General features: G+C 57.0%; 54 protein-coding genes and 3 tRNA genes (1 of these 57 running past the window's edge). 13 read left to right on the top strand and 44 right to left on the bottom strand.

Going from position 1 to position 57,057, the window contains the following annotated elements; translation table 11 throughout:
- From AC13D2_RS09905 to AC13D2_RS09920, 4 genes are all read right to left on the bottom strand, one after another.
- Window positions 1–1,248, bottom strand: the 5' portion of a protein-coding gene (locus AC13D2_RS09905; protein ID WP_482938553.1) for an ATP-binding cassette domain-containing protein. The gene continues 681 nt to the left of window position 1, outside the view; only the first 1,248 of its 1,929 coding nucleotides appear in the window; it begins with the start codon at window positions 1,246–1,248; its stop codon lies beyond the left edge, outside the window.
- 1 nt (window position 1,249) lies between these two features.
- Window positions 1,250–2,059, bottom strand: coding sequence for an MOSC domain-containing protein (locus tag AC13D2_RS09910; RefSeq protein ID WP_292050365.1), 810 nt, complete (start codon window positions 2,057–2,059; stop codon window positions 1,250–1,252).
- 140 nt (window positions 2,060–2,199) lie between these two features.
- Window positions 2,200–2,275, bottom strand: a tRNA-Gly gene (locus tag AC13D2_RS09915).
- A 145-nt stretch (window positions 2,276–2,420) separates the two neighbouring features.
- On the bottom strand, window positions 2,421–3,023 hold the full coding sequence (locus tag AC13D2_RS09920; RefSeq protein ID WP_482938554.1) for a DUF924 family protein: 603 nt from the start codon (window positions 3,021–3,023) through the stop codon (window positions 2,421–2,423).
- A gap of 96 nt (window positions 3,024–3,119) precedes the next feature.
- On the opposite strand from AC13D2_RS09920, the gene AC13D2_RS09925 reads away from it, so the two are divergent.
- From AC13D2_RS09925 to AC13D2_RS09940, 4 genes are all read left to right on the top strand, one after another.
- Entirely contained in the window at window positions 3,120–3,506 is a 387-nt protein-coding gene (locus tag AC13D2_RS09925) for a sirohydrochlorin chelatase (protein ID WP_292050363.1), read from the top strand.
- A gap of 44 nt (window positions 3,507–3,550) precedes the next feature.
- Window positions 3,551–4,456: a TIGR01777 family oxidoreductase gene (locus AC13D2_RS09930; protein ID WP_292050362.1), complete on the top strand. Its 906-nt coding sequence runs from the start codon at window positions 3,551–3,553 to the stop codon at window positions 4,454–4,456.
- A gap of 148 nt (window positions 4,457–4,604) precedes the next feature.
- Window positions 4,605–4,680, top strand: a tRNA-Glu gene (locus AC13D2_RS09935).
- A gap of 221 nt (window positions 4,681–4,901) precedes the next feature.
- Entirely contained in the window at window positions 4,902–7,331 is a 2,430-nt protein-coding gene (locus tag AC13D2_RS09940) for a bifunctional diguanylate cyclase/phosphodiesterase (protein ID WP_292050361.1), read from the top strand.
- A gap of 23 nt (window positions 7,332–7,354) precedes the next feature.
- Here the strand turns inward: AC13D2_RS09940 and der are convergent, their stop codons facing one another.
- The 13 genes from der to trmJ all read right to left on the bottom strand — a co-directional run bounded on the left by der (window position 7,355) and on the right by trmJ (window position 20,144).
- Window positions 7,355–8,779: a ribosome biogenesis GTPase Der gene (gene der, locus AC13D2_RS09945; protein ID WP_292050360.1), complete on the bottom strand. Its 1,425-nt coding sequence runs from the start codon at window positions 8,777–8,779 to the stop codon at window positions 7,355–7,357.
- A gap of 62 nt (window positions 8,780–8,841) precedes the next feature.
- On the bottom strand, window positions 8,842–10,014 hold the full coding sequence (gene bamB, locus AC13D2_RS09950; RefSeq protein WP_292050359.1) for an outer membrane protein assembly factor BamB: 1,173 nt from the start codon (window positions 10,012–10,014) through the stop codon (window positions 8,842–8,844).
- Window positions 10,014–10,670 carry a YfgM family protein gene (locus AC13D2_RS09955; RefSeq protein WP_292050358.1) on the bottom strand — a complete coding sequence of 219 codons (657 nt, stop codon included), beginning with the start codon at window positions 10,668–10,670 and terminating at the stop codon, window positions 10,014–10,016. Before AC13D2_RS09955 ends, bamB begins: the two co-directional genes overlap by 1 nt.
- A 50-nt stretch (window positions 10,671–10,720) precedes the next feature.
- Entirely contained in the window at window positions 10,721–12,001 is a 1,281-nt protein-coding gene (gene hisS, locus AC13D2_RS09960) for a histidine--tRNA ligase (RefSeq protein ID WP_292050357.1), read from the bottom strand.
- Between the two features lie 40 nt (window positions 12,002–12,041).
- On the bottom strand, window positions 12,042–13,160 hold the full coding sequence (ispG, locus tag AC13D2_RS09965; RefSeq protein ID WP_292050356.1) for a flavodoxin-dependent (E)-4-hydroxy-3-methylbut-2-enyl-diphosphate synthase: 1,119 nt from the start codon (window positions 13,158–13,160) through the stop codon (window positions 12,042–12,044).
- 35 nt (window positions 13,161–13,195) lie between these two features.
- Window positions 13,196–14,254 (bottom strand): RodZ domain-containing protein, encoded by a 1,059-nt coding sequence (locus AC13D2_RS09970; protein WP_292050355.1) that lies wholly within the window; start codon window positions 14,252–14,254, stop codon window positions 13,196–13,198.
- The gene (gene pilW / locus AC13D2_RS09975) at window positions 14,244–15,026 is read right to left on the bottom strand and encodes a type IV pilus biogenesis/stability protein PilW (protein WP_286811989.1); all 783 of its coding nucleotides are present in this window, start codon (window positions 15,024–15,026) and stop codon (window positions 14,244–14,246) included. Before pilW ends, AC13D2_RS09970 begins: the two co-directional genes overlap by 11 nt.
- Window positions 15,027–15,096: 70 nt before the next feature.
- Window positions 15,097–16,209 (bottom strand): dual-specificity RNA methyltransferase RlmN, encoded by a 1,113-nt coding sequence (gene rlmN / locus AC13D2_RS09980; protein ID WP_007152368.1) that lies wholly within the window; start codon window positions 16,207–16,209, stop codon window positions 15,097–15,099.
- A 62-nt stretch (window positions 16,210–16,271) separates the two neighbouring features.
- A complete protein-coding gene (gene ndk, locus AC13D2_RS09985; protein ID WP_286811978.1) occupies window positions 16,272–16,700 on the bottom strand; it encodes a nucleoside-diphosphate kinase in 429 nt (142 codons plus the stop codon).
- A 67-nt stretch (window positions 16,701–16,767) separates the two neighbouring features.
- Complete coding sequence (locus AC13D2_RS09990) at window positions 16,768–17,916, bottom strand: IscS subfamily cysteine desulfurase (protein WP_286811979.1); 1,149 nt, start codon at window positions 17,914–17,916, stop codon at window positions 16,768–16,770.
- A 20-nt stretch (window positions 17,917–17,936) separates the two neighbouring features.
- Window positions 17,937–18,434, bottom strand: a complete 498-nt coding sequence (iscR, locus tag AC13D2_RS09995; protein WP_286811980.1) for a Fe-S cluster assembly transcriptional regulator IscR — start codon at window positions 18,432–18,434, stop codon at window positions 17,937–17,939.
- Window positions 18,435–18,511: 77 nt separating this feature from the next.
- On the bottom strand, window positions 18,512–19,285 hold the full coding sequence (gene cysE / locus AC13D2_RS10000; RefSeq protein WP_267285172.1) for a serine O-acetyltransferase: 774 nt from the start codon (window positions 19,283–19,285) through the stop codon (window positions 18,512–18,514).
- Between the two features lie 4 nt (window positions 19,286–19,289).
- Window positions 19,290–20,144, bottom strand: a complete 855-nt coding sequence (gene trmJ / locus AC13D2_RS10005) for a tRNA (cytosine(32)/uridine(32)-2'-O)-methyltransferase TrmJ (protein WP_286811982.1) — start codon at window positions 20,142–20,144, stop codon at window positions 19,290–19,292.
- A 184-nt stretch (window positions 20,145–20,328) separates the two neighbouring features.
- Here trmJ and AC13D2_RS10010 point away from each other — a divergent pair, with 184 nt between their 5' ends.
- Window positions 20,329–21,126 carry an inositol monophosphatase family protein gene (locus AC13D2_RS10010; protein ID WP_127401116.1) on the top strand — a complete coding sequence of 266 codons (798 nt, stop codon included), beginning with the start codon at window positions 20,329–20,331 and terminating at the stop codon, window positions 21,124–21,126.
- A gap of 79 nt (window positions 21,127–21,205) precedes the next feature.
- Here the strand turns inward: AC13D2_RS10010 and secF are convergent, their stop codons facing one another.
- The 18 genes from secF to AC13D2_RS10100 form a co-directional block, all read right to left on the bottom strand.
- Window positions 21,206–22,162 carry a protein translocase subunit SecF gene (gene secF / locus AC13D2_RS10015; protein ID WP_127401114.1) on the bottom strand — a complete coding sequence of 319 codons (957 nt, stop codon included), beginning with the start codon at window positions 22,160–22,162 and terminating at the stop codon, window positions 21,206–21,208.
- Complete coding sequence (gene secD / locus AC13D2_RS10020) at window positions 22,155–24,029, bottom strand: protein translocase subunit SecD (RefSeq protein WP_482938555.1); 1,875 nt, start codon at window positions 24,027–24,029, stop codon at window positions 22,155–22,157. The genes secF and secD overlap by 8 nt, the downstream gene beginning before the upstream one ends.
- 80 nt (window positions 24,030–24,109) lie before the next feature.
- Window positions 24,110–24,472 carry a preprotein translocase subunit YajC gene (gene yajC / locus AC13D2_RS10025; RefSeq protein ID WP_127401110.1) on the bottom strand — a complete coding sequence of 121 codons (363 nt, stop codon included), beginning with the start codon at window positions 24,470–24,472 and terminating at the stop codon, window positions 24,110–24,112.
- Window positions 24,473–24,532: 60 nt separating this feature from the next.
- Window positions 24,533–25,651 carry a tRNA guanosine(34) transglycosylase Tgt gene (gene tgt, locus AC13D2_RS10030; RefSeq protein ID WP_127402378.1) on the bottom strand — a complete coding sequence of 373 codons (1,119 nt, stop codon included), beginning with the start codon at window positions 25,649–25,651 and terminating at the stop codon, window positions 24,533–24,535.
- 10 nt (window positions 25,652–25,661) lie between these two features.
- Window positions 25,662–26,756: a tRNA preQ1(34) S-adenosylmethionine ribosyltransferase-isomerase QueA gene (gene queA / locus AC13D2_RS10035; protein ID WP_482938556.1), complete on the bottom strand. Its 1,095-nt coding sequence runs from the start codon at window positions 26,754–26,756 to the stop codon at window positions 25,662–25,664.
- A gap of 38 nt (window positions 26,757–26,794) precedes the next feature.
- A tRNA-Leu gene (locus AC13D2_RS10040) sits at window positions 26,795–26,881 on the bottom strand.
- 81 nt (window positions 26,882–26,962) lie between these two features.
- Window positions 26,963–28,174 (bottom strand): flagellar hook-associated protein FlgL, encoded by a 1,212-nt coding sequence (gene flgL, locus AC13D2_RS10045; RefSeq protein ID WP_127401106.1) that lies wholly within the window; start codon window positions 28,172–28,174, stop codon window positions 26,963–26,965.
- Window positions 28,175–28,193: 19 nt separating this feature from the next.
- Window positions 28,194–30,242 carry a flagellar hook-associated protein FlgK gene (gene flgK / locus AC13D2_RS10050; RefSeq protein ID WP_300498057.1) on the bottom strand — a complete coding sequence of 683 codons (2,049 nt, stop codon included), beginning with the start codon at window positions 30,240–30,242 and terminating at the stop codon, window positions 28,194–28,196.
- Between the two features lie 5 nt (window positions 30,243–30,247).
- Window positions 30,248–31,240, bottom strand: coding sequence for a flagellar assembly peptidoglycan hydrolase FlgJ (gene flgJ, locus AC13D2_RS10055; RefSeq protein ID WP_127401103.1), 993 nt, complete (start codon window positions 31,238–31,240; stop codon window positions 30,248–30,250).
- Window positions 31,241–31,251: 11 nt separating this feature from the next.
- Window positions 31,252–32,349: a flagellar basal body P-ring protein FlgI gene (locus AC13D2_RS10060; RefSeq protein WP_127401101.1), complete on the bottom strand. Its 1,098-nt coding sequence runs from the start codon at window positions 32,347–32,349 to the stop codon at window positions 31,252–31,254.
- Window positions 32,346–32,996, bottom strand: a complete 651-nt coding sequence (flgH, locus tag AC13D2_RS10065) for a flagellar basal body L-ring protein FlgH (protein ID WP_412535616.1) — start codon at window positions 32,994–32,996, stop codon at window positions 32,346–32,348. The genes AC13D2_RS10060 and flgH overlap by 4 nt, the downstream gene beginning before the upstream one ends.
- A gap of 81 nt (window positions 32,997–33,077) precedes the next feature.
- Complete coding sequence (gene flgG, locus AC13D2_RS10070; RefSeq protein WP_127401099.1) at window positions 33,078–33,866, bottom strand: flagellar basal-body rod protein FlgG; 789 nt, start codon at window positions 33,864–33,866, stop codon at window positions 33,078–33,080.
- Window positions 33,867–33,951: 85 nt separating this feature from the next.
- A complete protein-coding gene (locus AC13D2_RS10075; protein ID WP_127401097.1) occupies window positions 33,952–34,704 on the bottom strand; it encodes a flagellar basal body rod protein FlgF in 753 nt (250 codons plus the stop codon).
- Window positions 34,705–34,786: 82 nt separating this feature from the next.
- Window positions 34,787–36,685 carry a flagellar hook protein FlgE gene (locus AC13D2_RS10080; RefSeq protein WP_300498062.1) on the bottom strand — a complete coding sequence of 633 codons (1,899 nt, stop codon included), beginning with the start codon at window positions 36,683–36,685 and terminating at the stop codon, window positions 34,787–34,789.
- Between the two features lie 27 nt (window positions 36,686–36,712).
- The gene (locus AC13D2_RS10085) at window positions 36,713–37,390 is read right to left on the bottom strand and encodes a flagellar hook assembly protein FlgD (protein WP_292050044.1); all 678 of its coding nucleotides are present in this window, start codon (window positions 37,388–37,390) and stop codon (window positions 36,713–36,715) included.
- Between the two features lie 18 nt (window positions 37,391–37,408).
- Window positions 37,409–37,858 (bottom strand): flagellar basal body rod protein FlgC, encoded by a 450-nt coding sequence (flgC, locus tag AC13D2_RS10090; protein WP_292050043.1) that lies wholly within the window; start codon window positions 37,856–37,858, stop codon window positions 37,409–37,411.
- 34 nt (window positions 37,859–37,892) lie between these two features.
- Window positions 37,893–38,291 carry a flagellar basal body rod protein FlgB gene (flgB, locus tag AC13D2_RS10095; protein ID WP_292050042.1) on the bottom strand — a complete coding sequence of 133 codons (399 nt, stop codon included), beginning with the start codon at window positions 38,289–38,291 and terminating at the stop codon, window positions 37,893–37,895.
- 203 nt (window positions 38,292–38,494) lie between these two features.
- Window positions 38,495–39,052: a nitroreductase family protein gene (locus AC13D2_RS10100; protein WP_292050041.1), complete on the bottom strand. Its 558-nt coding sequence runs from the start codon at window positions 39,050–39,052 to the stop codon at window positions 38,495–38,497.
- Window positions 39,053–39,213: 161 nt separating this feature from the next.
- On the opposite strand from AC13D2_RS10100, the gene AC13D2_RS10105 reads away from it, so the two are divergent.
- Window positions 39,214–39,525, top strand: coding sequence for an Mpo1-like protein (locus tag AC13D2_RS10105; protein WP_292050040.1), 312 nt, complete (start codon window positions 39,214–39,216; stop codon window positions 39,523–39,525).
- Window positions 39,526–40,962 (top strand): adenylate/guanylate cyclase domain-containing protein, encoded by a 1,437-nt coding sequence (locus tag AC13D2_RS10110; RefSeq protein WP_292050039.1) that lies wholly within the window; start codon window positions 39,526–39,528, stop codon window positions 40,960–40,962.
- A 17-nt stretch (window positions 40,963–40,979) separates the two neighbouring features.
- On the opposite strand, the gene queF is transcribed toward AC13D2_RS10110, so the two are convergent.
- Genes queF through AC13D2_RS10125 form a run of 3 tightly spaced genes read right to left on the bottom strand, consistent with a single transcriptional unit; the run spans window position 40,980 to window position 43,538 of the window.
- Entirely contained in the window at window positions 40,980–41,798 is an 819-nt protein-coding gene (queF, locus tag AC13D2_RS10115; RefSeq protein WP_292050038.1) for an NADPH-dependent 7-cyano-7-deazaguanine reductase QueF, read from the bottom strand.
- Window positions 41,799–41,820: 22 nt separating this feature from the next.
- Window positions 41,821–42,594: an ABC transporter permease gene (locus tag AC13D2_RS10120; protein ID WP_292050037.1), complete on the bottom strand. Its 774-nt coding sequence runs from the start codon at window positions 42,592–42,594 to the stop codon at window positions 41,821–41,823.
- Window positions 42,591–43,538 carry an ABC transporter ATP-binding protein gene (locus AC13D2_RS10125; protein WP_292050036.1) on the bottom strand — a complete coding sequence of 316 codons (948 nt, stop codon included), beginning with the start codon at window positions 43,536–43,538 and terminating at the stop codon, window positions 42,591–42,593. Before AC13D2_RS10125 ends, AC13D2_RS10120 begins: the two co-directional genes overlap by 4 nt.
- Before the next feature lie 255 nt (window positions 43,539–43,793).
- On the opposite strand from AC13D2_RS10125, the gene AC13D2_RS10130 reads away from it, so the two are divergent.
- On the top strand, window positions 43,794–44,930 hold the full coding sequence (locus AC13D2_RS10130; protein ID WP_482938557.1) for an organic solvent ABC transporter permease: 1,137 nt from the start codon (window positions 43,794–43,796) through the stop codon (window positions 44,928–44,930).
- A gap of 22 nt (window positions 44,931–44,952) precedes the next feature.
- Here the strand turns inward: AC13D2_RS10130 and AC13D2_RS10135 are convergent, their stop codons facing one another.
- From AC13D2_RS10135 to AC13D2_RS10145, 3 genes are all read right to left on the bottom strand, one after another.
- Entirely contained in the window at window positions 44,953–46,260 is a 1,308-nt protein-coding gene (locus tag AC13D2_RS10135; RefSeq protein WP_420391055.1) for an HD-GYP domain-containing protein, read from the bottom strand.
- Window positions 46,261–46,440: 180 nt separating this feature from the next.
- Window positions 46,441–47,040 (bottom strand): hypothetical protein, encoded by a 600-nt coding sequence (locus AC13D2_RS10140; protein WP_482938558.1) that lies wholly within the window; start codon window positions 47,038–47,040, stop codon window positions 46,441–46,443.
- 15 nt (window positions 47,041–47,055) lie between these two features.
- The gene (locus AC13D2_RS10145; RefSeq protein ID WP_292050032.1) at window positions 47,056–47,328 is read right to left on the bottom strand and encodes a PilZ domain-containing protein; all 273 of its coding nucleotides are present in this window, start codon (window positions 47,326–47,328) and stop codon (window positions 47,056–47,058) included.
- A gap of 196 nt (window positions 47,329–47,524) precedes the next feature.
- Between AC13D2_RS10145 and AC13D2_RS10150 the strand changes: the two genes are divergently transcribed.
- On the top strand, window positions 47,525–48,538 hold the full coding sequence (locus AC13D2_RS10150) for a Fe(3+) ABC transporter substrate-binding protein (RefSeq protein ID WP_482938559.1): 1,014 nt from the start codon (window positions 47,525–47,527) through the stop codon (window positions 48,536–48,538).
- Window positions 48,539–48,626: 88 nt separating this feature from the next.
- Entirely contained in the window at window positions 48,627–50,309 is a 1,683-nt protein-coding gene (locus AC13D2_RS10155; protein WP_482938560.1) for an ABC transporter permease, read from the top strand.
- Between the two features lie 37 nt (window positions 50,310–50,346).
- Here the strand turns inward: AC13D2_RS10155 and AC13D2_RS10160 are convergent, their stop codons facing one another.
- The gene (locus tag AC13D2_RS10160; protein ID WP_482938561.1) at window positions 50,347–50,832 is read right to left on the bottom strand and encodes a thioesterase domain-containing protein; all 486 of its coding nucleotides are present in this window, start codon (window positions 50,830–50,832) and stop codon (window positions 50,347–50,349) included.
- A gap of 72 nt (window positions 50,833–50,904) precedes the next feature.
- Window positions 50,905–52,572: an AMP-binding protein gene (locus AC13D2_RS10165; RefSeq protein ID WP_482938562.1), complete on the bottom strand. Its 1,668-nt coding sequence runs from the start codon at window positions 52,570–52,572 to the stop codon at window positions 50,905–50,907.
- A 299-nt stretch (window positions 52,573–52,871) separates the two neighbouring features.
- Between AC13D2_RS10165 and AC13D2_RS10170 the strand changes: the two genes are divergently transcribed.
- The 3 genes from AC13D2_RS10170 to AC13D2_RS10180 all read left to right on the top strand — a co-directional run bounded on the left by AC13D2_RS10170 (window position 52,872) and on the right by AC13D2_RS10180 (window position 55,626).
- On the top strand, window positions 52,872–53,858 hold the full coding sequence (locus AC13D2_RS10170) for an ABC transporter substrate-binding protein (RefSeq protein WP_421910677.1): 987 nt from the start codon (window positions 52,872–52,874) through the stop codon (window positions 53,856–53,858).
- Window positions 53,859–53,919: 61 nt separating this feature from the next.
- Complete coding sequence (locus AC13D2_RS10175; RefSeq protein ID WP_300498082.1) at window positions 53,920–54,822, top strand: ABC transporter permease; 903 nt, start codon at window positions 53,920–53,922, stop codon at window positions 54,820–54,822.
- Between the two features lie 9 nt (window positions 54,823–54,831).
- A complete protein-coding gene (locus tag AC13D2_RS10180; protein ID WP_482938563.1) occupies window positions 54,832–55,626 on the top strand; it encodes an ABC transporter ATP-binding protein in 795 nt (264 codons plus the stop codon).
- A 61-nt stretch (window positions 55,627–55,687) separates the two neighbouring features.
- Here AC13D2_RS10180 and AC13D2_RS10185 read toward each other — a convergent pair whose 3' ends face one another.
- A complete protein-coding gene (locus tag AC13D2_RS10185; RefSeq protein ID WP_292050024.1) occupies window positions 55,688–56,497 on the bottom strand; it encodes a DUF6160 family protein in 810 nt (269 codons plus the stop codon).
- Between the last annotated feature and the right edge of the window lie 560 nt (window positions 56,498–57,057).

Genomic DNA, 57,057 nt, shown 5'->3' on the forward strand with positions numbered 1-57,057 from the left:
ATGCTTGCTCTGGCCATTGATTTCGATGAACTCCCGCCCCTCGGACAGGTTATCCAGCGCATTGCGTTCAAGGTCGAGCTCACCGCGAAGCTGGTCGAAATAAGCAATCTGCAAATTGGTGCCGAGGCGAATCCTGCCGTCCGTGGGTTTCAGGTCTCCCAGCATTAGACGGACCAGGGTGGTCTTCCCGGTGCCGTTCTCACCAACGAGACCAATTTTGTCGCCCCTGAGGACGGTCATATTCATGTCGCGAATAACCGCAGTACCATCAGGATAGGCAAAGCCGGCATCACTGGCTTCCACCACCAGTTTCCCGGAACGGGCAGCGTCTTCCACCGAAAAGCTCGCGGTTCCGCCTCGTTCGCGACGTTGCTGGCGCTCTTCACGCATAGCCTTTAGCGCCCTCACCCGGCCCATATTGCGCGTCCTACGGGCCTTGATCCCCTGGCGTATCCACGCTTCTTCCTGTTTTAGCCGCTTGTCGAACAACGCATTCTGGCGATTCTCCTCCTCCAGGGCCTTTTCCTTGAGGTCCAGATAACGGTCGTATGTGGCAGCGAAACTCACCAGATGCCCGCGGTCCAGTTCCACGATCCGCGTGGCCATACGGCGTATGAACGCACGGTCGTGACTGACGAACAGAATCGCGCCACGGAACTGACCAAGGGCCTCTTCCAGCCAGGCAATAGCGGGCACATCCAGGTGGTTGGTAGGCTCATCAAGCAACAGGATATCCGGCTCGGTTACCAGGGCGCGCGCCAACAGGACACGTCGCTGCCAACCCCCGGATAGCGTGTTCAGACACTGCTCCGGGTCGATGCCATATTGCTCGAGGATGGCGCCGACTTTTTGGTCCAGGCGCCAGCCATCCAAAGCCTCAAGGCGCTCCTGCACTTTCATCAGCCGGTCCAGACTGGCTTCATCCGCAGTCTGGGACAGCCGATGAAACTCCGCGAGCAATTCCCCGGTTTCCGGGAAGGCACCGGAAACCGCCTCATAGGCGGTCCGAGTATCATTGACGGGTAGATTCTGGGGCAACACCGACAGGATCGCGCCGTCGTCCAGCCGGACAACGCCGCCGTCCGCCGTCACCTCACCGCTGACGATCTTCAGTAATGTGGATTTTCCCTCGCCATTCCTGCCAAGAAGACACACACGTTCACCCGCCTCGATGGTCATAGAGGCTTGGTCGAGCAATGGCTGCATGCCAAAAGCAAGGGATACGGCATCCAGCGTTAACAATGGCACGTTACTGATTCTCCGTTGTGGCAGTCGTTTCCAGGGTAATCGGATCGCCGACGTGGATGGCCCCATCCGATTCATGAATGGCGTTCATTCCGAAAATGACGCCGTCGGAGGTCCGCCTATAGGTTCCTAGCGTTCTTAAAGGCTGCAGATCTCCTGACTTTACGCCTCGATCCGGGTCCACGGTGGTCACAACGCACCGGGAACAGGGCTTTACCAACGTGAATGCCGTGTCTCCGATGCGTGCAGATGTCCAGCCGTCCTCATCCCAGGCGTTCGCGCCCTCAACGACAATGTTCGGTCGGAACCGTCGCATATCGATGGCCGAATCGAGGCGTGAATTCAACTCTTCAAGGGACGCAAGATTGACGATCAGGAATGGAAAACCATCGGCAAAGCTGACCCGACGATACTCGGTAACCCGGCCGGTATCAACGCGGCGGAAGGTTTCCTCGGGCATAAAAACAAAGCGAAATGCCTGGCCGCAGTATCGGGACAGTGCAGCGGATGCCCCTCCCCCTTCGTAGACAGCTTTCGCCCAGTCCCGCCAGACCCTGACACGGCACTCCTCGGTATCCGGCAACAACGGAAACTCACCCTCCCCCGGTATATCGACAATGACCTGCCCCGATTCCAGCCGGGTTTTTATCATCGCGAGTTCCGGATTGCTTCGCTGGGTGACGAACTCGCGCTCGGAATCAACGATCATCCAGCGGCGGTCATCGGCCGGGCCGAACTCGTCCAGATCGAACGAGGAAACCTGTATTCCGGCCAAGGATTTGACCGGATAGACATACAAAGAATGTACCTGCATGGGCGCTCCCGAAACACTGACAACAAGGCATCCAATATGACCTGGCAGTATAACCGAGAACGAGGTATGAAGACTGTGGCTTGCTGGCTAAAAATGAAAAACCCGGTCTTTTCTTTCGAAAAGACCGGGTTTCCGGAATCTGGAGCGGGAAACGAGATTCGAACTCGCGACCCCAACCTTGGCAAGGTTGTGCTCTACCAACTGAGCTATTCCCGCTTGATCAACGGACGCGTATTCTACGGATTCATCCTGGTTCGTCAACTACTTTTTCGGTGCCTTTTTTATCCGGATATTCATGACCGCACGAACTCCTGGTGCCTGCACTTGGCCGTAGCGACCAGTTGAAGGGATTTGAAGACGTTTACTGGCCGAAGCGCTTACCGTTAGTCAGATAGATTTGCTCTTCCGGGCTCGAGGAACGTTTCAAAGCCTGGTTACGGTGTGGAAAACGGCCGAACCGGTGGATGATATCCCGATGGTCACGCGCGGATTGCAGGAAACTGTCCATGAAATCTCCGGCAATACCATCGGTGGCGGTGGCTAATTGTGAATAGCACTCCACGGACAGCTCCTGGTCCTCACGGTTCTCTGAATGTTGTAGCGGCATATAGAGAAAGCCTCGCTTTACCGGGGGCAACTCCATATCCCGACCATCTCGCATGGCTGCCTTGCAGAGCTTTACCGACAAACGGTCATTGGAAAACGCCAATGCACCGCCCCGATGAATATTTCGGGTGAACTGATCCAGCAGGATGATCTCTGCAAGCGCCCCACCGGCTTTCTTGCGCCAGTGCCGCAACCCGTCCTCTGAAGCGAAAAGTACCATTGAGAGGAAACGTCGCCGGATTTCCTGGTCGAAAGCGCGGGTGGAACGGAACCAACGATTCCTGTGAAAACTGTCCGGCAGGCCGTGCTCATCAAGTTCACCGAACCAGAAATCCAGAATCTCTTTCCAATCGAACATATACACATCCTATCGTCATTAAGCAGCACTGTGGCAGGCCCGCGGCTGCTACACTTTACATCAATATCCCTGCTTTTATTCATACCAGGAGACACTATGAGCGGAGAAGCGCCCCGAATAATCCTACTTGCCCACGGAAGCAGCGATGAGCGCTGGTGCCGGACATTCGAAGCATTGGCCACCCCCACGCTGGAGTCTGTGCCGGGTGCCCGCATTGCCTATATGGAATTGGCTGAGCCCTCCCTCGATACCGTTATCAGCGAGGGATCGAGTGAAGGCATTCGACGGTATACAGTCGTGCCGCTGTTCCTGGCGGCGGGCCGTCATCTCAGAAAAGACGTTCCCGCAATGATTGAAGACCTACAAACCCGGCACGGAGTCAGCATTACGCTTGCACCACCAATTGGGGAAAACCCGGAACTGGGAAAGGCTATTCGTGACGTTGTGATCCATGAACTCGACAGCCACAAGCAACCGGCATAGCCACCTCCGACGGATATCAGTCACTGACATAGGAGTGAGCGGCAATGGATAATCGGATTTTGATCACTGGTGGCACCGGTTTCATCGGTCAACCACTGTGCCAACAACTGATCCACAAGGGCTACGCACTTACCGTCTTCAGCAGACAGTCCACGGCAAACGTTCAGGCGCTCTGCGGACGTGTGGAGGTAGCGGGAGATCTTGAGCTGCTGCGAGATCACCCGGGGTTCGACGCCGTCATCAACCTGGCTGGCGAAGGCATAGCGGACAAACGTTGGTCCGATAGCCGTAAACACAAACTGCGGGACAGCCGTATCCGCCTGACTAATCTGCTGGCAAGCGTCGTAAGAAGCTGGGAATCACTTCCGCGCGTGTTGGTGTCCGGCTCCGCAGTGGGCTTCTACGGCGACCAAGGTCGTGAACGCGTGACTGAGCAGACTCAACCCCATGACGAATTCACCCATCGCATGTGCCGTGACTGGGAACAGGAGGCTCTGAGCCTGGAGGCTGACGGCGTTCGCGTTTGCCTGTCCCGGACGGGTATTGTTGCTGGCCCGGGTGGCGGCTTCCTGCAGCGTATGCTTCTACCGTTCCGCCTGGGTCTCGGTGGGCGGCTTGGCGATGGCGAACAGTTCATGCCCTGGGTTCATCGGGACGACGTGGTTGCTGCGCTTATCTGGATGATCGAATCCGAGACGGCCAAAGGCCCCTACAACGTCGTGAGCCCCAATCCGGTCACCAATCGCCAGTTTACAAAGTGCTTTGCCGGCGTTTTGGGGCGGCCGGCCGTTTTCCCGGCACCGAGCCCCATCCTTAAGTTGGCGCTGGGGGAAATGTCCCGCTTGTTACTGACCGGGCAAATGGCCATACCTGAGAGACTCGAAACCGAAGGGTTTCATTTCCAGTATCCGGACTTGAGCCCAGCCCTGGCGAATTCGGTCAAATATTGAGGCATTCCGGGCACGGTACCGGACAATCTCCTCGATGGCCCTACTTTGTTCGTGGAGACTTTGATTTTTTTAAAAAACTGTTTGACAGCAAGTATCGCCTTACTTAATATACGCGCCACCTCGACGAGGCAAGGTTTTGAAGCGATGCGTCCCCTTCGTCTAGTGGCCTAGGACTCCGCCCTTTCACGGCGGCAACAGGGGTTCGAACCCCCTAGGGGACGCCAATTTCACAGCTTCTTTTTAATGACTCCTCCCTCATACGCAGGTGTCCCGTAACCCCCGCACGTTGACCAGTCTCAAGACATTAACAAATCCTGAACAGCGACACATTTCTCCCGGTTTTTCCTGCATTTGCGAGGCGTTTGCAAGAAACTGCTGCTATAGTCCTGAGAACACCGTCTGACCATTCTCTCTGAAACCTCCCAGGGTGGCTGAAGTATAGGACATGCAAAAACTGTTGACTCGCCTGCAACGATTTCGAACCGGGTCTCCCCTGTCCTTCAGGCTACTCGCGTACATTCTGTTGTTCAGCTCCGCGTTCACGCTGATAGCTTCAGCGATTCAGATATACTCGGATTACCGAAAAGACCTGTCACAGATTGACAATCGCATGATGGTGGTTGAAACCGGGTACACCTCGAGTCTGGCCCGCAGCCTCTGGGCGCTGGACCAAAAGCTCCTCCAAACGCAACTGGAAGGCATACTCAGCCTGCCGGACATTGTTCATCTCAGGCTCAAGATCGAACCGGACTCCGAACTGATCATGGGGGAAATTCCCCGCGACGCAAAAACCACAAGCCATACCTTCAACCTCAACCACCAGGGTGATGAAATGTTCAGCCTTGGCCAGTTGACCATTACGGCAGACCTCAGACGCGTCTTCTCTGATATGCGCCAGAAGGTTGTGCTTGTACTGACCACCCAGTTCCTGAAAACGTTCTTCGTATCGATACTGATCATCTGGATTTTCCAACACTTCGTGGCGCGGCATCTGACCACAATGGCCAACTACGCCCGCAATTTTTCCCTTAGCAACCTGTCAAACCCACTTGAGCTTGATCGACCAAACACCCCCTTGAACCGCAGTGACGAACTGGCCCAGGTCACCGTTGCCATCAACCAGATGCGCGAACGGCTGAATGACGACCTGGACCGACAGGAACGTGATGCTCAGGAAATCCGAAAATTCTCCAAGGCGATTGAGCAAAGCCCCTCCTCGGTACTGATCTGCGATCGCCAATGGCGTATCGAATACGCTAACCAGAAGTTCAGCCAACTCACCGGCTATGCCGCTGCCGCCATCACCGGAAAACACCCGGGCGTGCTTTCAGAGGACGTCCAGGCTCACAGAGAAAACCGCCAACTGTGGAAATCCATCCGGCTTCAGGTTCAACGCGTGGGTGTTTGGCAGGGCGAAATTAACAGTGTCCGCAGGAACGGTGAGCGCTTCTGGGAACAACTGATCGTAACCCCCATCAAGAATTCGAAGGGCGAGGCCACGGGTTACCTGATTCTTGGCGAGGACATCAGCATCCGCAAACGCTACGAGCAACAACTGCTCAGACAGGCCAACTACGACATCCTGACGGGGCTTCCCAACCGAATGCTCGCTCTGGACCGCCTGAAACTGGCTCTTGCACAGGCGAGGCGCGAAAGTTCCCTGGTCGGTGTGATGTTTCTCGACCTGGACAACTTCAAGCACATTAACGACACCCTCGGGCATGACGCTGGCGACAATCTTCTGATTGAAGCTGCACGACGTATTTCCAGCTGTCTGCGGGGCACCAGCACTGTCGCCAGGCTCGGCGGTGACGAATTTCTAGTGATACTTCCCGGCCTGACCGGGCCCGAGGCGACTTCCCAGGTGGCCGAGCGTATCCTGAAAACCTTTGCCCCTCCTTATCTGCTCAACGGCCAGGAAGTGTTCGTTACCACCAGTATCGGCATCTCCATCTTCCCGACTGATTCCGACAACAGCGGTAGCCTACTTCAACACGCCGATGCCGCCATGTATCAGGCCAAACGCAAGGGCAAAAGTGCCTATGCACACTTTGCCCCGGAAATGACGGAAGTCTCCCACGAACGGCTGCAGATGGAATCGTTGATGCGGCGGGCCCTGGAGCAAAAGGAGTTTGAACTCTACTACCAGCCCATTGTTCACACCGATTCCGGCCAACTCTGTTCTGCCGAAGCTCTGCTGCGCTGGAACAACCCCGGTTTGGGTATGGTCATGCCCGATCGGTTTATACCGCTGGCGGAAGAAACGGGCCTGATAACACCGATCGGCGAATGGGTGTTGCAGGAAGCCTGTATGGCGGCCATACGCTGGAAAGAATCCACGGGCACTGACATTGGCATTTCAGTCAACGTGTCTCCCAGGCAGTTCAGGGACCCGGGGTTTATCGACACAGTCATGAATGCCCTCGCAGCCAGTGGGCTGCCTCCCCAGCAACTGGAACTGGAAATCACTGAGCGGCTGATCCTTGATAACACCATAGAAACCGCCGACATCTTACGACAACTGGATCAATCCGGCATTCGCCTGTCGGTCGACGATTTCGGGACCGGATACTCGGCGCTCAGCTACCTCAAGAGCTACCCCTTTGATACCCTGAAAATCGACAAATCCTTTGTTCAGGATGTGATGAAGGAGCAGGAGGACGCCTCACTGGTGAAGGCAATCATCAATATGGCCCACAGTCTTGGCTTGCGTGTGATTGCCGAAGGCGTGGAAGAAGAAGCTCAGACCCACTTCCTGCAACACGAAGGCTGTGACTACTCTCAAGGCTATTTCTACAGCAGGCCCATACCCGAAAATGAGTTTCAGGACTGGCTGAAGACCAATCAGCGCGCCGTCCGATCCAGCACCAACTGAAGCTACTCTGGCGATGGATCAGCTCAGCGCTTCTTGCTCTTCATTCGCGCTTTCTTGCGCACCGGCCGCCCTTTCTTCAGGTCATTGTCCTGTTTGACCTTCTGGCGCGGCGTCAGCCGGCTGACCTTGTTAGCAAACGGGTTTTCACTGGAGCGGAATTCGAAGCGAATGGGCGAACCGTTGACCTTCAGCACTTTACGGAAGGTATTTTCCAGATAACGCTTGTAAGCTCCTGGCAACGCGTCGGTCTGGTTCCCATGCACCACGATCACCGGAGGGTTGGACCCGCCCTGGTGGGCGTATCGCAGTTTTATTCGGCGCCCTTGTACCAGTGGCGGCTGATGTTGTGCGGTCGCATCCTGAAGGATGGCTGTCAGGCGATTGGTGGGCCACTTGGCCATCGCTGACTCATAGCAATCGTGAACCGAATCGTACATGACGCCCACACCGGAACCGTGAAGGGCAGATATGTAGTGCTTGTCGGCATAGTCAAGAAAATCCAGGCGGCGCTGAACCTGCTCCTTTACCTTGGCCCGATCGTCCGGGTCCATGCCATCCCATTTGTTGACCGCAATCACCAGGGAACGGCCTGCATCCAGAACAAAACCAATCAGATGCAGGTCCTGATCCACCAGCCCTTCCCTGGCGTCGATAACCAGGATGACCACATGGGCATCGTCGATGGCCTGAAGGGTTTTAATGATGGAGAACTTCTCCACCACTTCACTGACGTTTTTGCGCCGGCGCACACCCGCTGTATCGATCAGCGTGTACTGGTTATCCATGCGTTCGAACGGGATATAAACGCTGTCTCGGGTGGTACCGGGCATGTCATAGACAATCACCCGGTCTTCCCCGAGCATACGATTAACCAGTGTAGACTTGCCCACGTTCGGCCGCCCGACGATACCGATGCGTATGCCTGGATAGCGATCAGCACGATCTTGCGCTTCCCGCTCCTCCTCGGACGGCAGCAGCTCTTCCAGCATGGAGCGAATGCCCCGGTTATGGGAAGCCGCTATCAGATAGGTGGACTCGAAACCCAGACCGTAGAAATCGGACGCGGCAATATCGGGGTCCTGGCCATCGGTTTTATTGACCACCAGGTGTGCCCGCTTGCCAGTCTTGCGCAGATGGGCAGCGATCAATTCATCGCCGCCATTGAGCCCGGCCTTGCCATCTACCAGAAACAGCACGATGTCTGCTTCCTCGACAGCCTGCATGGACTGGCGCGCCATTTCGGCGTCCAGGCCTTTTTCGTCCCCGGTCAGGCCACCGGTATCAATCACGATAAAGCGCTGCCCTTCGTAATTGCCCTCACCGTATTTACGATCGCGCGTCAAACCGGGAAAGTCCGCTACAAGCGCATCCCGGGACCGCGTCATCTGGTTAAACAGTGTCGATTTTCCCACGTTGGGGCGCCCGACAAGAGCAATTACAGGGGTCATAGTCTTTCGCTACATATTAAACAGGGCCCGCGCTTCACAGCGATAGGGCCGGAAAGGAGCACTCAGTCGAGCGTCCGGAGTTTCAATACCGACAGTTTACCGCTATTGCCATATACAAGAAGGTTACCGTTCTGGAGCCGCTGAAAGGGAACCCGCAGGCCCTCGTCGTCGAACTCAAGCTGGCCCACCAGGCTGCCGTCTTCCAACGACAGCATATGAATGTACCCTTCGAAATCACCAATCAACAGGTAATCCTCAAAAACAACCGGCTGCGTTGGCTGACGCCAGGACAAACGGTCCTGAACCCACAACTCGCGACGGTCGGAACCTCGGTAAGCCGTGATATCACCGTTGGCACCTGCGACAAAAATATTACCGTTGCCGATCATCGGTGACTGCAGGCTGGAGGCAGGACGACTCCAGATTTCCTGGCCGGTTTGAAGGTCGATCAGCGCAAGCTTGCCCTGATAACCCACAATCATCGCTGCACTTTCCAGAATCAACGGCTCACCGGCCACGTCAACAAGCCGTTCAAGTTCGGTACGACCCTGCGGCTGGCCGACTTCATACTGCCAAATGGGCTGACCGGTCTCAGTGGAGATCGCCATTAGCTTGCCGTTGGCCAGTGCGGCCAGCACAAGGTCTGCTCCTACAAGAGGCGACGCCGCTGCGCGTATTGACAGGACCGGGACATCACTATCATATTGCCATGCCTGCTCCCCGGTGGCGGCATCAAATGCCAGCACCTTGCCATCAATTGTCTGGGCCACCACCAGGCGTCCGTTGGACTGGGGAGATGCCAACACCTCGTTAGGCAAAGGCTGCTCCCAGAGCGCGGAGCCATCCTCGCGCGACAGGGCCATCAGCTCAGCATCACGAGATACCACATACAGGTTTCCCTGATCGCCACCAACGCCAGCACTGATTTGCTCGTCAAGATCCCGGGACCAGAAAACTTCGCCGTTCTCCGAACCAACGGCATAAACCTCACCATCGGCCGACGCAGCGTACAATCGGTCGCCGGTATTTAGAGGGGCAAGGTACAGGAACTTGTCATCATGCCCGTCCCCAACGTCCATGGTCCAGACAGACTCAAGTCCGACGCTGGACGAAATTTCCGGAACCGGTGCAGGTTGCTCGAAGGTATCACTGGTGCTACATCCCGCCAGGACAGCCAGTGTCAGTATACCCGCAAGCGAACGGAGCCTTGTGTGCCCGCTAACCAACCAGGGCATCAGACTCCCTCCTCAACACCAAGATCGGATAACTTGAGCTCAAGAATGCCGCTACGGCCCTGCTGGTTCATTTCACGGGCGGCCAGATACGCTTCACGAGCCCCCTCGCGATTACCCTGGGCTAGTAGAATATCGCCTTTAAGCTCGGTAAAAATAGCGCCGAAACTGCCGGTATTGCCCGTACCCTCGATGGTCGCCAAAGCATCTTCGTACTGTTCCGCCGCGAACTGAGCGCGGGCCAGGCGGTTTCGTATAACCAGCGCCAACGCTCCGCTTTCGCCGGCCTTTTCCCGTGCCCAGGTCAGCGATTCGATCGCACCTTCCGGGTCGCCCTGGTCCATAACCTGCTGGCGAGCAAGCATCAACATGCCATAGATAGCGAAGGCGCTGTCGCTGTATTCTTCCCGCAGGCTCTCAGCCACGTAGGCAACGGTATCAGCGCGATTTTCATCGGTCTCATCGCTATAGGCATTGATCAGCTCTGCGAATTGGGAGGCCGCTTCAGTACGCTGCTGCATTTGATGGTTCTGCCAGGCTTGCCATCCGAACACAATTGCCAAAGCCGCACCGACACCGATCAGAAGTGAGCTGCCGTTCTTTTTCCACCAGTCCTTGATTGCCTGGACCGTTTCTTCCTCAGTACGCATTTCAGCCATGATGACTCCTGCAATAGATGTTTATTATGCTGTAGCTCGTCGGCGCGCCATCAGCGGCCAAGCAATTCTTTCAGTGCCACTGCCAGGTCGCCCTGGGCAACGTCTTGCTGCGCCTCATCCGAACGTAACGGCTTGAGGCCGGCCGTCCCGTTGGCAATCTCATTCTCACCCAGAATGACTGCGTAACGGGCGCCACTGCGATCAGCCTTCTTCATCTGACTCTTAAAACTGCCGCCACCGCAGTGGCCCATAACCGTCACGCCCGGCAAGGCATCGCGAAGGGATTCACCCAGCGCCAATGCGGGTGCCACGGTGGATTCGCCCATAGCCGCAACATACACATCGGCATTGCCATTGGCACTGTCTGGCACAAGGTTAAGCGTTTCCAGCAGCAGAATCAGCCGTTCGAGCCCCATGGCGAAACCGACCGCAACCGTTGGCTTGCCTCCCAGTTGCTCCACCAGACCATCGTAGCGACCACCGGCGCATATCGTGCCCTGAGCACCAAGACTGTCGGTAATCCACTCGAACACGGTTTTGCCGTAATAGTCGAGCCCGCGAACCAGCTTTGAATTCACCGTATACTCGATGCCAGCTGCGTCCAGCAACGAGCGCAATTGCCGAAAATGCTCCCGAGACTCATCGTCGAGGTAGTCGTCCAGGCGAGGCGCGTCCACCAGAAGCCTCTGAGTCTCCGGGTTCTTGCTGTCCAGAATGCGCAGCGGGTTAGAGCCCAACCGCCGCTGGCTGTCATCGTCCAACTGGTCCCGGTAATCCGAGAGGTAGGCCACCAGGGCTTCCCGGTATTCCTTTCGGGCGGCCGACGTCCCAATGGAATTGATTTCCAGGCGGGTATGCTCAGAGAGCCCAAGTGCGCGCCATAGCCTGGCGGTCAGTACCAGGAGTTCGGCATCAATATCGGGGCCGGCCATACCAAAGCATTCCACACCAATCTGGTGGAACTGCCGATAACGGCCTTTCTGGGGACGCTCATGACGGAACATGGGGCCGGTGTACCACAGACGACGGGTCTGGTTGAAAAGCAGACCATGCTCCTCCGCGGCACGAACACAGCCGGCCGTACCTTCAGGGCGCAGGGTCAGGCTGTCGCCATTGCGATCCTCGAAGGTGTACATTTCTTTCTCGACGATATCCGTCACTTCGCCAATGGAACGCTTGAACAGGTCCGTCTGCTCAACCACAGGCATGCGGATTTCCTGATAACCGTACTGAGACAGCACTTTCCGAACCGTGTCTTCCACAAACTGCCACACCGGCGTCTGCTCTGGCAGGATATCGTTCATCCCGCGGATTGCCTGGATCTTAGCCAAGTTACTACCTTATCTGTGTCAGTGATTTGACGATCTGCTCTCAGTCGGCCGAGCGGGTAATGATCGTTTCTTCCTTTTCCTTGCGACGGGCCAATTCCTCGCGGATCAGCCGTTCCAGGTCGTCGGTCAGATTGGCATTGTCGAGTTTCTGATTGGGCTTGCCCGCCGCGTAGAACAGGTTCTTGGGGCTGCCGCCGGTCAAGCCCAGGTCAGCAACCTTGGCCTCGCCCGGCCCGTTTACAATACAGCCGATGATGGCAACATCCAGCGACTCGTTGACGTCCTCCAGGCGAGCTTCAAGATCATTCATGGTCTGGATGACATCGAAATTCTGGCGCGAGCAGCTGGGGCACGCGACGAAGTTGATACCCCGACTGCGCAGGCGCAAACTTTTGAGAATATCGAAGCCGACCTTGATTTCCTGCACCGGGTCTGCCGCGAGCGACACTCTGATGGTGTCTCCAATGCCGTCCATCAGCAGCATACCCAGGCCAACAGAGGACTTCACGGTCCCGGAGCGGAAGCCACCAGCCTCGGTAATACCCAGATGCAGCGGCTGTTCGATCTGTGCGGCGATCTGACGATAGGCCGCCACCGTCATGAAGACTTCCGAGGCCTTGAGGCTCACCTTGAAATCCTGAAAATCGTGCTTGTCCAGAATATCGATATGGCGCATGGCGGATTCCACCAACGCCTCCGGTGTGGGTTCGCCATACTTGCGTTGCAGTGCCTTTTCCAGGGAGCCCGCGTTGACGCCAATACGAATCGGGATATTGCGATCGCGTGCGGCGCTGATCACGGCGCTGACACGGTCATCCCGACCGATATTACCCGGGTTGATACGAAGGCAATCAACACCCAATTCAGCCACCCGCAGAGCAATCCGGTGATCAAAGTGGATGTCGGCCACCAATGGTAAAGACACCATTGAGCGAATCTTACCGAAGGCTTCCGCAGCATCCATCGTAGGCACGGAAACCCGCACAATGTCCGCTCCCGCCTCCTGCAGGGCACGGATCTGGCCAACGGTTGCATTCACGTCGCAGGTGTCGGTGTTGGTCATGCTCTGGACAGCAATGGGCGCATCCCCGCCCACGGGAACATCGCCTACCATTATCTGGCGTGATTTGCGTCTTTTGATCGGAGATTCGTGGTTCATATAGCCTGCTAACCGCAAAAGAGGGTTCGAAACGTTCAGATATCCAGTGTGAATTCTGCTCGGTTGTTGACGACCCGATAACCGGAAAGGTCAATCGCCTGACCATCAAATCTTATGGACTCGATGGCATCGACTGCGCCGACAACAACGTCGATAGGCAGTCTGCCTGATACATTAACCCGGTCGCCATCCCGTTGCAGGGAGCCCACCAGGCGATTGCCAGCCGAATCGGTTACCTGAACCCAGCATTCATCGCTGAACGTTATTTCCAGGCGACCACTGCCGACGGCGGCCATTGGCTGGGCGCTCTCCTGAAACGCTGGCTCCGGCTCACTGGTCACCACCGGCACCCGGCTTTCATCAACCGCCTCCACAGCCGACTGCTCAGCAGGTGCGGAATCGTTCTCGATCGTCTGGGTCGCGGAATCAGAGGCCTGTTCGTTCACCTGGGATTCTTCCGGCAGCGCCGTCAATTCGTCATTGTCCTCAACGGCCGGCGCTTCAGCAACCGGCTCGGAAAGACGAACGGTCGCCTCGTCGGTTTCGGGCTCTGGTGACTCGGTACTAACTGTTTCGCTCATCGATGCCACCTGATCGGACGGTTCATTCTGCGTGGCAACGTCCGGTTCCTGAGAACCAGTCGGTTCCTCCGTACCGCCCGCTATACCACCCAGTTCGCCCATAAAACGCAACGCGAGGAATGCGATCACCGCGATGACCAACAGGAGAAGCAGCAACTTCGCAACGCGGCGTTTCCGCCGTCTGCGACGTTCGATATCAATCAACGGATTGGCTTCTTCTGCCTGCACTTTTCGCTGCCGCAGTGGCTCCAGCTCCTCATCCAGCGTCGCAATCACCGCATCCGGATCAAGGTCAACCTGTCGCGCGTAAGTTCTGACATAGCCTTTGAGGAACAGTTCACTGTCGATCTGTTCATACTTCCCGTCCTCTATCGCCTGTATCACCGCCGGACGAAGATGTTGGGCATCGGCCACGGCTGAAACACTGAGCCCCTTCTGCTCACGCGCACGTTTGAGCAAATGGCCCGTTGGCTCATTCAGGCTCGACGGTTGTTGTGCATCATCACTGTCCATTGGATGTCATCACCCTGTATTGTTGGTATTCGACAGAGTTTGGAAAATTGTTTTTCAGCAGAAGTCCGAGGCTTGATTCCCGGTTCCTGTCGCCCAGATGCCGGGCGATGCGAATACCTGTGTAGAGGCTTTCCGGAGAATGGCGGAGATTCTGATTCCGTTGCATCAGCGTCATCAGGCGGCTGTAGTAGCGAGACGCGGCCTGATGTTCTCCGGATTCGACCAATGTCCGTGACAGTGCAAGCAATGATTTTGCGTCACCACGGGATAATTCAACAGCGCGCCGGTACGCCGTCTTGGCGCCCTCAAGGTTGCCAATTCTTTCTTCGGTCAATCCGAGATTGAAGAACACGGAGGCCCTGTCGTTGTATGACGTATCCCTGGAGGCCGCGAGGAACTGTTCGCGGGAATCCTCAAACCGGCCAGCGCCGTACAGGAATGCCCCGTAATAAACGCGCCCACGGGTATACCCCTGATCACTGTCGAGTGACTCCTTGAAGGATCGCTCAGCCAGCTCCGGCTCACCCTCGGCATTGTAGATCAGCCCCATGGCCGCCAATGCCCCGGGGTCATCAGAGTCCAATTCAAGCGCCCGTTCGAGGTGGTGTCGGGCTCTTTCCAGATTATTCTGGCCAATATAGGCGGTCCCCAACTGGACATAATTCCTGATGGCCTTGTCGCGATCTGCCTCGCGGGCAAAACGGCTATCGGTATTGGTCACGCACCCCGCGACAAACGTCGCCAACAACACCACTACAAGCGCGGCCTGCATCCTTTTCACCGAATTAAATGTCACAGTCGGTAATTCCTCTTGAATTGGAAGGTGCATATCAGCACTGGGTTTACGGACTGACCTGCTGCACCTGGATATAACGCTGACTACGCTTGGTGCGGTCTTCCACCATCCCTACCAGTTGGCCACAGGCAGCGTCGATATCGTCACCGCGGGTGGTTCTCACCGTGGCGATGTACCCTGCCTCATTCAGAACTGACTGGAAACGGCGGGTGGCGTTCATACTTGGACGCCGGAAATCGCTCTCCGGGAACGGATTGAACGGAATCAGGTTGATCTTGCACGGAAGACCGCGAAGTACCACTGCCAATTCCCTTGCGTGCTCAGGCTGGTCGTTAACGCCCTCGATTACAGTGTATTCGATGGTTGCCTTTCGCTTGTCCGGCAGACGTGCCAGGTAACGACGCGTTGCTGCAAGCAATTCCGCAATCGGGTACTTTTTATTCAACGGCACCAATTGGTTACGCAACTCATCATTGGGGGCATGGAGCGAAATGGCCAGTGAAACATCGGTAACTTCACCCAATTTATCCAGTGCCGGAACCACACCAGAGGTACTGACGGTGACACGTCGCTTGGAAATGCCGTAGGCCAGGTCCTCCATCATCAGGTTCATGGCATCGACAACGTTGTCGAAGTTCAGCAGCGGCTCGCCCATTCCCATCATCACCACGTTGGTAATCGGGCGATCCGGACCGGGCTCAAAGGGCATGAACGCCTTACGCGCAACCCAGACCTGCCCAATGATCTCAGCAGCGGTAAGGTTGCGGTTAAATCCACGCTTGCCCGTCGAACAAAACGTGCAATCGAGGCTGCAGCCAATCTGCGACGACACGCACAACGTTCCGCGCTCACCGTCAGGTATGAGCACGGTTTCAACACTGTTGCCGTTGTCCATGCGCATGACCCATTTGCGGGTACCGTCTTTGGAGGACTCGTCGTACACCACCTCTGGCCCACGAATTTCCGCAACGGCCTTCAGCTTTTCCCGCAGCACCTTACTCATATTGGTCATTTGGTCGAAGTCATCGGCCCCGCGCTGGTGAATCCATTGCAGCACCTGTGTTGCGCGGAAACGTTTCTCCCCCAGGGACTCAAAAAAGGCCTCCATTTTGGCCTTGGGCATTCCCAAAAGGTTGGTTTTCTCAGCAACAGCTGTCATTTCATAACCTCAATCAAATAACCAATACGGGCCGGACGTATGCCCGGCCCGGTACAGCCTGATCAGCCGCGCGGGCAGATCTCACTGTCATTGAAAAAATACGCAATTTCGCGCTCAGCTGACGCAGCAGAATCTGAACCATGAACAGCGTTGGCATCAATTGAAGATGCAAAGTCGGCACGGATGGTGCCCGCTTCCGCTTCCTTGGGATTGGTTGCTCCCATCAGGTCACGATTCTTCAGGATAGCACCGTTGCCTTCCAGAACCTGAACAACAACTGGGCCAGAGGTCATGAACGCAACCAGATCATTGAAAAACGGGCGCTCCTTGTGCTCGGCGTAAAACCCTTCTGCCTGCTCCTGGGTCAGGTGCATCATCTTCGCGGCGACAATGGTCAGGTCCGCTTTTTCGAAGCGTGAGTAGATTTCGCCGATCACATTTTTTGCGACTGCATCGGGCTTGATAATCGAGAGCGTGCGCTCGTTTGCCATGATCTATCTCCATTAAGGTTCAGAAAAATTTCAGGGTTGGGATTATACGCAGTCCGGAGGCAACTGCCTACCGCACTGAACGGAGACGGGTAACAACGTCAACGATTTGCGCCGCTGCGAAGTCAATTTCCTCTTCCGTTGAAAAGCGTCCAAAGGAAAACCGGAGCGCCCGATGCGCCTGCTCATCATCCAGACCAATACCCTTGAGCACAAACGAAGGCTCAATGGTGGCCGACGAGCAGGCTGAACCGGACGAAACCGCCAGTTCCCGCAAGCCCAGCATCAGGGATTCGGCATCGACACCTGCAAATGAGAGGTTGATGATACCCGGGACCCGATGCTCGGCACTGCCGTTGAGCGTCACACCTTCAAGCCCTTCAAGGCCTGACAGGAAGCGCTTGCGCAGCAATTCCAGTCGCGCCTTCTCCTGCTCCAGTTTTTCACCGGCCAGATCAAAGGCTTTGCCCATGCCGACTATCTGATGCGTGGGCAGTGTCCCGGAACGCATACCCCGTTCATGGCCACCCCCATGAATCTGGGATTCAATTCGCACGTCCGGCGAACGCCGCACATAGAGGGCTCCAATACCCTTGGGCCCATAAACCTTGTGCCCGGACAGTGATAACAGGTCCACCGGCATGCCCCCCACATTCACCTCTGTCTTCCCAGCCGCCTGAGCTGCGTCCACATGAAACAACACACCGCGTTCGCGAAGCATGGCACCGATGGCAGCGATATCTGTCTGGCTACCCAGTTCATTGTTGACCATCATCAGGCTGACCAAAGCAGTATTATTCCGAAGCGCACCTTCGACCTGCTGGCAGGACACACGTCCGTCAGCTCCAGGTTTCAGCCAGGTCACCTCAACCCCCTGCCCTTCAAGCCACTTGCAGGTATCAAGCACCGCCTTGTGTTCAATCATCGACGTCACAACGTGCGGGTTGCTCTTACCTGCGACCGCACCCTTGATGGCAAGGTTGTCGGATTCGGTAGCACCGGACGTCCACACGATCTCACGAGGGTCCGCATGAAGCAGATTCGCCACCTGCCGGCGAGCGCCTTCAACCGCAGCTTCAGCCTGCCAGCCAAAGCCATGGGAGCGGGATGCAGGGTTGCCAAACACGCCATCGGGTGTCAGGTATTTGAGCATTTCTTCAGCAACGGCAGGGTCTACGGGCGTGGTGGCCGCATAATCCAGATAGACGGGCTTTTTCATAGAAGTTTCAGGATAGTCGTTCAGGCCGGCGCCTGATCCGTGAGGCGCTCGGTGTTAATCGTCTGTGAGTCGCCGTCGGAATGGCGCCTGTTCTGCCGGCTGGCAACCACCTGAATCTCCCGCTTTCGCATCAGGTCCCCAAGACTGATATCGCTGAGGAACTGATGGATCTGATCGCTGAGATCAGACCACAGGTGGTGGGTCAGGCATTTTTCGCCATTCTGGCAATCACCCTTGTTGCCGCAACGGGTGGTATCCAGGGATTCACTGACCGCATCGACGACTTCCGCGATAAAGACGGCGTCTGCCTCACGGGTCAGGCGATAACCACCGCCGGGCCCCCGGATACTGGTCACCAGCTTGTGACGGCGAAGGCGGGAAAACAACTGCTCGAGATACGAGAGGGAAATCTCCTGCCGGGCAGATATGTCAGCCAGACTCACCGGCCCCTGATCCCCATGAAGGGCGAGATCCAGCATTGCCGTCACCGCATAGCGGCCTTTGGTGGTCAGTCTCATAACGTCAGCCCCGGTCAGGGATTGATTCGGCTTTAACAACGCCGAGTATGAATTGACCAACCAAAACAGTCAAGTATTCACCGTTGCGACGGCTCGTCGTCCCGCACACAGTCGAAATCCTCTTCCTGCAGCGGCGGCAACTCGCCATTCTGGTACTCACTGTTCACTTTGCGAAGCGCTTTGCACATGTTCTCAATGCGATCATCCACAACGTGCATATGATCCAGCAGGCTGCGCATCGCCCGGGCTACCGGGTCCGGCATCTCCTCGGTCACGCCATAGGCATCAAAGCCCATGCGCTCTTCCATTTCCTTACGCCGGGCGTCATCTTCCCCTTTGCGCTTCACCACCACCCGGCCAGGAATACCGACAACCGTCGCACCCGGCGGAACCTCTTTGGTCACCACGGAGTTGGAGCCAATCTTGGCGCCTTCGCCTACCGTAAACGGCCCGAGGATCTTGGCACCGGCACCCACCACAACACCGTCACCCAGCGTCGGATGGCGCTTACCCTTGTTCCAACTGGTACCACCCAGGGTAACGCCCTGATATAAAGTGACATCGTCACCGATCACCGTGGTCTCACCAATCACGACACCCATGCCGTGATCGATAAAGAAACGCCGCCCGATCGTGGCGCCGGGATGAATTTCAATGCCGGTCAGCCAGCGGGCAATCGAGGAAAACGTTCGTGCTACCCACATCAGACCGAGGCCCCAAAGCCAATGCGAGAACCGGTGGCACATCAGTGCGTGCAAACCCGGGTAATTGGTCAGCACTTCGAAAGTATTGCGAGCGGCGGGATCACGATGAAACACACTGTTCACATCTTCCCTAAGACGTTCAAACATAACCCTATTCCTGTTCACCGGCCGTTGAACCAGCCTTTGACGTATTTTTTGCAGTTTCCGCAGTACCTGCCGACTTCTGCACGGCGGTCAGTATCCCCCGCAGGATGTTGATTTCCATCTGATCCAGTCCAGCACGCTGGAACAGCCGCCGCAACCGCGTCATCAACTGGCGGGGGTTGTCCCGGCGGTGAAAGTCCACATCCACAAGCACCTGCTCCAGATGACTGAAAAAACCCTCTACATCGCGGACGGGCGCGGGCGGCACATCCCAGCCTTCATCCCCAGGCGCCATCATAGGCCTGAGATATGGGCTGCTGCCTCCACCTTCAAGGCCTCTTAGATAATGCATGCGCAATTCATAGCACATTACCTGAACCGCCATGGCCAGATTCAAGGAGCTGTAATCCGGATTTGAGGGAATATGAATGTGGAAATGACAGCGCTGCAACTCGTCATTGCTCAGCCCATGGTTCTCACGCCCGAAGACCAATGCCACCTGCCCCGCTTCCGACTGTTGGGAGGCCTTGGCCGCCGCGTCTGGTGGAGCAATGACCGGCCACGGGACCTTTCGCCCCCTGGCGCTGGTACCCATGACGCACACACAATCGGCAATGGCGTCATCCAGAGTAGAGACAACCGTGGCTTTGTCGAGTATATCGGAGGCGCCCGCCGCACGGGCGTAGGAGGCCTCATCGGGAAAGGACACAGGGTTCACCAGCCACAAATTTCCCATACCCATGTTTTTCATGGCCCTGGCGACCGCACCGATGTTGCCGGAATGGGAGGTCTCAACCAGGACAATCCTGATCTGGTCGTTGTAGGTGTCAGGACCCTCCAGGGGCTTAGCTGGCTTGTGCATGGCGGTAGAATCTCTGTAAAAACTGGAAAGGTACGCATGATAACAGATCCACCCCCTTCCCCGCCTCTCCGGATATGCTCTGATACAGCGCCATCCGTGACATTGCGGATTGGAAAAACATACAAGGCGGGTCAGTTTTTGATATGCTATGCGGCCTTCACACACCCGGATAATGAACACTCAGATGCAACCAGCAATCAAAATGGCCCTGCGCGTCGCGCGTCAGGGGTCCGACTATCTGAAAGCACACTTCGAACGCCAGGAACCCAACGGCGACAGCGAAGACCGCCGCAAGCAACTGGAGCGGGTCGAACAGTCCATTTACGACAATTTTTCCGAACAGCTCGATAAAGCATACAAGGACCACGCCATCGCTCCTTTGAACGAGGCGGACGCCGACGGCAATGACAAGAGCTGGCATATTTTCCCGGTACTCGGGCGTGAGAATTTTTTGCGCGGCATTCCTGACTTCGCCGTTGCGTTGCTGCAAAAGAAGAACAACCGCACCGAGAACCTGCTGCTGATCAACCCGGTTACCGGTGAAGAATACTCCGCCAGCCGTGGCCATGGGGCCGCGCTCAACAGCCGGCGAGTGCGTACCAGCGACGTCAAGCATGCCGACCGAGCAGCCGTGGTCAGCAACCTTCTCGACCAGACCCGCTCTTCTGACGACCCACTGATGTGGGGCGAGATGGCATCCTTGCTTGCACGTGACAGCAGCCTGTTTCGAACCGCTGGTTGTGTAGCCCTTGATATCGCCCGGGTGGCATCCGGCCATCTGGACGCCGCAGTCATTTTCCGCCCTGAGCCGGCTGACCTGGCCATCGGCGTCACGTTGGCACTGGAGTCCGGCGCCCTGACCGGCGACTTCTCCGGAAATCCTTCGACGGAAAAAGCAAAGCAGTTGATCGTCGCAAACCCCAAGCTGTTCCGGGAAGTGCTCAAAACACTTCACCCGTTCCGGGGCCGACTGCCTCGCTAGGCATAAAGGCCAAAAGCCGGGCACAAAAAAGCCGCAACACCCAATGGGGGTTGCGGCTTTTTTATGGCTGACCGACGGCTTACATCCGATTCAGCCACTCGGGCGGCTGCTCTTCTTCCTCTTCCTGCCCCGCAAGACCTTCCTTCGGCGGAACGATCAGGTCTTCCCGTGCAACACCCAGGGCAACCAGCAGGTTTGCTGACACATAGATGGATGAGTAGGTACCCACCACCACACCGATGATCAGAGCAAGCGCAAAGTTGTTGATCGCTTCACCACCCAGGAAATACAAGGCGAACAGAACCACCAATGTCGTACCTGAAGTGTTGATGGTCCGGCTGATGGTTTGATGAATGGACTCGTTGATGATGTGCTCGGAGCCCCCTTCACGCATCTTGCGAAAGTTCTCGCGAATCCGGTCTGCCACCACGATGGTGTCGTTGAGGGAATAACCGATAACCGCCAGCAACGCCGCCAGGACACTGAGGTCAAACGTCCACTGGAACAGCGCAAACACACCCAACACGATGATGACGTCGTGGGCCAGGGGCACAACAGAGGCAATGCCAAATTTGAACTGGAACCGCATGCCAACGTAAATCAGCACAACTGCCAGCGCGATGAGCATACCCAGGCCACTGTCTTCCTTCAGCTCGTCGCCAACCTGGGAGCCGACAAATTCGGAGCTCACCAGTTCAAGCTCGTTACCACCAGCCGACAGCGCGGCCGTGACTTCAGCGGCCAACTGGTCGTTCTCGGACTCTGCCATTCGCACCAGCACCGTGGTATCCGAACCGAAGTTCTGGACCACGAACTGCTCGTATCCCGCGCTCTCCAGGGTTTGGCGAACATTGTCCAAGGCGGGTGCCTGCTGGTATTCCAGCTCAACGGAGGTACCACCGGTAAAATCCAGCCCGAGGTTCAGGCCGCGCACTGCCAGCAACGCAATGGCCGCAACAACCAGCGCAATGGACACAACGGAAGCTATCTTCCGAAAGCCCATAAAATCGATAGGTTTCTTCTCTACTTCAGACATTGGCCAGCTTCCCCCCAATCGACAGCTTTTCAACCTGTCGACCGCCGTATACAAGATTTACGATGCTGCGACTGACCATCAGCCCGGAGAACATCGACGTAAGAATACCGATCGACAGTGTCACCGCGAACCCTTTCACGGGGCCGGACCCCATGGCGAACAGGATCACCGCCACCAACAGGGTGGTGATGTTGGCATCGAAAATCGAAACGAAGGCCCGGGAGTAACCGGAGTTTATCGCCGACTGCGGCGGTATGCCCGATTTCAACTCTTCCTTTATGCGCTCGAAAATAAGCACATTGGCGTCAACCGCCATACCCACTGTCAGCACGATACCGGCAATACCCGGCAACGTCAGGGTTGCGGAGAGAATCGACATACAGGCGATCAGCAGCATCAGGTTAAGCGTCAGCGCAACGTTGGCGATAACGCCAAAGCCACGGTAGTACACCACCATGTAGCAGAGGACCAACACAAAGCCGAGCAGGACCGACATCATGCCGGCATCAATGTTCTTCTGCCCAAGGCTGGGACCAATCGTCCGCTCCTGGACAAAGTACATTGGCGCGGCCAACGAACCGGCCCGCAGCAGCAAGGCCAACTCCGCTGCTTCAGGGATGGAATCCAGTCCGGTAATCCGGAAACTGCTTCCCAGCGCAGACTGGATCGTCGCCAGGCTGATGATACCCTTCTCGACAACGCGGTTGTCGACCGTGCGGGTTTCACCATCCACAACCACTTCTTCCGTTTCTGTCCGGTATTCGATAAAGAGGACCGCCATGCGACGCCCAATGGCGTTGCGGGTTGAGCGGTTCATCAAGTCGCCGCCCACCGAGTCCATGGTGATGTTGACCTGTGGCTGGCCGTTCTCGTCGAACGCCTGCTGTGCGTTAGAGACATTGTCACCGGTGACGATCACCTCCCGCTCGAGACGGGCTTCACGGTTGGGGTTGTCACGGAACGGGAACGTCTCGATATCGGCGGATGAGGCATCCTGACGGGCCTCAAGACGGAATTCCAGGTTGGCCGTAGCACCCAGTACACGCTTGGCCGCAGCGGTATCCTGCACACCGGGCAATTCCACAATAATGCGGTCCGCTCCCTGGCGCTGCACCAAAGGCTCCGCCACACCAAGCTCGTTCACCCGGTTGCGGATGGTGGTCAGGTTTTGCTCCAGCGCGTAGTCCTGTATGGACTTCACCTCGGCTTCCGACATCGACAGAACCAGAAGATACTCACCTTCCTCAGTCCGCTCGTCTAACAGGAACTGGTTGTACTGGTCGCGGATCAGGTCAAACGCTTCGCTGCGGGAACTTTCGTCGCGGAAACTCAGAACAATGGAACGGTTGCCTTCCACATCGCCACCACGGTAGCGAACACGCTCTTCACGTAACTCACGCTTGATCTGACCAGACATGGCCTCAAGGCGCTGGTCGACGGCTGTTTCCATATCCACTTCCAGCAGGAAATGAACACCACCCCGAAGGTCAAGGCCAAGCTTCATCGGGCCGGCACCAACGCTTTCCAGCCATTCCGGCGTGGAAGGGGCCATATTCAGCGCCACCAGATAGTCCCTGCCAAGCGCCTCTTGCACAATCGGCCGAGCTCTCAGTTGGGATTCGGCATCGTTCAGGCGGATCAGTGCGTCGCGCTCCTGCAACTCGGATTCCTTAACCTGGATTCCGTCAGCTTCGAGCGCATCAACAGCCCTGTCGAGAATCCGCTGATCGACTTCGGTACTGCTCCGGGCACCAGTGATCTGTACGGCGAAATCGTCGGGAAAGACGTTAGGCAAGGCATAGACGAACCCGATCACCAGCGCGATCACGATAACCAGGTTTTTCCAGAGCGGATACTTGTTCAGCATGAGGTCCCTTTAAGCCGGCCAATGGACCGGCGGTGATGTTTCAGCGTGGCAAATTCAGACCTGAGTCGAAAACCGGTCGATCAGATGTCCTTCAGAGTTCCTTTCGGAAGTGCCGCTGCAACAGCAACTTTCTGAACCTTGACTTCAACGTTGTCGGCGATTTCAACCACGATAAAGTCATCGGCAACCTTGGTGATCTTGCCAGCTACGCCGCCAGAGGTAACCACTTCATCGCCTTTGTCCAGGCCGGCCATCAGCGCCTTGTGCTCCTTTGCTCGCTTGGACTGAGGGCGCCAGATCAGGAAATAGAAAATCAGGATAAAGCCGGCAAAGAAGATCACCTGCCCCATCACTCCCATGCCCTGGGCACCCGCGTCCTGTGCCATGGCCAGTGCCGGCATCGCAGCAAAGAGTGCAGCAACAAGTAACTTGATCGATTTCATTGATTATCTCCGTTTTTAAGAAAAGTTCAGGTAGCGGTTCAGAATCGGCTTATCCCGCAGTCACTGCGCCATTGGCGGCACGGTTTCACCCCGGCGGGCATAGAAGTCGCTAATAAAGTCCGACAATGTACCTGCTTCAATTGCGCCACGCAATCCAGCCATCACGTTCTGGTAGTAACGCAGATTGTGGATCGTATTGAGTTGCGAGCCGAGCATTTCTCCACATTTATCGAGATGATGCAGGTAACTTCTCGAAAAATTCTCACAGGTGTAGCAGTCACACTGGTCGTCCAGCGGCGCGGTATCGTGCCGATGCCTGGCATTGCGGATCTTGATGATGCCGGTGGAGGTAAACAGGTAACCGTTGCGGGCGTTTCTCGTGGGCATTACGCAGTCAAACATGTCTACGCCACGGCGCACAGCTTCCACAAGATCCTCGGGCCGGCCTACGCCCATCAGGTAGCGCGGGCGGTCTTCCGGCATTCTTGGTGGCAGGTAGTCGAGGATACGGATCATATCCTCTTTGGGTTCGCCCACCGACAATCCGCCAATGGCGTAGCCGTCAAATCCAATCTCCGTTAACCCTTCCAGTGATCGGTCCCGCAGCGATTCGTACATCCCACCCTGAACGATGCCGAACAGCGCGGCCGGGTTATCAGCATGTGCCTGCTTGCTCCGCGCCGCCCAACGCAGCGACAGCTCCATGGACTCACTCGCCTGCTTCTCGGTGGCCGGGTACGGCGTACACTCATCAAAAATCATCACGATGTCCGACCCGAGATCCCGCTGCACCTGCATGGCAATCTCCGGTGACAGCTCTACCGGAGAGCCGTCTATTGGCGACCGGAACGTCACGCCCGCTTCGGTGATCTTTCGCATCTCACCAAGGCTGAAGACCTGAAAGCCACCGGAGTCGGTGAGGATCGGGCCTTGCCACTGGGTAAAGTCATGCAAATCGCCGTGGGCCTTCACCACTTCCGTACCCGGCCGCAGCATCAGGTGGAAGGTGTTGCCAAGAATGATCTCGGCCCCGATATCCTTGATGTCCCTCGGCAGCATACCCTTGACGGTGCCGTAGGTGCCCACAGGCATGAAAGCCGGGGTTTCCACCGTGCCCCGGGGAAACGTCAGGCGTCCGCGTCGCGCACGGCCATCGTCCCCGAGTTTTTCAAAGGACATATAACACTGGTCACTCATCATTGTTCTCCGGATTCCGGCTGCCCTTGCCTGAACAGGATGAAAGGGCGCCCAGGCTTGGCTCCTGCGCGGTGATAAACATCGCATCACCGTAACTGAAAAAGCGATAACGCTCGGCGACAGCCGCTTGATAGGCCGACATCACGTTCTGATAGCCGGCAAAGGCGCTGACCAACATGATCAACGTCGACTCCGGCAGGTGAAAGTTCGTCACCATGGCGTCCACGGCCTGGAAACGGTAGCCGGGGTAAATAAAAATGTCGGTTTCGCCCCGAAAAGGTCGAACCACCCCGCCACGACTGGCCGATTCCAGGGATCGCACCGAGGTAGTACCAACGGCAATGACACGACCGCCCCGGGCACGAGCCGCATTCACCGCATCAACCGTGGCTTGCGGTACATGGGCCACTTCGCTGTGCATGACATGGTCTTCAATACCTTCCACCCGCACCGGCTGAAATGTACCAGCGCCTACGTGCAAGGTCACAAACGCGGTTTCAACGCCCAGTGCTTCAAGCTCAGTCAGAATCCGGTCATCAAAATGCAGACCTGCGGTCGGAGCCGCCACAGCACCCGCTTCCCGGGCGTACACCGTCTGGTAGCGTTCGCGGTCCGAGGATTCATCCGGGCGGTCAACATAAGGAGGCAGCGGCATGTGGCCAATGCGCTCAAGAACATCAAGGACCGGCTCGTTGCTGTCACAGTGCAGATGAAACAACGCATCATCCCGACCGCTCATGCGTAACGACGTGCCATCTTCAAGCAGCACTTTCTGGCCTTCTTTTAGAGCTTTGGAGGCCCGTACGTGAGCGAGAATATCCTGCTCTCCAAGGACACGCTCAACCAGAACTTCCACCTGGCCACCGGTTTCCTTGCGGCCAAAAAGGCGAGCGGGAATCACCCGTGTGTCGTTGAAGACCAGTAGGTCGCCCGGCTGAAGCAGGCCTGGAAGATCGGTAAACCGTAAGTGCCTGATGTCACCGGACAGCCCATCGAGACTGAGCAAACGGGACGCACTGCGCTCTTTGAGGGGATACCGGGCAATAAGTTCATCCGGTAGATCAAAGTGAAAATCAGAGACGTTCATTGGATGGACTGTTTACACCGCGTTGAGCGGATCTTAAATGGTAGCGGCGGGCGGACTCGAACCGCCACGGGTTTTACCCCAACGGATTTTGAATCCGTCGTGTCTACCAATTTCACCACGCCGCCATCGGAGAGTGCTGGGGATTATACTGAGGTTGAATCTGAAAGCAATAACAAGTGCCGGACTTCCTTGTTCCGGCAGGCTTTTTACAGGCGATCGAACAACGACAACTGGGAAACCTGGGCAAACGACTGCTGCGCAGCCTGCAGCACAAAGCTCTGGAAGCTCAGATTGCTGATAGCCTCGGCGTAGTCCACGTCACGCAGTTGCGAACGGATGTCCTCACTGTACACAGACGAGTCTTCCAGGAACGATTTAGTGGAGTCCACCGCGTTCAGACGTCCGCCAAGCTCGGTTTGCTTCTGGACAATGCTTTCCTGCGCACTGTCCAGGTTCTGCAGAGAGGCCGCGATCAGGTCGTCATAGGCGGCCTGCCCTGCCGGTGAACTCTTGTCGATGTTGTCGAGGCCGTCAATCAGGTTCTCGATGGTAGCGAATACCGACTGTTTTTCACCAGCGCGAAGAGTGAATTCATCACCATTGCCCGCGTCAGTGATTGTCGCCTGTACCCCGGCAACTTCAAATGGCTCACCACTGGTGTACGCTGCTGGTGTAACCGTCAGCGACGCCCCCGTGCGGCTATTTACCGCGCTGACCGTTCCGGTCCCGGTGTCTACGGTAATGGTAATATCATCAGGCGAGACAGTGGAAAGCCCCCCTTCGTCAACCACCTCGATGCCGTCTATTCGCGCCGCTGCCGCGTTACCGGGGTCACTCTCTGCAAACACCGCCGCGGGAATGGATGAATAGATGCCTTTACCATGGTCGCTGATAGGCACCGTGACGCCGTCATCAATCTCCAGCACGCGCTGGCCCTCATCACCCTGATACACCCAACTACCGGACGCATCTTTCCCAAAGGCGGCCGTGGAACCCTGGAAGCCACTGAAAATGTATTCGCCGGACGCATCACGGGTATTGGCGATGTTGGCCAACTGCCCGATGCGCTCTTTCATTTCCGAGGAGATGGATTTGCGATCATTCGGTGACAGCGAGCCGTTACCAGCCTGGACGGTCAGCTCCCGGATCCGCTGGATAACATCCACCGAACTGGCCAGAGCGCTCTCCTCCTGCTGCAACCGGTTTTCTGCGAGCCCTGCGTTGCGCTGGTAGGTCTCGATCCGGGACAGCTCCTGATCAAGCTTCAGGATACGCGCCGCCGCAACCGGGTCGTCCGACGGCTTATTGACCCGCTTGCCGGTCGAAATCTGCTCCTGGGTCTGGTTCAGGCTGCTATTCAGCTCCTGCAGCCGGTTTATACCGCCGGAGAATATCTGTTGTGATGAAATTCTGATCATGTCACATCACCTCGCACTGCTACCGGAAACTCTGTAACAGGGTATTGAACAAATCCTGGGCCACGCTCACCACCTGGGCGGACGCGTTGTAGGCCGCCTGATACTGGATCAGTTTGCCGGCCTCTTCGTCCAGGTTGACGCCTGAGACGGATTCCCGCTGATTGGTCGACTGCTCCAGCAGCGTGCTGCCAGCGTCTTTATCCAGCTGGCTCTGCCGGGTTTTCACACCAATATCTTCCACCAACCCTGCGTAGCCCTCGGCGAAACTCTGGCTGCCGTTGTTAAGGGTATTCTCGGTTCCCAACGCCGCCAGGAACTCAGCATTGCGGTTGTCCGACACACCGTTGGTGTTGTAATCGATGCTGAACGAATCCCCGGGCCTTGGGTTGCCGGAGATCTCGAACTGAAAGCCCAGATAATCCGGCGAGCGCGGATCCTCAGTGAACAGCTTATTGGACTGGCCGGCCTGGAACACATTGACCGGAGGCACTGCCGCGGCATCACCGGCCTGCAGCACTGTGTTCGTGTTGGCATCGACAATGTCATAGACCAGCTGGCCGCCATCGTCACGGAACTGGATGTCCAGCGGCGGGTCCAGTTGCCCGTCCTGCCGGAAATTGCTCAGCAACGAATTGGTAAACGGGTCTCTGACATCCAGCATCTTGCCCTGGTTGATAGTGGCATCACCGGTATTATTGGCGGAACCTTCCGCCCTTACCGGGCTCGCAAATGCCAGATCCTCTTCACGATTGACTTCCAGTCCGATACTGGCGGCCGCGTTTCGGGTCGGCTCGATCAGGAAACTGTCACCGGCATTGAAGGTGCCCCCTTCAATACGAATATTGAACCCCGGCATGGATATTTCGGACTGAACCGGGTCCGGCAGGCGACCTTGGTTAACCACCTCACCCGTGGCACGATCCACCAACTCGAAATTCCGACCGTCGCCGCCAAACCGCAACGACCAACTGCCCGCAGGCAACTGGGAGCTGTCGATAATCTCGACCGCAAGTTGCGCGTCCCGCGGCGCTCCGTTATTGGTATTGGCGATTACCCGGCCACGCTGGGCTGCCTGGGAATTGATGTCGCTGAAAAACAGACCACCCAGGTCGCCCTCAAGGTCCATGCCAATTTCATGCTGCTGGTTGAGGGTTTCGGACAAGGCAATTGCAACCCTGCCAAGTTCGGCGAAGGCCGGCTGCAGAGCCTCTGACTCAAAGCGTTGCAAGCCGCCGAGTTTGCCGCCGTTGACCTGGCTGTCCACATTCAGGGTCCGGCCACCCGTCGTCAGGATGAACTCCAATCTGGTCGGGTCTTCCGCGTTGTCGCGGGTTCCAAGCTGTGCAGCTTTGTCACCAACAACCAGGGCCTGACCATTGCGCAGCGACACATTGACCTGGCTGCCTTCCGCCTGCACCACACTGATGTTGACCAGTTCAGACAACTCACGCAGCTTTTCGTCGCGCTTGTCCAGCAGCTCATTGGGTTCACGGCCCTGGGCCAAACCGGGCGATTCGGAGATCGCCAGATTCAGTTCAGCAATGCTTTTCAAAAGCGTATTGGCATCCTTGACGCCCTGCTCCATTTGCGTCTTCACGGATTCCCGCTGTTGAATGAATTCCTGATTCAGGGCTTCAAACCGGTTCACCACCTGCTGCGCTTCGCTCAACACCAATTGCCGCTGGGGCAACGATGCCGGATCTTCAGCAGCATTCTGCAGGCTGGCAAAGAAATTGTTCAGCGCATTGCTCAGGCCGGTGGATTCGCCACCAAGCAGGTTGTCCAGGCGCGACAATTCCGAGTTCAGTGCTTCCTGCTCACCAAACAGCGAGCTGTCTTCACGCACCTGTTGCGTCAGGTATTCGTTCGCCAGGCGACGGATGTCGGTGATGCTGACACCGGTACCGATAGAGCCCGCGCCGGTGCGTTGCGCCGACTGGGTTTCAAACTGCACTTCCTGCCGGCTGTAGCCAGGCGTGTTGGCATTGGTGATGTTGTTACCGGTGGTGTTCAAAGCCGCCTGGTTTCCGAGGATGCCGGTCAGACCAATATTGATAAGCCCTGCCATAATGCTTACTCCTCAGCCCCACGCGTACCCATGGACAAGGTTGTCATGGAGTCATTGTTCATAATACGGCGAATCTTCGCACCGTAGTTCGGATCGGTGGCGTACCCCGCTTCCTGAAGCCGGTTTGCAAACAACTCTGGATCATCCGCCGCCGCCAGTACATCCCGATAGCGAGGATTGGATTCGAGGAATGAAACATAATCCCGGAAGCTGGATTCATAGTCCGGGTAGGCCCGGAATGCGGCCCGTTCGTTCATCGGCACACCTTCGCGGAATTCTGTGGTGGCAATGTTCACCGACTCACCCTGCCAGCGGGTGTCTGCCTTGATGCCGAACAGGTTAAAGCTGGGCGAGCCACCATCACCTTCAATCATGTGCCTGCCCCAACCGGTTTCCAGTGCCGCCTGTGCAATCATTACTCGTGGGTTGATACCGCTTTGCGCCGCTACCTTTTCCGCGACGGGCAAGAGTTCACGGACAAACTGTTCCGGCGAGTCGAACCGGCTTGGCATGACGGTATTGGCTTCCGGCGCCGGCTCTCGGCTGGCGGTGACATCAGCCACCTGATTTACCTTGTCCATCTGCTCAGGCAGGCGCGGCGACAGTACCGGCACACTACGGTCATAATCCGCCAGCGCGGTCTTATGGGCCGCCATCGGTTCACCCTTCTCATCCATGCCAGGAATCTGCCGGCTTAGCTGGCGCACCAGGGCATCGGAAATCCCCGTACCCTGCTTTTGCGACAGCGTCAGGCTCAACTGGCTATCGAACATTTCGCGATAGAACTCCGACTGCTGGCTGTTGAGATAGTTACCCTCCGCAAATACATCACCGGCCTTACGCATAGCCTTGACCATTTCCGACAGGAACAGGCCCTCAAACTGCTTGGCCACTTCCTCAAGCGCCGCTTCTTTGTCGGTCCTGGCCTGGGCCTTCAACGCGTTCAGACCGCCAAAATCGGTATAAACCTGAGCTTTCTGGAGACTGGAATCCTGCATCACGCCCCCCCCTAAATCACAATCAGCTCGGCGCGCAAGGCGCCAGCCTGTTTGAGGGCTTCCAGCACCGCCATCACGTCACCGGGCGCGGCACCTACCTGGTTCACAGCCTGGACAATTTCGTTCAGGGTGACCGCCGGGCCAAACTGGAACATCCGGGCCGGGTCTTCGGTGATGGCTATCTGGGAATTGGGTTCTATAACCGTTTCACCATCGGTGAACGGGTTTGGCTGATTGGCTTCGGGGTTCTCTTCGATGGTGACGGTCAGGTTGCCGTGGGTCACCGCCGCCGGGCTGACCTTGACGTTCTGCCCGACCACAATGGTGCCGGTGCGGCTGTTAATCACCACCTTGGCGGCATCTTCAGCCGGGTTAACCTCAATGTTTTCCAGAATCGACAGGAAGCTCACCCGCTGGGATGGATCCCGTGGCGCCTTGACGGAGACCGAGGTGGCATCGTGGGCGTACGCCATGTCCGGGCCCAATTGACCATTAATCGCCTCCACAACCCGGCGAGCCGTTGTGAAATCAGCCCGCAACAGGTTGAACGTAATGGTATCGCCACGGGTAAAGGGCGACATCACTTCCCGCTCAATGGTGGCACCATTGGGAATCCGGCCAACACTGGGAACGTTTACGGTAATCCGCGAACCGTCGGCGCCCTGGGCACCGAAGCCACCCACCACCAGGCTACCCTGGGCCATGGCATAAACCTGGTCGTCGGCCCCCTTTAACGGCGACATCAACAGGGTACCGCCACGCAGGCTGTCGGCGTTGCCGATGGACGATACCGTAATGTCCAGCTCCTGACCCGGCTTGGCGAAGGGCGGCAGAGTCGCAGTAATGGTCACCGCAGCTACGTTGGCAAGCTTGGGATTTACGCCCGGCGGCAGGGTAATGCCGAACTGGGTCATCATGTTACGAAAGGTCTGGTTGGTAAACGGCGCTTTATCACCAGTACCATCCAGGCCAACCACCAGTCCGTAACCGACCAGCTGGTTGTTACGCACGCCCTTGATGCGCGCCAGGTCCTTCAGGCGGTCCGCCAGCACAGGCGCTGCGATCACGGAGAGCGCAATCATCAGTATCCCAAACCTCAGCATTTTCATAGCGGGAACCACTCACTGTTGAAGAACCTCGCCAGCCAGCCCATCTGGTTGGCCTGGTCGAAATCACCGGTACCGCCGTAGGCGATACGGGCATCAGCAATACGATTGGACGCCACGGTGTTGTCCGGCGAGATGTCCTCTGGACGAACAAGACCGGTCAGGCGTATATACTCGTCACCATTGGTCAGCGACAGCCACTTCTCGCCTCTTACTCTCAGCACGCCGTTAGGCAGCACCTCAGTCACCGAGACTGTAATGCTGCCAGCAAGACTGTTGCTCTGATCAGCATCGGCTCTGGTTTTAAAATCACGCTCTTTGTTAAGTGAAGTACCGATCCCGAAGTTATTCTTGCCCAGAATGTTTGGCTCGGGCAATGTGATTTCATTGTCTTTGATAATACGGGTGTCGGCATTCTTGCTAGCGCGGGTAGACTCCTCCAGATTAACTGTGAGCACATCACCAATGTTCAGAGCCACAGTATCTCCGTAAAGACTGTAGTTGCGGGCCGACTGATAGATGGCGCCAGAGTTGGGGTCACGCTGCATCATTTTATCCGCTCGAACCGGTGTATAGGCGGGGTCGTCCGGCACAGGACGTTCTCGGCTCAGCGCCGTACATCCCTGAAGTATCACCAGTCCAGCGACCATCAATACCGAGCTGATCTGGCTCAATCTGCTGTTTTCATGACGTGCACGCATCATAACTCTTCTCCCAGCGCCCTCTCATGGTTAGCCTATATTATTCGTAATAAACTGGAGCATCTGGTCAGTCGCGGAGACCACTTTTGAGTTCATCTCATAAGCTCTTTGGGTGGTAATCATGTTAACCAATTCTTCCACAACTTCCACATTGGAGGACTCCACCATGCCCTGCTCCAGAGACCCTAGGCCTAAGAGACCTGGCACACCTTCCGCCGGATCACCACTGGCGTTGGTCGCTTTGAAAAGGTTATGACCAATTGCCTGCAAGCCCTGGGGGTTAATGAAATCCACCAGGGTAATTTCGCCCAGGTTCACCGGAGCCGCCTGGTCATCGGTAACAGCCGTTACTGTGCCGTCCTTGCCAATGGTGATGTTAGTGGCGTTTTCAGGAACGTTGATGTTCGGCTCCAGGGTGTAGCCATCGGGGTTGACGATGTCGCCGTTGGAGTTCAACTGGAACTGGCCATCGCGGGTATAGGCAATCTGCCCGTCCGGGAGCAGGATCTGCATGAATCCGCGGCCGTTCACTGCCATGTCCAGGGGCTGCTCGGTGACTTCCAGGTTGCCCTGGGAAAACTGCTTGGCCGTGCCGACGATGCGAACACCGGTACCCAGTTGGAGACCGGACGGCAGCTCCGAGTTCTGGGTATTCAGACCACCGGGTTGCCGGTCAATCTGGTACAGCAGATCCTGGAACACTGCGCGGTCGCGTTTGAAACCGGTGGTGTTCACGTTAGCCAGGTTGTTGGAGATCGTGGACATATTGGTGTCCTGCGCGCTCAACCCGGTTTTGCTGACCCAAAGTGCTGGATGCATGTCGTCTACTCCTTGCCGGGGGCGTTTTCAATGCGGTCGATTTTTGCCGCTTCTGCGCTCACCCGGTCGATGTTCATAGGGTTTATCAGAGGTTCTGCAACAGTCGTGCCGACGCTTCGGCATTCTCGTTGGCGGTGGTCATTATCTTCACCTGCATTTCGTACTGACGGGACAATTGCAGATTGGAGATCATCTCTTCCACCGCGTTCACGTTGGAGCTTTCCAGAAACCCCGACGCAACGCGCATAGTGGCATCGGGCGGCTCAGGGCCATTCAGCGCCTGATCTGCCTTGCGACGAATAAAGCCATCTACGCCTTTTTCCAGCGCGTCCCGTGGTGGGTTCACCAGCTTCAGTCGATCCACCTCAACCAGCTGATCCGGCGGGCCGCCGACGGGTACCACGGAAATGGTTCCGTCCGCGCCAATCTGCACGTTATCGAATGGCGGCAGCGCTACCGGCCCGCCATTGCCCATCACCATCTCTCCGCTGGAGAGACGCATCAGGCCGTTGACGTCGATCTGCATGCCGCCGGACCGGGTGAACACTTCCTCGCCCTGCTGATTCTGCACGGCCAGCCAACCATCGCCCTCAACGGCGACGTCCAGTTTGCGGCCAGTGTCCATCAACGCACCGGCGGAAAGGTCTGTTCCAGGCCTCTCGGCCATGGCATAGGCACGTGTGGGATGGTGCTCACCAAACACCGGCATGCTGCGGGCCTGGGCGAAATCCGCCTTGAAACCGGTGGTACTGACGTTTGCCAGGTTATTGGCGTGGGCGCGCTGGGAAAGCATGTTCTGCTTGGCGCCGGACATTCCTAGATAGAGGGCTTTGTCCATGGGAAAACTCCTGCCGGAATATTGACTGTTTCCAGTCTTTCCTATGTTCAAGCAGGAGTTGTGCCATGTTCACATTTTAGAACTAGCGGAGGTTGATGATGGTCTGGGTAACCGCATCGGAAGTCTCAATCGTCTTGGCGTTGGCCTGGTAGTTCCGCTGGGCAATGATCAGGTTTACCAGTTCCGCCGACAGGTCCACGTTGGACTCCTCAATGGAGCTGGCCTTGATCGCCCCCAGGGTTCCGGTATCAGGCGCACCAATAATCGGCTGGCCGGACTCGAAGGTTTCAACCCAAGAGGTTTCGCCCACCGGCGACAGACCGTTGGTATTGTTGAACGAAGCCAACGCGACCTGGCCCAGGGACTGGGATTGACCATTGGTGTACCGGGCAAACAGAACACCCTGGTCCGACACATCCAGACCCGACAGCCTACCGGTGGCATAGCCGTTCTGACGCTGGTCGTTTACCCCAAAGTTGCTGCCGTACTGGGTGGTATTGCCAAGGTCCAGCACAAAGGCCGAGGTGGTCGGAGGCTCTGGAATGGGCGTGGTGATATTTTCACCCGGCCCCGGAGGGCCATCTGCGCCGTTCGGAGTGCCGTCGGCATCCTTCGGCGTCCAGTCGCTGATCAGAATCTCGCCATTGGGGTCACCGTTCACCGATTGCAACTCCCCGTCCTGGTCAAAACGAGCCTGGTAGGGGTTCTGATCGGTTCCGGCCACGAATTCACCGTCGATCTGCAGGTATACGGACCATTCACTCACACCCACACCATTACCTGGGGCCGGTTGCTTCACGTAGAACTGGGTCATCTCGTGAGAGTTACCCAGGCTGTCGTAAACGGTGGTCGATGTTGCGTGGTTGTAAGTACGCTGATCCAGTGGATTGAACTGGTTGGTAATCTCGATGTTACGCGCGTTCCACGAGTCCGTGAGGTTCGTGGCACCGCTGGTTGATGCAATATCGGTAATCTCACGATCGGCCTGCGGCCTCACCGTGCCAACGGTTGTCTCCGGTGCCTGGTTCGGGCCATCGCTGGTAAAACCGGCGGTGACGTTGTTGCCGCGATTGTCGATCAACCTCAGGTTGCCGCCCGTGAGTGATGCCGAGATCGTCGGCGCCTGGGCGTTGTTGATGGCACTGACCAGGGAAGCTGCATCGGTCACACCCGTCGTGTCCACGGGAACAGTGACCCCGCCTACCGCAAGGTCAAAGCTGAAGTTGCCAGCCGCAATGGCGGCGTTCAAATCCGCTTCAGACATCCCCTCATAGGTAGTGGTCGCGGAGGCAGAGAGACCGTCCTGCCCATTGAGCACATCGACGACGTCAGCCGCTGAGAAATCAGTCGATCCCGCTGCGTTGATGGGTACGCTCACCACACTGCCATCTGCGTAGGTGATTTCGAAGGTTTCAGAGGGAAAACCGGTGGCTCCGGCTGGGGCCGTATAGTCGCCCATATCAGCAACCCGACGCTCCAACACGGTTTCCCGGGAATCCAGATTCAGGTCCGAGCGCAGATTGGTGGTGCGGCGAGGCGCCAGATTATCGGTTTCAACCTGCAGATCACCACGAATACCGGAAAGGTTACCGTCGTCATCAGCAACGAAACCCTGAACCCGCATGTTCTGGTTGTTGGTGACAAAGCCGTCTTTGTCGATACCGAACTGGCCAGCACGGGAGTACCGCACTTCACCGCCGTTATTCAGCACAAAGAAACCGTCGCCGTTGATGGCAAGGTCCAGGCCGTTGTCGGTAAAGCTGATATTGCCCTGCCCGAAGTTCTGTTTCACATCCTGTACCCGTACACCATCCCCAATCGGATTGGTGCCGGCACTCAGGAAGCCACTGGCGTACAAGTCGCCAAACTGCGCCTGACTGCTTTTGAAGCCGACTGTACTCGCGTTGGCAATGTTGTTACCGGTGACATCCAGATCCACCGATGACGCCCTTAAGCCGCTAAGACCTGTGTTAAAAGCCATACTTCACCTCTTACTGTTTCACCAGTATCAATTAATCTGCTGAACATCTTGCAGCGCGATGGAGCCCATGCCGGCCAGGTTCAGAGTAATGCTGCCACCCTGCCCCAGCGACACACTGTCGACATTGGCGCTGACCATGGTGCCCAGTTGCTCGAGCCCGCCGGGGTATGACGCTTCTGCCACCACCTTATAGCGTCCAGGTGGCAAACTGTTGCCGTTGCCATCCTTGCCGTCCCAGCTGAACGCTGTCTGGCCAGGCTGCTGCTCTCCCATATCAATCTGCCGAACCTGCTCACCGGATTCATTCTCAATGGTGATTCTCAGCCCGGATGTGGTCGCCGGAACGGAAACGTTACCGGATATCTCACCGTCCGCGCCAAGCACACCAATGGATGACGGCGCCAACACCGTGCGCCCGACCATTGCGGAGGCCTGCAGTGCCTGGGTGGAGCGGAACTGACTGGCCATATCGTCGACACTGCCGGACAGGCTCTGCATTTCCTCCAGGGAACTGAACTGCGCCAGTTGGGATATAAATTCGCCGTTGTCCTGGGGCTCGAGAGGGTTCTGGTTCTTGAGCTGAGCGATCATCAATTCCATGAACTCGTTCTTACCGAGCTCACTTCCGCTCTTAGCCTGGTCTTGCTGCACTCGAAACTGGCTCAGCACATCCGAAGCGTCTGTGGTGTTATTCACTACGCTCATGATTCAATCCTCGCTCGGTTACTGCTGACCCAGGGTCAGGATACGCTGCATCATGGATTTGGCGCTGTTCATAATGTCCACGTTCATCTGGAAGCTGCGTGACGACGACATCATGTCCGCCATCTCTTCAACCACGTTGACGTTGGGATAGAACACGTACCCATCCTCGTTCGCGGCAGGATGATCGGGCTCGTAGCGCATCTGCAAATCGGCATTGCTCTCGACGATGCCTTCAACCCGCACACCTGCGCCTGGGCCGTCGTCATTGCCAAACGCCATGCCCTGCTGAGAAGGGTTCAACATGGACTGCTGTATCGCCGCGAAAACAGGCTTGCGGGCGCGATAGGTCTGGTCCGTACTGGAACTGGCCGTCTCTGCATTGGCGATGTTGGACGCAGTGGTGTTCAGCCGCAGCGACTGGGCTGTCATACCGGACCCGGCGATGTCGAAAATATTACCCAGGGACATGATGGTGCTCCTCAGTTAATGGCTGCGCCCAGATTTACTGGCCAGAGAGTGCCTTTTTGATGCCTGAAACCTTTCCGTCCAGGAACTGGAAACTGGCCTGGTAATCCATGGCGTTACGCATGAAGCGGGTCTGCTCCTGCTGGGCATCCACCGTGTTGCCGTCCACGGACGGCTGATGAGGTACCCGATAGAGCAATTCGCTGTCGGCGCCCATGGACGAAGTGTCCATGTGGGACTCGTGGGTACGGGTCATGCCGAAACCACTCATGCTGTCCTGAGCCTTCTGCATCATCGCCTGGAAGTCCACATCCCGAGCCTTATAGCCCGGGGTATCAGCGTTGGCGAGATTGTTGGCCAGCACCTCCGCACGCCTTACCCGGCCTTCCAGGGCGTGCTGATGAATGCCTAATGCTTTGTCCAGAGAAATTGCCATAGTGCCTCCGATTCCTGCACACGGCGTTGGTCGTTTTGCCGCTTGTGCGTTCTTACAGAGATACTGCAATCACAATGCCAGTTTTAAGAAGTTGTTGCGGGATGCGGGCTGGGGAAGGTACGGCGGCATTCGATAAGCCAATAAAGGGCGTAAAGCGGCAAGGGGTTTCCCCCGCGACAGTGGCGGGGGCAACATGGCGGCAACTAGTCAGGCCAGCGCCTGACAAAGTCTTTCTGCTCAGGCCTTGGCACGCCGGGCTTGTTCTCATTTACGCTACCCGTATACAAGAACCCGGTTATGACCTCGTTGTCGTCCAGCCCCAAGCCACGGGCGATCATTGGATTGTAGGCCATGGCGCCGGTACGCCACATAACGCCGAACCCGGCGGATTCCAGAGCCAGCAACAAATAACCCATACCCACAGCGGCCGACATGGACTGCTCGATCTCAGGCACTTTGGGATGGGTCTGGTAGGACGCAATACCGACAATCACCATTGGCGCCCGCAATGCCTTCTTGTGGAGTTTGCTGCGCTCTTTATCCGTACCATCATCGCCACAGGTCGCGGCAAACAGTTCGCCCAAAGCATCCAATGCCTCCTCTCCTTCAATAACCAGGTACCGCCAGGGCCTTAGCAGCGCATGGTCGGGTGCCCGGGCGGCACAGGCAAAGGCTTTATCCAGTGTGGACTGATCCGGCGCAGGCGCTACCAGGCGTGGTTCCGAAGACCGTTTCAACAAGGCATCCATTACGGCTGTCATAACATCTCGCTGTGGTTGGTGTGGTCACGTCAGTTCGGGCCCAAACGCCCGTATGAATTGTGGGACAAATGGTTTACTGTTAGTCTTTAGTCTAAGTACTTTCCACGACATAAAAGTACTCTCTACCTTTAAAAACGAATAAATGAGCCGGTAGACGCCTTATGAGCCAACAGCAAACATTCCGCAATTTCGCGGAGTTCTACCCGTACTACCTCGAGGAACATAGCGATACAAACTGCCGCAGACTCCACTTCATAGGTAGCCTACTGGTCATCCTCGTTGCACTCTATGCCATTGTAACGGCCAAGTTCCTCTATTTGTTGCTTCTTCCCGTTATCGGCTATGGGTTTGCCTGGATTGGCCACTATGGTTTTGAGAAAAACCGACCCGCCACTTTCAAACATCCACTGTACAGCCTTATGGGCGATTGGGTGATGTTCAGGGATATGCTCATCGGGCGGATCCGTTTCTGAATGATGAGCGCACCGATTGACCTGCGTAACGCCAGTACCAGTGCCAGCAAGTCCACCTTGCTTGACGCGCCGAGCCATCCGATTGCCATCCCGCCCATGCCGGACTACAACGGCAGGATACTGGCGTACACGGCGACTGCCGGCATTATTGTTTCGGGCGTACTTCAAGACGTCTTCGGCCTGTGGATGCTGTGGTTGCTTTCAGGCGCCCTGACCTGGCCTCACATAGCCCACCAACTTACCCGGCGCACCTTTCTCCGTAACTCTTCCCGTATTCGCCAGAAAATGCTGTTAACGGACTGTGCCATCGGGGGCGGATTCGTCGGCTGCATTGGATTGATTGCCATACCCTCGGTCGCCGTCGCGCTGATGCTGATGTTTAGTTGCCTGATCGTGGGCGGCATCCGCCAGTGGCTGTTTGGCACCATGATCATGGCGGCTTGTGGTGCCATCGGCGTTGCCATTGTGGGCCCCGCCGAGTCGCTGCAGTCGCCGATGATCACCAGTATTATTGCGATCAGCGCCACTGGCCTCTATATCTGTGTGACCGCGTTCTATTCCCATCAGCAGGCACGTGCCCTGATGATGGCAAAAACCCAGATCCAGAATCAACGCGAGCAATCCATTGCCCTGTCCCACAAACTGTCCAAGTACCTCTCTCCGCAGGTGTGGCAGTCCATCTTTACCGGCGAAAGGGACGTGCGGCTGGAAACGCAACGCAAGAAACTGGCGGTGTTCTTCTCCGACATCAAGGGCTTTACGGAACTGTCAGAGGAGATGGAGCCGGAAGCGCTGACGGAACTGCTGAACCACTACTTCAACGAAATGTCGGAAGTCGCCCTCAAATATGGCGGCACCATCGATAAATTCGTTGGCGACTCCATCATGATTTTCTTCGGCGACCCCACCAGCCGGGGCCAGAAGGAAGACGCCTTCGCCTGCGTGTCCATGGCTGTAGAAATGCGCAAACACATGAAGATCATGCGGCAGAAATGGCGCAGCCAGGGCATCAAGACACCGCTGGAGATCCGGATGGGTATCAGCACCGGCTACACCACCGTCGGCAACTTCGGTGCTGAGAACCGCATGGACTACACCATCATCGGCAAAGAGGTAAACCTGGCCAGCCGCCTGGAGTCCCTGGCAGAACCCGGTGAAATTCTGATCTCCTACGAAACCTTCTCGCTGATCAAGGACCGCATCATGTGCCGCGACAAGGGCGAGATCACCGTGAAAGGCTTCGGCCGCCCGGTGTCCATCTACGAAGTGGTGGATTTCCGCCGCGACATGGGCCCCAATCGCAGTTTCCTTGAGCACGAACGCAGCGGCTTTGCCATGTACCTGGATTCGGAAAAAATCACCGAAAGGGAGCGGGAGTCTATCCTGTCTGCTCTTGAGGATGCCGCCGAGCGGCTGCGTCAGGAAGAGGATTCCTGACCACCCCCGGCTTTAGTCTACTGCCTGATTAACCGCGGCCCCACTGCCTCTTCCGGGTCGGTGCTGCGCCATGGATTGATATCCAAACCACCCCTCCTTGTATAACGGGCGCAAACCGACAGCTTTTGCGGCTGGCAACGGGCCATCAGGTCGGTAAACATCGTTTCCACGCAATGCTCATGGAAGTCCTGTTTCTGGCGAAAGCTCACTATGTATCGCAGTAGCCCTGCCCGGTCCATCGCCGGGCCGGTGTAATCGATCAGCACCGTTGCCCAGTCCGGTTGGCCGGTCACCGGGCAGTTGCTTTTCAGCAGGTGCGAACATAGTTTCTCCGATACCACATCACCACCGGCCTGCAGACTGTCCGGGTTGTAGTCGTAGCCCAAGGACTCCACAACCTCGTCGTCGATCAACACGAAGCCTTCCGGCCGACCGACCGCCCTCGCCCCTTGATCAACACTGTGCAGGTCTACCTGCACCGCGGCGCCACTCGCGCTGGACAGGTCGCGGGCAATCACGTCCCGGACCTGGTCGGCAGAGGAAAACACCGTCTGGTTCAGGGAGTTCAGGTACAGTTTGAGGGACTTGGACTCAATGATGGACGGCGACGCCGAAGGTACCCGGATTTCCGCCCAGGCCACCGCGGGAACGCCCCCGGTGCGCAACCACGAAATTTCCCAGGCCTGCCACAGGTCTTCCCCGAACCAGGGCCAGCGACCGTCCTCCAGACCAATGCGACGACGGTTTTCCTCCCGCGCCACGGGAAACAACAATTGCGGATCGTAGGCATCCGGGTAGTCGCTGGACTTGCCCAGCGGGGCATCAATAAGGGCCATGATCAATCCTGGGAAGCGTTCATCAGTGACGTATGCCCTTACCGCGCGCCAACATGCGCAGGGAAATGGCAGACAGAATGGCAATAAACAGCAGAATCATACCAAGGGCAAGGTAGGGATTCACATCCGACACGCCCAGAATACCGTAGCGGAAGGCATTCACCATGTAGAGTATCGGGTTGATCATCGACACCCCTTGCCAGAACCCCGGCAGCAGGTCGATGGAGTAGAATACCCCGCCCAGGTATGTCAACGGTGTCAGAACAAACGTCGGCACAATGGAAATATCATCGAACTTGGTCGCCAGCATGGCGTTGATGAAGCCACCCAACGAAAACAGCGCCGATGTCAGGAACACCGTCAGGATCACCATCGGCAGATGATGAATCGACAACTGTGTAAAGCCCAGGGATAGCAGCGTGACGATAAAACCAATGCCCAAACCGCGGGACATGCCTCCGGTCACATAGCCGGCGAGGATCACCCAGTTGGGTACGGGTGATACCAGCAACTCCTCAATGCTGCGCTGGAATTTCATGGAGAAAAACGACGACACCACGTTGGCGTAGGAACTGGTGATCACCGACATCATGATCAGCCCCGGAACAATGAACGCCATATAATCGAAGCCACCCATCGCCCCGATACGGGAGCCAATGAGGTTCCCGAAAATAATAAAGTACAGCGTCATGGTGACCGCCGGTGGCAACAGGGTTTGTGGCCATATCCGCATGAAGCGACGGATTTCACGGGTGACGATGGTTTTATACGCGGTCAGCATCGCATCCGTTCTCATGCGGTCTCTCCCTGTTTGGTGTTACGGGGGTTGTTGTCCTCAACCATGCGGATAAACAGCTCTTCGAGTCGGTTGGCCTTGGTGCGCATGCTGACCACACGCACGCCCTGCGCCTCCAGCTGGACGAACATGCCGTTCAGGCTCTGGCCTTTTTCCACATCCACCACCAGGGCGCCCTCGTCATCCATATGACTGAAGAAACCGTCGAGCACCGGTGCTTCCGTCAACGGCTCGGCGGTGTCCAGCACGAATGTTTCAGAGCTCAACTGCTGTAGCAACGCCCGCTTACTGGTGTGACGCAGGATTTTGCCGTGGTCGATGATGGCAATATTGCGGCACAGGGCCTCCGCTTCTTCCAGGTAGTGAGTGGTCAGGATAATGGTGGTGCCCTGTCGGTTCATTTCCTCCAGGAACGTCCACATCGAGCGGCGCAATTCAATGTCCACCCCGGCCGTGGGCTCATCCAGGATCAGTAGTTTGGGTTCGTGCACCAGCGCCCGAGCAATCATCAGTCGCCGCTTCATGCCCCCCGACAGCATCATGGCCGGCGTGTTGCGCTTGTCCCAAAGCCCAAGCTGGCGCAGGTATTTTTCGGCGGACTCCGATGCCTTCTTCAGGGGAATGCCGTAATAGCCCGCCTGGGTGGTCACGATGTCGAACACCTTCTCAAACTGGTTAAAGTTGAACTCCTGAGGCACAACGCCCAGGTTCAGTTTGGCGTCCGATAGATGAGTATCGATGTCAGATCCGAATACCCGAACCTTTCCCGAGCTTTTGTTCACCAGTGAGCAAACAATGCCAAGGGTGGTGGACTTCCCCGCCCCGTTAGGTCCGAGCAGGGCAAAAAAATCACCTTCGGCAACATGCAGGTCAATCCCTTTCAGGGCCTGGAAGCCGTCGCCATAGGTCTTGACCAGACCTTCGATCTCAAGTGCGTTGGTCATAGTGAATCCGGAGCTGCAGGGGCTACCAGCAATCCTGTTACGGCAGCCGATTGTGGAATAGAAAACAAAAACTATAAGTGGTGGCCCCGAAAGAGAAATTCAAGTAGTGCAACGCGATCCCGCCACGCCCACTAAAACCCCAAACTGCGACAGGTTTCCCGATATGGCACCAACGCGCTCCTTATAATGCCGGTTACAACAATTTACAAAAGGTCTTGTACCACCGACCGAACGCCAGGGAATGTACGCGCCACCATGAAATCCGTTCACTTCACATCCGCATTACCGTCTCTGATTTGCCCGATAGCATTAACGGTGTTTTTGGCCGGGTGCCTCGGTGGCGGCGGCAGCGACGGAGATGACGACTCACGCTCGGGACAGATCATGCCGGCGGGTATCTCAGGGCTGACCTATTCCACAGCCAGCCGCAACGGCACCACCGACGTCAACGGACACTTTAACTACTACCCCGGTGAACGGCTCAGCTTTCGCGTCGGCAACCTGCAACTGGCGGAGGGGGTTCCAGCTCGGCCCGTTGTCACCCCACTGGAGTTCTTCCCGGACGTGCGGGCTGCACTGGAGATACCAGGCACCACCGACGAAGGATTGCAGAGCCACCGTCTGACAGAGCAGCAACTGATCCAGAACCACGTCACCCTGATCAACCTGACACGGTTTCTTCTGGCGCTCAACTGGAGCCTGAACCTTTCCAACGGGCAGGGTATCGACATTCGCGACCGGGTTATTACCCAACTGAACGCTGCACTACCCAATCTGAGCACACCTATCGATTTCAACGTCCCCGAAAGCGACTTCGCCAAAGGTGGCGACTCTCTGTCTCCCGCCAACCAGTTGCTTCAAAGCATCTGCTTCTACCCGGCCGACGATGAGCTCTGCGAAGATCCACCCAGCGAATCAGAAATCGCCAACGCGGACCCTCGCCCGGACGAAGAAGAGGACCGTGACGAAAACGTGGAGTATCGGGAAGACCTGCAGAGCAAACGTGATCGCATCCTCAACGCTGTCCGCAGCCTTGAGGATGTCGACGTCGAGGACGCTGAGGGTTATCTCACGCGGGAGCTGGATACAATCACCACCCGGCTGGGCAACCGTTATTATCTGGACGACTATGTGGCAGAGTTCCCCGCTTCGGATACCACCATCAAAACCGTTCAGGTACGCAAGATCGCAGACCAACCTCAACTGGATACCATCGAAGCCATCAGCACCCGCGATCAGGATGTGGTGGTACATTCTTTTGGTTGGCAGTCAGCGTCGGTGGAGTATTTTGTTGCGGGAGAATCTGGCGGGGAATCCGAGCTGTTGGTGAACTTCCGTCCCGAAGGAAACTACCGATGGGTGAAGAAACAGCTCAGGGTGCTTATTCAATAATTGCTCAATCATCGGAGCCGTATCAGCCGCCCACAATGCGTGCCAGGCTCCACCGGGATTCCGCACCAGTCACATCGTAGTGCTCCGGATTCAGCCCTTCCGTGCCATGGGGCAGGCACTCGGCCACTGTCAGGGTATCGTGCACGCCCCGGCCTTCGTTGTATTTTGCAAGGTCCACAATCCGGGCGGACTTCAACGGCCGGTGATCACGGTCCGTCATCACCATAACCTTCGGCCACAACCGACGCTCCGGCGCATGGGAAACCACAATGCCGCGCTGCCCGTCGTTCAGCTCTACCAGGCTGCCGGTGGGGTAAATGCCAATCGCCTGGATAAACTGCTCCACCAGGTCTTCCTGAAATTCAATGTTGCGCATCTCGTACAACAGTGTCACCGCGCGGGCCGGCGTCATTGCGTCCGCTGAATACCGTGGGCTGATCAGTGTCTCGAAATACTCCGACAGCCCCGCCACCTTGGCCAGTAGCGGAATCCGGTCGCCCCGGACACCCTCCGGGAAACCGGACCCGTTATGCCGTTCACGGTGGCCCTGCACAACACTTAGAACAGCCCGGGACAAGCCGCTGTCTGCAAGCTTCACAACACTGCGCTCGACATAAGTGCGGTACACGGCGAAATCGTCTGAGTCCAGCTTACCCTCATTGGTGAGGATACGGGCGGGAAGATCCAGCTTACCAACCTGGGACAGCAAGCAGCCCAGCCCAAGATGGTTCAGAAGGCCTTCATTCAGGCCCAACTGACGACCACAAACCAGCGCCCATACAGCCATATTGAGGGAATGACGATAGGTGTAGTTATCGTGATGCCGGGTGCGGCTGAGCCACAGCATGGCATCCGGGTTGCGGATAACACTGGAGACCATTTTCTGGGTGACGATAGCCACCCCCCGGAGGTCAGGCGTTTCGTCCTGACGGATGGCCTCAAAAACCTGATTCAGCGACGCTTCCGCATCGACCATCAGCTTCCTGGACACCTTCAGTTCTCTACGCATGGTCGTTAAGGATTCGTACTTGACCGGCTCCTTGATGTTGAGCGGCGGTAACTGGACCGATTCGCGCTCATGTCCGAGGCGTTTGGCCGGACGGCTGAAGGCGCGCGTTCCCGGTTTGGTCTGTTCGATGGCCTCACGAACTTCGGCCTCATCGATAATCACCCACTTGCAATGAGTCACCAGTGAACGCACGTCATCCTGCGAGCGGATATGAAAGCCCTGGATGGGGAAAGGTGTCTGATGCCACGGGCGATCAAGATCGGACACAAACATGCCGATCTGCAGATCGTGTACAGCAATTTTCTTTTGGCGGACTCCCACGGGACACCTCTACACGTGCACGAATCGATAATCACTATTGTGACGCCCGCTCAGAAAGAGTCCATTACATTTTTGTAGTGCGAAGTAACCGGAACGCGACAGGGAGTAACGAAAACTATCAACAGGCAACAAAGTGTAGCAATGTGACACCACTCACATTACTGACGTGTGTTAGCCGGGCTATTCATCGTCACAAACCGAATCGTCCAGTTCCGGCGGTCGGGCGTTGAGTGATCCACGGGGAGATTTACGGCTATAGATGGTGTAAGGCACTGTCGAAGCGCGGATATAGTCGATGTTTTCAGCATCATCGCTACTGCCACGAACGGTTTTGAAGGGCTCGCAGGACACCAGCAGATCCAGCGAAGAGTCAATGTCTGCGATGCGAGCCTCTGGATCAACGGCGTTTATCATTATGCAGCGCTTGTCAGCCGCGGGCAACCCCGTGCTGGCGACACGGTCCAGCCCCTCGCGACCACAGGCCCGGATACCCTCACCGCAGGATTCGACGGCGGCATCTTGATGACTGTCATCCACCAAACGCCATTCACGGGCGCTGCATTGGGTTTCAACGGTAATGGGTGTGGACTGGTTATCCGCCACCCACCAGCCAGGGTATTCGGCAGTCTGCCACGTCAACTTGACCTGGCGCTCCTCGCCCATCGAATTCTCGGCGGGGAATACCGCATAGTGTGTGTAGTAGGATGCGCAGCCACTCACCGCTAGTGGAATAACGGCAACCATAAGCCGCACAAGGAAAAAAGGTTTGTTGAACGTCATGCCGGCCAAAACTGTTTATTGATCCGCGAACTGTAGGCCAAAACCGTCGTTGGTCTTGCGCACCACCACCATGTCCAGCACGGGAGCAGGCACCGGCAGGCCCTGCACTTGAACCTGCACACTGTCACCGATCGACGGTTCGAAGGGTTCGGTGTCGACGACAATAAAAACGCCGCCATCGGAAATGTCCCTGGTTGAGAACACGAATTCGCCAAGCTCTTCATGAGTAACCCGAACCTTCGCACTCATTGCCGTGCGACCGTGTACTCTTCGATCATTCCCAGCCATAGTCAGTAAGCCCACCACTTTTTACATAGTTTTTATAGTCTTCCGAAGCATAACACCATTTCCGCGATAAGTTGGCAACGGTGTATTGACAGTCAGCGCAACACAAATAAGAATAGTTGGCATTGTTAACTACCATTACGTCTCACTACACTTCAAAAAATCACCTCTTACCCAAAACCAAAAAGGAAGTCCTACCATGAAGATGAAACTTGCGGCGACTGCCATCGCAGCAGCCTGCGCACTGCCCCTGCAGGCCAGCGCCGACGGCGAGGTCAACATCTACTCCTACCGTCAGGCTTACCTGCTGGAACCGCTGCTGAATGCGTTCCAGGAAGAAACCGGCATCGAAGCCAACGTAGTCTTCGCCAAAAAAGGCCTGGCCGAGCGCCTGGAGCGCGAAGGCCGCAACAGCCCAGCGGACCTGGTGATGACGGTGGATATTTCCCGCATCAACGAGCTGGTTGAACGCGACCTGGTAGAGGGTGTCGAGAACGACACTCTCCAGGAAAACATTCCTGAAAACCTACGCCACCCGGACGGCAAGTGGTTCGCACTTACCACCCGCGGCCGCCTCATCTACGCCTCCAAGGAGCGTGTTGAGGAAGGTGAGATCACCACCTATGAGCAGCTGGCCGACGAAAAGTGGGATGATCGCATCTGTACCCGCAGTGGCAAGCACCCTTACAACATTGCCCTGTTCTCCTCCATGATCGCCCACCATGGCGAAGAAGCCACTGAAGAGTGGCTGGAAGGTCTTAAAGACAACCTGGCACGCAAGCCCCAGGGCGGTGACCGTGACCAGATCAAGGCCATTCATGCCGGCGAGTGCGACATTGCCATCGGTAACAGCTATTACTACGGCAACATGCTGAACGACGAGAACCAGCGCGAGGCCGCCGAGTCTGTCCGCCTGGTGTTCCCCAACGCAGCTGGCCGTGGCACGCATATCAACATCAGCGGCATCGCCCTGACCAAAAGTGCGCCCAACCGGGACAACGCCATTCGCCTGATGGAGTTCCTGTCAGAGCCCAAGGCACAGCAGATTTATGCCGAGGCCAACACCGAATACCCAGCCAACCCCGACGTAAAGCCCTCCGGCATGGTGGCCGAATGGGGTGAGATCAATCCAGACGACCTGTCTCTCCAGGAAATCGCGGAGAACCGCAGTGCAGCGGTGAAAATGGTTGATCGCGTCGATTACGACAACTAAACCAGCCATGTGTTGAAAAAGCCGGGACTCAGGTCCCGGCTTTTTTGTACAATCCGCACCCTATTCCCAATTCACTCAAAGGAAACCTATGTCCGAGGCCATTGAACAGACCGGGGCGAGCTACCCCCTGCTGGCAAAACGGACCTCGAAACGCTGGCTGATCACCGCCGCAGTGACCACCGCCATCGTGGCGCTTCCGGTACTGTCGGTGCTTATCCTGGCGTTGTTTCCGGAAGAAAATATCTGGCCTCACCTGCTGGACACCACGCTTCCCCGCTATCTGGTCACCACACTCCAACTCATGGCCGGCGTGGCTTTCATCACACTGGTTATCGGCCTCGCCACCGCCTGGGCAGTCACCATGTGCGACTTTCCCGGCCGCAAGTTTTTTGAATGGGCCATGCTGCTGCCCTTTGCAGTGCCTGCCTATGTCATCGCTTATGTCTATACCAGCCTTCTGGATTACGCCGGGCCGGTTCAGACAGCCATGCGGGACTGGTTTGGCTGGCGCAACGCCGCCGACTACTGGTTCCCCGAAATTCGCAGCCTGGAAGGCGCCACCCTGATGATCGGCCTGGTGCTCTATCCCTATGTTTACCTGCTGGCACGGGCCGCGTTCCTGGAGCAATCCCCTTCCCTGTTTGCGGTCAGCCGTAGCCTGGGGCATTCCGCCATCAGCACCTTCTTCCGGGTGGTGCTGCCGATCGCCCGGCCAGCCGTTGCCGTTGGCCTGTCGCTGGTATTGATGGAAACGCTGAACGACTTCGGTACGGTGGATTTCTTCGCGGTACAAACCCTGACCGCCGGCCTGTTCGACACCTGGATGAACCTGGGTAATCTGGGAGGTGCTGCGCAGATCGCCACAACCATGCTGGCCTTCGTCGTCATCCTGGTGACTCTGGAGCGCTATTCCCGTCGCAAACAGCAACAGTTCGCGGCGCGGGACAACCGCGAGCCAATCCGCCGCTTCTCGCTGTCACGCCCGCGCCAGTGGGTCTGCGTGGCCGTCTGCGCCGTTCCAGTGATCTTCGGTTTCCTGCTGCCAGCCGCCACTCTTGGCCACTATGCCTGGGAATACTTCGACGAGAGCTGGAACCCGGACTTCGTCCGTAACACCCTGAATAGCCTGTTCCTCTCGGGAACCGCCGCGCTGACCACGCTGATTATTGGTGTCACCCTCGCCTACAGCCGCCGCCTGCACGATACCCGGGGTATGCGCGTGATGATGCGGCTGTCCAGCCTGGGCTACGCCATGCCCGGCGCCGTGCTTGCAGTGGGTGTGATTGTGCCGTTGGCAGGTTTCGACAATTGGGTGGATGATATCCTGAGGGACAGCTTTGGTGTCAGCAGCGGGCTGCTGCTTAGTGGTAGTGCCTTTGCGCTGGTGTTCGCCTATACCGTACGCTTCCTGGCGGTCTCCGCCGGCAGTGTGGAAAGCGCCCTGCAGAAGATCACCCCCAACATGGACATGGCCTCCCGGTCCCTCGGCCATTCACCGGGCAACACACTGCTGAAGGTTCACTTACCGATGTTGCGGGGCACCTTGATTACGGCAGCGTTGGTGGTGTTCGTGGACTGTATGAAGGAACTGCCGGCGACGTTAATCCTGCGGCCCTTTAATTTTGAAACCCTGGCCACCTACGTGTATCAGTTTGCCTCGGACGAGAAGCTGGCCCACAGCGCCCTGCCGGCATTGATCATCGTGCTGGCCGGCATCATTCCGATCATCCTGATGAGCAAGTCCATTTCCGACACCCGGGCCATTAGCTGACGTTCGCCATCGTCAGGCCTGCAGCCGGGAATTCCGTTCAGATCACCGAACGGGAATGCGCGCCCTGAACCACAAAGCGGCCCTGGAAAACCGCAACGGGTTCTCTGACAGGCTCCGTGGTGGGTTCGCCGCAGTACACTTCAGCAATCAGGGAAAGACGGCCTTTACCATGGCGGGCCAGGCTCTTTCGGAACCGGGCAGGGACTTCACCGCCGGGAAGGCGGCAAAGGGCGAAGAAGTTGGTGTCTACCGGTTCAATGTGCTCGATTTCACCCATCTGGATCACTACGTTTCCGGCCAACCCCAGGTCGGTCAATACCAGCTCAACCAACCCCCAGGCGGAGATCACCGCAACGGAGTACACACTACCTCCGAAGCCAGTACCCTGATGGTTGTGATTGGGAGCCAGCGGAGCACTGACCAACAACGTGTGTCCGTCATAGGAAACCAGCTCCACACCCAACGCTTCCGAGAGCGGAATCATGTCATGAATGCGTTTCTGAAACCGGGCTAACTGAGTCATATTCCCTCCTGAATATGTCTTCAGTTTAGGCCCGTTTCAGCGCTTTCCCTATGCGACTTACGTCGGTTTTTTCTACTGCCAGATGACCGGCTGCCGCTTCGCGTACCAGGTGTCCACATTTTCCTGGTAGGCATCCTCCACCACATTGCGCTTCAGTTTCAGTGTGGGGGTCAGGAAGCTGTTCTCGATGGACCATTCATCGCTCACCACGGTAATGAACGCCAGTTGCTCGTGAGGGTCCACGGTCTTGTTCACGTCCGCGATCAACTGCGTGAAGCTGGCCTCGATGTCATTGCGGAATGCTTCATCGGCCATCTTCGGACGAATCTCCTCGCCCAGCATTACCAGCGCGTGAGGTTGCGTCTGATTGGCACCCGACACGCACACCATCTCGATGGCCTCATGGGACATCAGGCGGTTCTCGATCGGCGCGGGGGCGATGTACTTACCCTTGCTGGTCTTGAAGATTTCCTTGATGCGGCCAGTCAGCTTCAGGCGGCCCATCTCATCAATCTCGCCTTTATCTCCGGTTCTGAGGAAGTTATCGTCCGAGAAGGTCTCGCGGGTTTTTTCCTCATCCTTGTAGTAGCCCATCATCGTTGCGGGGCTCTTCACCAGCACTTCGCCCTCGTCGCTGATCTTCATTTCCACGCCGGGTAACGCTTCACCCACGTAGCCGGTACGGGAACGGCCAGGCTTGTTCATGTGGGAATAGGCAAAGTTCTCGGACATGCCATAGCCTTCCAGCAGTTCCAGCCCCAGGTTGCGGTACCAGTCCAGTACATCGTTGGACAGGGGTGCGGAGCCACTGCCCGCCAGTTTGACCTTGTTCAGGCCCAGCCCCTTTAGCACCTTCTTCTTGATCACCTTGTTCAGCAGCGGAACCTTCAGCAGCTTTTCCAGCTTCTCCTTGGGCAGCTTCTGCAGAACGCCATGCTGGAACTTCACCCATAGGCGGGGCACTGACAGGAACAATGTGGGCTGCGCGCGCTGCAGATCCTGAACAAAGGTATCCAACGACTCGGCGAAGAACAGCTGAAAACCGGAATACAGCGAGCCCAATTCTACAAACGTGCGCTCGAAAACATGCGCCAGCGGCAGGTAGGACAGCATACGCTCGTCCGCACCCACACCCAGCACCTGAGTGCCGCCAACTGCCGCAAACGCCATATTGTGGAAACTCAGCATGACGCCCTTTGGCCGACCGGTACTACCGGACGTATACACGATCGTCGCCAGCTCATCCGCATCTCGCTGGATGTTTTCCTCCAACGGAGGGTACTTGCCAACAAGGTCATCCCAGGTTTCAAAGTCGTTGGGCGGGCTCAGTGGGTAAGAAATACAGCGCACGGACTCCGGCACGCCTGACTTCATCAGGTCCCAGTCATCCAGCTTGCCAACGAACAGAACCTCGCATTCGCTGTGGTTGAGGATGTAGTTCACAGTATCGGCATTCAAGGTGGGATACAGCGGCACGGAAACATGGCCAGCCATCCAGATGGCCCAGTCCGACATAATCCACTGCGCACAGTTCTTGGAAATGATCCCGACCCGGCTCTTCTCCGGCAGGTTCAGGGATTTCAGGTACGAGGCCATCCTGCGGGCTTCGTCCACCGCGCGCTTCCAGGTGTATTCAACAACCTTGCCGTCGCCAATGGGCTGAGTCAGGTACAGGGAATCCGCCTTGGCGTGTTCCCAGTGATAAACCATATCCAGGGGGAGTTTGTCAGTAGTGTCCATGGACCTTCCTTGCGTTGTGTTATTTTTGAATTATCGGTGTTTTTAGTATGTAAGGGCTACAGTGCATTAGACTTTAGTAGCCTATTTCACCACAGCCATCACCGTCAAAACGTGACGGAACTAAAACTATTCCACTTCACATGTACTTTTGGCTGGCATACCCCCGCGCGAATCCCTGTAAAAGGTACCTTCCCTTACCCATCAATCCAATAGCCTGTGATAAACTCCCGCCCCATTATTAAACGCGCGTTCGATCTCCCGGCGCGCCAAACAGTCTGAACAGACCCGGAGACCGGTTTATGGCCAACAAGATTCTGCGTACGCTGATCGGCACCGCCCTGCTGGCAATGGCGGCCATGGCACCCGCCATTGCACAGAGCGACGAACAGCGGGTAGTCGCCATCACCCAGATTGTGGAGCATCCGGCACTAGATGCTGTCTATCAGGGCGTCAGAGACGAACTGGAAGCACAGGGATACAACGACGGCGAACAGGTTCGCATCATGCACGAAAGCGCCCAGGGTAACGCCGCTATCGCGTCACAGATTGCCCGCAAATTCGTGGGTGAAGGCCCGGATGTGATCGTCGCCATCGCCACGCCATCGGCCCAGACCATGGCAGCCGCCGCCCGCCAGACTCCAGTAGTCTTCTCCGCAGTGACCGACCCAGTCGGCGCCAAACTGGTGAAAAGCCTGAAGGCTCCGGGAGCCAACATCACCGGCGTGACCGACATGCTGCCCATCGAACGCCACCTCGACCTGCTCGAGCGGGTGGTGCCAGACGCCAAACGCATCGGCACCGTCTACAACCCCGGAGAAGCCAACGCCGTGGCGCTGGTGGAGCTGCTTGAGGAGCGCCTGCAGGCCCGTGACATGGAACTGGTTAAAGCCGCCGCCACCAAGACCTCGGAAGTGCTCGGTGCTGCTCGCTCCCTGGTGGGCAAAGCGGACGCTATTTACCTGACCACCGACAACACCGTCATCAGCGCCGTGGAAGCCGTCATTTCCGTGGGCGAGCGCGCCAGTATTCCGGTCTTCGCCGCTGATACCGCCACCGTCGGCCGTGGCGCCGCTGCGGCACTGGGCTTCGACTACTACGACCACGGCCGCCAGACCGGCGCCATGGTGGCCCGTATCCTGGAAGGTGCCAACCCCGGTGACATGGACGTGGAATCCGTGGACACCCTGGAACTGTTCGTGAACCCCGCTGCCGCAGAGCGCATGGGCATTACCCTGTCCGACGACCTGATCAGCGATGCGAAAAAAGTCGTAAACAGCGACAAGTAACCCACTGTTAGCGGGCGGCCTCACAAGGGCTGCCCGTTTTCATTTACGGTGACCCTATCCCATGCTTAGTAACATTGCCTTTTATGGCGCCATCGAAACCGGCCTGATCTACGGGCTGGTCGCCTTCGGTATCTACCTTTCGTTTCGCGTACTCGACTTCCCGGACCTGACCGTAGACGGCAGCTTTCCCCTGGGCGCCGCCGTGGCAGCCGTCCTCATTATTGAGGGCGTGAACCCCTGGCTGGCCACGGGTGCTGCCGTTATCGCCGGCATGGGCGCCGGTGCGGTAACCGCGCTGCTGAACGTCAAGCTCAACATTCTCAACCTGCTGGCGTCCATCCTCACCATGATCGCGCTGTATTCGGTCAACCTGCGCATCATGGGCCGGCCCAACATTGCCCTGCTCACCGAGGAAACCGTACTCACACCCTGGTACGACCTTGGCCTGGCCTACCATCAGGTGCCGGTACTGTTATTCATCATCGTGGTGATGGCGAGCCTGTTGCTGCTGTGGCGGTTCATGAAATCCGAAACCGGGCTGGCCATGCGCGCCACCGGCGCCAACCCTCGAATGGCCCGGGCACAAGGTATCGCCACCGGTGCGATGATTGTGCTGGGGGTTGCCGTCTCCAATGGCCTGGTGGGCCTCGCCGGTGCCCTGTTCGCCCAGAGCCAGGGCGCTGCGGACGTGACCATGGGTGTGGGCGTGATCGTGATCGGCCTGGCCTCACTGATCGGTGGTGAAGCCGTGCTCACGCCGTCTACTGTTCTCCGAGCCCTGATTGCCTGCGTGATCGGCGCTATTGTCTACCGCCTGGCCATTGCCCTGGCGTTGAACGCTGATTTCCTGGGGCTACAGGCCCAGGACCTGAACCTGATCACTGCCGTGCTGGTTACCCTGGCCATTGTGCTGCCCGGTGTTCGCACGTCCGTTGCCGCGCGGTTTACCCGCAAAAAGGCCTGAGGAGGAAGCATGATTACAGCAACCGACCTGACCCTGACCTTTGGCAAGGGCACACCGCTCGAAAACCCGGCCCTCCGGGGCATGAGCCTGACCGTCAACCAGGGCGAATTCGTCACCGTGATCGGCAGCAACGGTGCCGGCAAATCCACCTTCCTCAACGCCCTCGCCGGCGAGGTCATGGTGGACAGCGGCAATATCATCGTCGACAACCAGGACGTGACAAAGCTGCCCACCCACAAGCGCGCCGGCCGGGTAGCCCGCGTATTCCAGGACCCTCTGGCGGGCACCTGCGAAGGCCTGTCCATCGAGGAAAACCTCGCCCTGGCCATCAAGCGCGGCCAACGCCGTGGATTGAGCGCTGCCGTAAAAGCCCGCTACACGGACCAGTTCAAAACCAGCCTGACCTCCCTCAACCTGGGCCTGGAAAATCGTCTGGGCGACAAGATGGGCCTGCTTTCCGGCGGCCAACGCCAGGCTGTCAGCCTGTTGATGGCCAGCCTGACACCCTCTGCCATCCTGCTGCTGGACGAACACACCGCCGCGCTGGACCCGAAAACCGCCTCCTTCGTGTTGGACCTGACTACACAGATCATCGAAGAGCAGAAGCTCACCGCGCTGATGGTCACCCACAGCATGAAACAGGCGCTGGAAGTGGGCGACCGTACCGTGATGCTGCACCAGGGCCAAGTGGTGTTTGATATTGCTGGCCAGGACCGGGAAGGACTGGAAGTGAAAGATCTGCTGGAACTGTTCGAGAAGCAGCGCGGGCTGGAAGTGGACGACGACAGCTTATTGTTGGGCTAATCACACTCGCCGGCAAACTCGTCTACGGGGCACCTTGCATGCCCCGTAGACAGTCTGGTCACTAGTGACCGTACACCCGCATCTGGGTATTGGTAATCGCCAGGTCATCGATGAAGATCTGGCCGATCGAGGCCTGCCCCACAATCACCTCCTGCATACCGATGTCCGCCGCAAAGCTGGGCATATCGATCGCGAGGGAGGAACCACCGTCTGCACGCTGGCCGTTGTAGATGTACAGGTCCACTTCCGCGAACAGGTCCAACACGCTCGGGAAGGTCTGGTCGTAGTCCGCACCGGTCAGTGAAAGGCCCCGAATTCCCACGGCCGCAAACGGCACATCGAAGTCCATCACTTCAATGGCGAACGCCGAACGCAGCCGCATAACGTCGGTATCTGTATCGATGTGGATAGAGCCACGCCCCAACACACCTTCAATAAACAGATTGTCCATAAGTGCCGTGTTCTGGCCGCCCTGCCCCCACAATTCCCACGCACCGGACGTCACCCGGAAATCAATGGCATTGAAGTATTGGGGGCGGATATTGATGGCCGCATCGCCGTCGGCGAGCACGTCGATATCGATACGGATGTTGTCCAGCAGGTCATTGGAATCCGGCCCGCCCAGGCCATTGAAACCAAAAAAATCAGTCCGTTCCGCGCCGCCGATGCTGATATCGCTGATCGTCAGCGACCCTTCATCGGTATAGATAAAGCGGTCCATATTGATCTTGGTTTCCAGCTCAATGGACACACCGGCCTGGCCGGTGATATTCCCCATTGCGCTGTCTTCCAGCATCACAATGTCTGCCATAGCGGCAGCAGGCAACCCTGCGACGCCCAGCGCAAGCAGTGTTCGTTTCAGGCCTTTCATTATTATGTTCCTTTTATAGTCGTTTTCACTTCCTGTGGGCCACTACCTCTTACGACTCCACATCACTACTTTAGCGACAGGTATAAAACGGGTACGTGCACCGGTCACATTTAACGGACCTTTTGAACTTTTTTCAGGTTTTTTGCTGCATAGTTTTTGACCACAACATCTAGTGGTTTTAAGAAAAACGCCTCAAGACGGCGTTTCTATGGGCATTTCATGATTTTCAAGCATTCACCCATTGATTTTCTTTCGCGATGGGCCGCAATCTATAGTTGTCTTCTTATTCACAGACCACTATATCCTGTTATACTCATTCCACATTCACCCATATATAGGGTTTGCTCGGCCGACCAACCACAGGCGGCGCACCAGTGGACCACGCGGGTGACCATCTTTCCTGAAAACCCGCTGTTGCGCCCTTTTCAGAGCGGACGGCGGGTTAGAAAAACACCAGATCTAGTGTTCCACCAGATCTGAAGCACAACGGCCTTCCAGGCCGAGACATCTTAACGACACATGGGATATGGCCGGCTGTGGTTTGCAGCGGTCATCAAAAG

This window comes from Marinobacter sp. B-12, from assembly GCF_056857915.1.

Excerpts from the sequence above, each read along its gene's own strand:
- AC13D2_RS09910 (WP_292050365.1), bottom strand. The coding sequence starts at position 2,059 with ATGCAGGTACATTCTTTGTATGTCTATCCGGTCAAATCCTTGGCCGGA.
- AC13D2_RS09920 (WP_482938554.1), bottom strand. The coding sequence starts at position 3,023 with ATGTTCGATTGGAAAGAGATTCTGGATTTCTGGTTCGGTGAACTTGAT.
- AC13D2_RS09925 (WP_292050363.1), top strand. The coding sequence starts at position 3,120 with ATGAGCGGAGAAGCGCCCCGAATAATCCTACTTGCCCACGGAAGCAGC.
- AC13D2_RS09930 (WP_292050362.1), top strand. The coding sequence starts at position 3,551 with ATGGATAATCGGATTTTGATCACTGGTGGCACCGGTTTCATCGGTCAA.
- AC13D2_RS09940 (WP_292050361.1), top strand. The coding sequence starts at position 4,902 with ATGCAAAAACTGTTGACTCGCCTGCAACGATTTCGAACCGGGTCTCCC.
- der (WP_292050360.1), bottom strand. The coding sequence starts at position 8,779 with ATGACCCCTGTAATTGCTCTTGTCGGGCGCCCCAACGTGGGAAAATCG.
- bamB (WP_292050359.1), bottom strand. The coding sequence starts at position 10,014 with ATGCCCTGGTTGGTTAGCGGGCACACAAGGCTCCGTTCGCTTGCGGGT.
- AC13D2_RS09955 (WP_292050358.1), bottom strand. The coding sequence starts at position 10,670 with ATGGCTGAAATGCGTACTGAGGAAGAAACGGTCCAGGCAATCAAGGAC.
- ispG (WP_292050356.1), bottom strand. The coding sequence starts at position 13,160 with ATGAACCACGAATCTCCGATCAAAAGACGCAAATCACGCCAGATAATG.
- AC13D2_RS09970 (WP_292050355.1), bottom strand. The coding sequence starts at position 14,254 with ATGGACAGTGATGATGCACAACAACCGTCGAGCCTGAATGAGCCAACG.
- pilW (WP_286811989.1), bottom strand. The coding sequence starts at position 15,026 with ATGCAGGCCGCGCTTGTAGTGGTGTTGTTGGCGACGTTTGTCGCGGGG.
- rlmN (WP_007152368.1), bottom strand. The coding sequence starts at position 16,209 with ATGACAGCTGTTGCTGAGAAAACCAACCTTTTGGGAATGCCCAAGGCC.
- ndk (WP_286811978.1), bottom strand. The coding sequence starts at position 16,700 with ATGGCAAACGAGCGCACGCTCTCGATTATCAAGCCCGATGCAGTCGCA.
- AC13D2_RS09990 (WP_286811979.1), bottom strand. The coding sequence starts at position 17,916 with ATGAAAAAGCCCGTCTATCTGGATTATGCGGCCACCACGCCCGTAGAC.
- iscR (WP_286811980.1), bottom strand. The coding sequence starts at position 18,434 with ATGAGACTGACCACCAAAGGCCGCTATGCGGTGACGGCAATGCTGGAT.
- cysE (WP_267285172.1), bottom strand. The coding sequence starts at position 19,285 with ATGTTTGAACGTCTTAGGGAAGATGTGAACAGTGTGTTTCATCGTGAT.
- trmJ (WP_286811982.1), bottom strand. The coding sequence starts at position 20,144 with ATGCACAAGCCAGCTAAGCCCCTGGAGGGTCCTGACACCTACAACGAC.
- AC13D2_RS10010 (WP_127401116.1), top strand. The coding sequence starts at position 20,329 with ATGCAACCAGCAATCAAAATGGCCCTGCGCGTCGCGCGTCAGGGGTCC.
- secF (WP_127401114.1), bottom strand. The coding sequence starts at position 22,162 with ATGTCTGAAGTAGAGAAGAAACCTATCGATTTTATGGGCTTTCGGAAG.
- secD (WP_482938555.1), bottom strand. The coding sequence starts at position 24,029 with ATGCTGAACAAGTATCCGCTCTGGAAAAACCTGGTTATCGTGATCGCG.
- yajC (WP_127401110.1), bottom strand. The coding sequence starts at position 24,472 with ATGAAATCGATCAAGTTACTTGTTGCTGCACTCTTTGCTGCGATGCCG.
- tgt (WP_127402378.1), bottom strand. The coding sequence starts at position 25,651 with ATGTCCTTTGAAAAACTCGGGGACGATGGCCGTGCGCGACGCGGACGC.
- queA (WP_482938556.1), bottom strand. The coding sequence starts at position 26,756 with ATGAACGTCTCTGATTTTCACTTTGATCTACCGGATGAACTTATTGCC.
- flgL (WP_127401106.1), bottom strand. The coding sequence starts at position 28,174 with ATGATCAGAATTTCATCACAACAGATATTCTCCGGCGGTATAAACCGG.
- flgK (WP_300498057.1), bottom strand. The coding sequence starts at position 30,242 with ATGGCAGGGCTTATCAATATTGGTCTGACCGGCATCCTCGGAAACCAG.
- flgJ (WP_127401103.1), bottom strand. The coding sequence starts at position 31,240 with ATGCAGGATTCCAGTCTCCAGAAAGCTCAGGTTTATACCGATTTTGGC.
- AC13D2_RS10060 (WP_127401101.1), bottom strand. The coding sequence starts at position 32,349 with ATGAAAATGCTGAGGTTTGGGATACTGATGATTGCGCTCTCCGTGATC.
- flgH (WP_412535616.1), bottom strand. The coding sequence starts at position 32,996 with ATGGTCGCTGGACTGGTGATACTTCAGGGATGTACGGCGCTGAGCCGA.
- flgG (WP_127401099.1), bottom strand. The coding sequence starts at position 33,866 with ATGCATCCAGCACTTTGGGTCAGCAAAACCGGGTTGAGCGCGCAGGAC.
- AC13D2_RS10075 (WP_127401097.1), bottom strand. The coding sequence starts at position 34,704 with ATGGACAAAGCCCTCTATCTAGGAATGTCCGGCGCCAAGCAGAACATG.
- AC13D2_RS10080 (WP_300498062.1), bottom strand. The coding sequence starts at position 36,685 with ATGGCTTTTAACACAGGTCTTAGCGGCTTAAGGGCGTCATCGGTGGAT.
- AC13D2_RS10085 (WP_292050044.1), bottom strand. The coding sequence starts at position 37,390 with ATGAGCGTAGTGAATAACACCACAGACGCTTCGGATGTGCTGAGCCAG.
- flgC (WP_292050043.1), bottom strand. The coding sequence starts at position 37,858 with ATGTCCCTGGGTAATATTTTCGACATCGCCGGGTCCGGTATGACAGCC.
- flgB (WP_292050042.1), bottom strand. The coding sequence starts at position 38,291 with ATGGCAATTTCTCTGGACAAAGCATTAGGCATTCATCAGCACGCCCTG.
- AC13D2_RS10100 (WP_292050041.1), bottom strand. The coding sequence starts at position 39,052 with ATGACAGCCGTAATGGATGCCTTGTTGAAACGGTCTTCGGAACCACGC.
- AC13D2_RS10105 (WP_292050040.1), top strand. The coding sequence starts at position 39,214 with ATGAGCCAACAGCAAACATTCCGCAATTTCGCGGAGTTCTACCCGTAC.
- AC13D2_RS10110 (WP_292050039.1), top strand. The coding sequence starts at position 39,526 with ATGATGAGCGCACCGATTGACCTGCGTAACGCCAGTACCAGTGCCAGC.
- queF (WP_292050038.1), bottom strand. The coding sequence starts at position 41,798 with ATGGCCCTTATTGATGCCCCGCTGGGCAAGTCCAGCGACTACCCGGAT.
- AC13D2_RS10120 (WP_292050037.1), bottom strand. The coding sequence starts at position 42,594 with ATGAGAACGGATGCGATGCTGACCGCGTATAAAACCATCGTCACCCGT.
- AC13D2_RS10125 (WP_292050036.1), bottom strand. The coding sequence starts at position 43,538 with ATGACCAACGCACTTGAGATCGAAGGTCTGGTCAAGACCTATGGCGAC.
- AC13D2_RS10130 (WP_482938557.1), top strand. The coding sequence starts at position 43,794 with ATGAAATCCGTTCACTTCACATCCGCATTACCGTCTCTGATTTGCCCG.
- AC13D2_RS10140 (WP_482938558.1), bottom strand. The coding sequence starts at position 47,040 with ATGACGTTCAACAAACCTTTTTTCCTTGTGCGGCTTATGGTTGCCGTT.
- AC13D2_RS10145 (WP_292050032.1), bottom strand. The coding sequence starts at position 47,328 with ATGGCTGGGAATGATCGAAGAGTACACGGTCGCACGGCAATGAGTGCG.
- AC13D2_RS10150 (WP_482938559.1), top strand. The coding sequence starts at position 47,525 with ATGAAGATGAAACTTGCGGCGACTGCCATCGCAGCAGCCTGCGCACTG.
- AC13D2_RS10155 (WP_482938560.1), top strand. The coding sequence starts at position 48,627 with ATGTCCGAGGCCATTGAACAGACCGGGGCGAGCTACCCCCTGCTGGCA.
- AC13D2_RS10160 (WP_482938561.1), bottom strand. The coding sequence starts at position 50,832 with ATGACTCAGTTAGCCCGGTTTCAGAAACGCATTCATGACATGATTCCG.
- AC13D2_RS10165 (WP_482938562.1), bottom strand. The coding sequence starts at position 52,572 with ATGGACACTACTGACAAACTCCCCCTGGATATGGTTTATCACTGGGAA.
- AC13D2_RS10170 (WP_421910677.1), top strand. The coding sequence starts at position 52,872 with ATGGCCAACAAGATTCTGCGTACGCTGATCGGCACCGCCCTGCTGGCA.
- AC13D2_RS10175 (WP_300498082.1), top strand. The coding sequence starts at position 53,920 with ATGCTTAGTAACATTGCCTTTTATGGCGCCATCGAAACCGGCCTGATC.
- AC13D2_RS10180 (WP_482938563.1), top strand. The coding sequence starts at position 54,832 with ATGATTACAGCAACCGACCTGACCCTGACCTTTGGCAAGGGCACACCG.
- AC13D2_RS10185 (WP_292050024.1), bottom strand. The coding sequence starts at position 56,497 with ATGAAAGGCCTGAAACGAACACTGCTTGCGCTGGGCGTCGCAGGGTTG.